General features: G+C 72.5%; 47 protein-coding genes (1 of these 47 cut by a window edge). 31 read left to right on the top strand and 16 right to left on the bottom strand.

The annotated features are described in order from the left end of the window. The 5 genes from AB0I79_RS53680 to AB0I79_RS53660 form a co-directional block, all read left to right on the top strand. A protein-coding gene (locus AB0I79_RS53680; RefSeq protein ID WP_357891828.1) for a VOC family protein crosses the window boundary here: on the top strand, positions 1–356 show its 3' portion. The gene continues 73 nt to the left of window position 1, outside the view; the window shows 356 of its 429 coding nt (coding positions 74–429); the start codon falls outside the window, past its left edge; the stop codon is at positions 354–356. Next, on the top strand, positions 353–679 hold the full coding sequence (locus tag AB0I79_RS53675) for a hypothetical protein (protein ID WP_357891825.1): 327 nt from the start codon (positions 353–355) through the stop codon (positions 677–679). Before AB0I79_RS53680 ends, AB0I79_RS53675 begins: the two co-directional genes overlap by 4 nt. A 93-nt stretch (positions 680–772) precedes the next feature. Further along, positions 773–1,351, top strand: a complete 579-nt coding sequence (locus AB0I79_RS53670) for a hypothetical protein (protein ID WP_357891823.1) — start codon at positions 773–775, stop codon at positions 1,349–1,351. A gap of 88 nt (positions 1,352–1,439) precedes the next feature. Next, positions 1,440–2,429 carry a LacI family DNA-binding transcriptional regulator gene (locus AB0I79_RS53665; RefSeq protein WP_357891945.1) on the top strand — a complete coding sequence of 330 codons (990 nt, stop codon included), beginning with the start codon at positions 1,440–1,442 and terminating at the stop codon, positions 2,427–2,429. Positions 2,430–2,513: 84 nt separating this feature from the next. Then, entirely contained in the window at positions 2,514–4,319 is a 1,806-nt protein-coding gene (locus AB0I79_RS53660) for a sugar-binding domain-containing protein (RefSeq protein ID WP_357891820.1), read from the top strand. Positions 4,320–4,436: 117 nt separating this feature from the next. Here the strand turns inward: AB0I79_RS53660 and AB0I79_RS53655 are convergent, their stop codons facing one another. Together AB0I79_RS53655 and AB0I79_RS53650 are read right to left on the bottom strand one after the other, a co-directional pair. Continuing rightward, a complete protein-coding gene (locus AB0I79_RS53655) occupies positions 4,437–7,508 on the bottom strand; it encodes a hypothetical protein (RefSeq protein WP_357891817.1) in 3,072 nt (1,023 codons plus the stop codon). Positions 7,509–7,672: 164 nt separating this feature from the next. After that, positions 7,673–8,731 carry a LacI family DNA-binding transcriptional regulator gene (locus tag AB0I79_RS53650; protein ID WP_357891814.1) on the bottom strand — a complete coding sequence of 353 codons (1,059 nt, stop codon included), beginning with the start codon at positions 8,729–8,731 and terminating at the stop codon, positions 7,673–7,675. Between the two features lie 266 nt (positions 8,732–8,997). Between AB0I79_RS53650 and AB0I79_RS53645 the strand changes: the two genes are divergently transcribed. Genes AB0I79_RS53645 through AB0I79_RS53630 form a run of 4 tightly spaced genes read left to right on the top strand, consistent with a single transcriptional unit; the run spans position 8,998 to position 13,296 of the window. After that, complete coding sequence (locus AB0I79_RS53645) at positions 8,998–9,936, top strand: sugar ABC transporter permease (RefSeq protein WP_357891810.1); 939 nt, start codon at positions 8,998–9,000, stop codon at positions 9,934–9,936. Then, positions 9,936–10,760, top strand: coding sequence for a carbohydrate ABC transporter permease (locus AB0I79_RS53640; RefSeq protein ID WP_357891807.1), 825 nt, complete (start codon positions 9,936–9,938; stop codon positions 10,758–10,760). Before AB0I79_RS53645 ends, AB0I79_RS53640 begins: the two co-directional genes overlap by 1 nt. Positions 10,761–10,786: 26 nt before the next feature. Continuing rightward, positions 10,787–12,058, top strand: a complete 1,272-nt coding sequence (locus AB0I79_RS53635; protein WP_357891804.1) for an extracellular solute-binding protein — start codon at positions 10,787–10,789, stop codon at positions 12,056–12,058. Then, positions 12,055–13,296, top strand: coding sequence for a hypothetical protein (locus AB0I79_RS53630; protein WP_357891801.1), 1,242 nt, complete (start codon positions 12,055–12,057; stop codon positions 13,294–13,296). Before AB0I79_RS53635 ends, AB0I79_RS53630 begins: the two co-directional genes overlap by 4 nt. On the opposite strand, the gene AB0I79_RS53625 is transcribed toward AB0I79_RS53630, so the two are convergent. Next, positions 13,254–14,921, bottom strand: coding sequence for a serine protease (locus AB0I79_RS53625; RefSeq protein WP_357891798.1), 1,668 nt, complete (start codon positions 14,919–14,921; stop codon positions 13,254–13,256). The two genes, AB0I79_RS53630 and AB0I79_RS53625, sit on opposite strands and share 43 nt — an antisense overlap. Before the next feature lie 286 nt (positions 14,922–15,207). Here AB0I79_RS53625 and AB0I79_RS53620 point away from each other — a divergent pair, with 286 nt between their 5' ends. Beyond that, positions 15,208–16,365, top strand: a complete 1,158-nt coding sequence (locus AB0I79_RS53620; protein WP_357891794.1) for a family 1 glycosylhydrolase — start codon at positions 15,208–15,210, stop codon at positions 16,363–16,365. Between the two features lie 115 nt (positions 16,366–16,480). On the opposite strand, the gene AB0I79_RS53615 is transcribed toward AB0I79_RS53620, so the two are convergent. Further along, on the bottom strand, positions 16,481–18,817 hold the full coding sequence (locus tag AB0I79_RS53615; RefSeq protein WP_357891791.1) for a glycoside hydrolase family 3 C-terminal domain-containing protein: 2,337 nt from the start codon (positions 18,815–18,817) through the stop codon (positions 16,481–16,483). 16 nt (positions 18,818–18,833) lie between these two features. Further along, a complete protein-coding gene (locus tag AB0I79_RS53610; RefSeq protein ID WP_357891788.1) occupies positions 18,834–19,442 on the bottom strand; it encodes a TetR/AcrR family transcriptional regulator in 609 nt (202 codons plus the stop codon). A gap of 142 nt (positions 19,443–19,584) precedes the next feature. Between AB0I79_RS53610 and AB0I79_RS53605 the strand changes: the two genes are divergently transcribed. The 4 genes from AB0I79_RS53605 to AB0I79_RS53590 are packed head-to-tail and all read left to right on the top strand — an operon-like array spanning position 19,585 to position 24,548. Beyond that, complete coding sequence (locus AB0I79_RS53605; protein WP_357891785.1) at positions 19,585–21,114, top strand: ABC transporter substrate-binding protein; 1,530 nt, start codon at positions 19,585–19,587, stop codon at positions 21,112–21,114. Continuing rightward, positions 21,114–22,055 (top strand): ABC transporter permease, encoded by a 942-nt coding sequence (locus AB0I79_RS53600; protein ID WP_357891942.1) that lies wholly within the window; start codon positions 21,114–21,116, stop codon positions 22,053–22,055. Before AB0I79_RS53605 ends, AB0I79_RS53600 begins: the two co-directional genes overlap by 1 nt. Before the next feature lie 28 nt (positions 22,056–22,083). Further along, on the top strand, positions 22,084–23,721 hold the full coding sequence (locus AB0I79_RS53595; protein WP_357891782.1) for a dipeptide/oligopeptide/nickel ABC transporter permease/ATP-binding protein: 1,638 nt from the start codon (positions 22,084–22,086) through the stop codon (positions 23,719–23,721). Next, the gene (locus AB0I79_RS53590) at positions 23,718–24,548 is read left to right on the top strand and encodes an ATP-binding cassette domain-containing protein (RefSeq protein ID WP_357891779.1); all 831 of its coding nucleotides are present in this window, start codon (positions 23,718–23,720) and stop codon (positions 24,546–24,548) included. Before AB0I79_RS53595 ends, AB0I79_RS53590 begins: the two co-directional genes overlap by 4 nt. Positions 24,549–24,551: 3 nt before the next feature. On the opposite strand, the gene AB0I79_RS53585 is transcribed toward AB0I79_RS53590, so the two are convergent. Further along, positions 24,552–26,018 carry a family 20 glycosylhydrolase gene (locus tag AB0I79_RS53585; protein ID WP_357891776.1) on the bottom strand — a complete coding sequence of 489 codons (1,467 nt, stop codon included), beginning with the start codon at positions 26,016–26,018 and terminating at the stop codon, positions 24,552–24,554. Between the two features lie 69 nt (positions 26,019–26,087). Here AB0I79_RS53585 and AB0I79_RS53580 point away from each other — a divergent pair, with 69 nt between their 5' ends. The 3 genes from AB0I79_RS53580 to AB0I79_RS53570 all read left to right on the top strand — a co-directional run bounded on the left by AB0I79_RS53580 (position 26,088) and on the right by AB0I79_RS53570 (position 29,148). Continuing rightward, complete coding sequence (locus AB0I79_RS53580) at positions 26,088–26,852, top strand: hypothetical protein (protein ID WP_357891773.1); 765 nt, start codon at positions 26,088–26,090, stop codon at positions 26,850–26,852. Positions 26,853–27,096: 244 nt separating this feature from the next. Beyond that, complete coding sequence (locus AB0I79_RS53575) at positions 27,097–28,236, top strand: ThiF family adenylyltransferase (RefSeq protein ID WP_357891770.1); 1,140 nt, start codon at positions 27,097–27,099, stop codon at positions 28,234–28,236. A 36-nt stretch (positions 28,237–28,272) separates the two neighbouring features. Continuing rightward, positions 28,273–29,148 (top strand): hypothetical protein, encoded by an 876-nt coding sequence (locus AB0I79_RS53570; protein ID WP_357891767.1) that lies wholly within the window; start codon positions 28,273–28,275, stop codon positions 29,146–29,148. 8 nt (positions 29,149–29,156) lie between these two features. Here AB0I79_RS53570 and AB0I79_RS53565 read toward each other — a convergent pair whose 3' ends face one another. Continuing rightward, positions 29,157–29,435 (bottom strand): hypothetical protein, encoded by a 279-nt coding sequence (locus tag AB0I79_RS53565; RefSeq protein ID WP_357891764.1) that lies wholly within the window; start codon positions 29,433–29,435, stop codon positions 29,157–29,159. 55 nt (positions 29,436–29,490) lie between these two features. Next, positions 29,491–30,123, bottom strand: coding sequence for a class I SAM-dependent methyltransferase (locus AB0I79_RS53560; protein ID WP_357891761.1), 633 nt, complete (start codon positions 30,121–30,123; stop codon positions 29,491–29,493). A 174-nt stretch (positions 30,124–30,297) separates the two neighbouring features. Here AB0I79_RS53560 and AB0I79_RS53555 point away from each other — a divergent pair, with 174 nt between their 5' ends. The 6 genes from AB0I79_RS53555 (at position 30,298) to AB0I79_RS53530 (ending at position 36,580) form a co-directional block, all read left to right on the top strand. Beyond that, positions 30,298–31,080, top strand: a complete 783-nt coding sequence (locus AB0I79_RS53555; RefSeq protein ID WP_357891758.1) for a trypsin-like peptidase domain-containing protein — start codon at positions 30,298–30,300, stop codon at positions 31,078–31,080. A gap of 13 nt (positions 31,081–31,093) precedes the next feature. Then, positions 31,094–32,071 (top strand): MoxR family ATPase, encoded by a 978-nt coding sequence (locus AB0I79_RS53550; protein ID WP_357891755.1) that lies wholly within the window; start codon positions 31,094–31,096, stop codon positions 32,069–32,071. Between the two features lie 6 nt (positions 32,072–32,077). Continuing rightward, complete coding sequence (locus AB0I79_RS53545) at positions 32,078–32,962, top strand: DUF58 domain-containing protein (protein WP_357891752.1); 885 nt, start codon at positions 32,078–32,080, stop codon at positions 32,960–32,962. A gap of 70 nt (positions 32,963–33,032) precedes the next feature. After that, complete coding sequence (locus AB0I79_RS53540) at positions 33,033–33,995, top strand: VWA domain-containing protein (protein ID WP_357891749.1); 963 nt, start codon at positions 33,033–33,035, stop codon at positions 33,993–33,995. Next, a complete protein-coding gene (locus tag AB0I79_RS53535; protein WP_357891746.1) occupies positions 33,996–35,048 on the top strand; it encodes a VWA domain-containing protein in 1,053 nt (350 codons plus the stop codon). A 173-nt stretch (positions 35,049–35,221) separates the two neighbouring features. After that, positions 35,222–36,580: an MFS transporter gene (locus AB0I79_RS53530; protein WP_357891743.1), complete on the top strand. Its 1,359-nt coding sequence runs from the start codon at positions 35,222–35,224 to the stop codon at positions 36,578–36,580. 111 nt (positions 36,581–36,691) lie between these two features. Here the strand turns inward: AB0I79_RS53530 and AB0I79_RS53525 are convergent, their stop codons facing one another. Then, on the bottom strand, positions 36,692–38,068 hold the full coding sequence (locus AB0I79_RS53525) for a cytochrome b N-terminal domain-containing protein (RefSeq protein ID WP_357891740.1): 1,377 nt from the start codon (positions 38,066–38,068) through the stop codon (positions 36,692–36,694). Positions 38,069–38,338: 270 nt separating this feature from the next. After that, positions 38,339–38,743 (bottom strand): RNA-binding S4 domain-containing protein, encoded by a 405-nt coding sequence (locus tag AB0I79_RS53520; RefSeq protein ID WP_357891737.1) that lies wholly within the window; start codon positions 38,741–38,743, stop codon positions 38,339–38,341. A 108-nt stretch (positions 38,744–38,851) separates the two neighbouring features. Between AB0I79_RS53520 and AB0I79_RS53515 the strand changes: the two genes are divergently transcribed. The 3 genes from AB0I79_RS53515 (at position 38,852) to AB0I79_RS53505 (ending at position 43,260) form a co-directional block, all read left to right on the top strand. After that, on the top strand, positions 38,852–39,529 hold the full coding sequence (locus tag AB0I79_RS53515) for a response regulator transcription factor (protein WP_357891734.1): 678 nt from the start codon (positions 38,852–38,854) through the stop codon (positions 39,527–39,529). Between the two features lie 215 nt (positions 39,530–39,744). After that, positions 39,745–41,580, top strand: coding sequence for a BTAD domain-containing putative transcriptional regulator (locus tag AB0I79_RS53510; protein WP_357891731.1), 1,836 nt, complete (start codon positions 39,745–39,747; stop codon positions 41,578–41,580). A gap of 168 nt (positions 41,581–41,748) precedes the next feature. Further along, positions 41,749–43,260 (top strand): FG-GAP-like repeat-containing protein, encoded by a 1,512-nt coding sequence (locus tag AB0I79_RS53505; protein WP_357891728.1) that lies wholly within the window; start codon positions 41,749–41,751, stop codon positions 43,258–43,260. A gap of 53 nt (positions 43,261–43,313) precedes the next feature. On the opposite strand, the gene AB0I79_RS53500 is transcribed toward AB0I79_RS53505, so the two are convergent. Further along, positions 43,314–45,239, bottom strand: a complete 1,926-nt coding sequence (locus AB0I79_RS53500) for an FG-GAP-like repeat-containing protein (protein WP_357891725.1) — start codon at positions 45,237–45,239, stop codon at positions 43,314–43,316. A gap of 150 nt (positions 45,240–45,389) precedes the next feature. Between AB0I79_RS53500 and AB0I79_RS53495 the strand changes: the two genes are divergently transcribed. Further along, a complete protein-coding gene (locus AB0I79_RS53495) occupies positions 45,390–48,167 on the top strand; it encodes a BTAD domain-containing putative transcriptional regulator (RefSeq protein ID WP_357891722.1) in 2,778 nt (925 codons plus the stop codon). Between the two features lie 98 nt (positions 48,168–48,265). Here AB0I79_RS53495 and AB0I79_RS53490 read toward each other — a convergent pair whose 3' ends face one another. Beyond that, positions 48,266–48,835, bottom strand: coding sequence for a DinB family protein (locus tag AB0I79_RS53490; protein WP_357891719.1), 570 nt, complete (start codon positions 48,833–48,835; stop codon positions 48,266–48,268). 59 nt (positions 48,836–48,894) lie between these two features. Between AB0I79_RS53490 and AB0I79_RS53485 the strand changes: the two genes are divergently transcribed. Both AB0I79_RS53485 and AB0I79_RS53480 read left to right on the top strand, forming a co-directional pair. After that, positions 48,895–49,785, top strand: coding sequence for an AraC family transcriptional regulator (locus tag AB0I79_RS53485; protein WP_357891716.1), 891 nt, complete (start codon positions 48,895–48,897; stop codon positions 49,783–49,785). Positions 49,786–49,844: 59 nt separating this feature from the next. After that, a complete protein-coding gene (locus AB0I79_RS53480; RefSeq protein WP_357891713.1) occupies positions 49,845–51,017 on the top strand; it encodes an epoxide hydrolase family protein in 1,173 nt (390 codons plus the stop codon). On the opposite strand, the gene AB0I79_RS53475 is transcribed toward AB0I79_RS53480, so the two are convergent. From AB0I79_RS53475 to AB0I79_RS53465, 3 genes are read right to left on the bottom strand one after another with little or no spacing between them, the layout of a single operon-like run. Then, entirely contained in the window at positions 50,986–51,885 is a 900-nt protein-coding gene (locus AB0I79_RS53475; RefSeq protein WP_357891710.1) for a diacylglycerol kinase family protein, read from the bottom strand. The genes AB0I79_RS53480 and AB0I79_RS53475 overlap by 32 nt on opposite strands. A gap of 54 nt (positions 51,886–51,939) precedes the next feature. Next, positions 51,940–52,512, bottom strand: a complete 573-nt coding sequence (locus AB0I79_RS53470; RefSeq protein ID WP_357891707.1) for a maleylpyruvate isomerase N-terminal domain-containing protein — start codon at positions 52,510–52,512, stop codon at positions 51,940–51,942. After that, positions 52,509–53,414 carry an NAD(P)-binding domain-containing protein gene (locus AB0I79_RS53465; protein WP_357891939.1) on the bottom strand — a complete coding sequence of 302 codons (906 nt, stop codon included), beginning with the start codon at positions 53,412–53,414 and terminating at the stop codon, positions 52,509–52,511. Before AB0I79_RS53465 ends, AB0I79_RS53470 begins: the two co-directional genes overlap by 4 nt. A 79-nt stretch (positions 53,415–53,493) precedes the next feature. On the opposite strand from AB0I79_RS53465, the gene AB0I79_RS53460 reads away from it, so the two are divergent. Next, the gene (locus AB0I79_RS53460; protein WP_357891705.1) at positions 53,494–54,492 is read left to right on the top strand and encodes a helix-turn-helix domain-containing protein; all 999 of its coding nucleotides are present in this window, start codon (positions 53,494–53,496) and stop codon (positions 54,490–54,492) included. Positions 54,493–54,757: 265 nt separating this feature from the next. Here the strand turns inward: AB0I79_RS53460 and AB0I79_RS53455 are convergent, their stop codons facing one another. After that, on the bottom strand, positions 54,758–55,630 hold the full coding sequence (locus AB0I79_RS53455; RefSeq protein WP_357891702.1) for a helix-turn-helix transcriptional regulator: 873 nt from the start codon (positions 55,628–55,630) through the stop codon (positions 54,758–54,760). Positions 55,631–55,765: 135 nt separating this feature from the next. On the opposite strand from AB0I79_RS53455, the gene AB0I79_RS53450 reads away from it, so the two are divergent. Beyond that, positions 55,766–56,761, top strand: a complete 996-nt coding sequence (locus AB0I79_RS53450; RefSeq protein WP_357891699.1) for an aldo/keto reductase — start codon at positions 55,766–55,768, stop codon at positions 56,759–56,761. The last annotated feature ends 123 nt before the right edge of the window (positions 56,762–56,884 follow it).

Genomic DNA, 56,884 nt, shown 5'->3' with positions numbered 1-56,884 from the left:
TGTTCGGCATCCCGCCGTACATGGACACCCCGGCGTACATGGAGTGGCGCATCGGCGACTACCAGCACGAGTTCGGCGTCATCCACAGCAAGTACGCCGGCAGCCCGCTGGCCATGACCCCCGACCCCGCCACGATCGGCAGGCCCGCGGGCGCCATCGTCTACTGGCACGTGGACGACGTCCCCGCGGCCCAGGCCCGGCTCGTGGACATGGGCGCGACGGCGCACGACGCGCCCCACGACCGCGGCACCGGCTTCATCACCGCCTCGGTGATCGACCCCTGGGGCAACGTCCTGGGCCTGATGTACAACCCGCACTACCTGGAGATCCTCGCCTCCATGAAGGGCACGTCATGACGGTCTTCCCCGACGCCGCCGCGTGGCGGAGCTGGCTGTCCGAGCACCACGGCACGTCGACCGAGGCGTGGGTGGTGCTGGCCAAGAAGGGCACGACGGAGCCGACGAGCCTGACGTACGAGCAGGCCCTGGAGGAGGCGCTGTGCCACGGCTGGATCGACGGCCTGACCCGCAGCCGCGACGCCACCACCTACCTCCAGCGCTACACCCCGCGCCGGCCCCGCAGCCGCTGGTCCCAGCGGAACATCGCCCGGGTGGCGCGCCTGCGGGAGCAGGGCCGCATGCAACCGGCGGGCCTCGCCGCCGCCGAGCGCCACGCCTAGCCGCCGGCGACGATCGGACCGGATCCCCAGGATTTCGGACAGCTCGATCCGCGGGCCGGGACGTCAGGCGGGGCGGCCCGCGAGAGTCGGGGCATGGCAGACGTTCCCTCCTCATCAGCCGCCCCGAGCCCCGGCCGCGTGCTGGCCTTCCTCGCCCACCGCTGGCCCACCCTGGCCGGCCTGGCGGCGGCGGCGTTCTCCGTCATGGACGAGCAGGACGGCCGCGGCCAGGCCCTCGTCGTCTTCCTGGCCGCCCTCATCTACCTCGGCACGGCGGTGGTCGACCGGCCGGGAGTGGTGTGGATCCTGTTCGGGGCCGCCGTGGCGGGGGTCACGGTGGTGCGGGTGATCGGGGCCGAGCTGTGGACGGTGCTGGTCGCCGGGGCGGTCGCCGTCACCGTGCTCAGCCTGGTGAGCGACCTGCCGCGCCGGCACCGGCTGGCCGCCGTGCAGATCCCGCTGATGCTGGTCTTCGGGGGCGCCGCGCTCGTCGGGCTGGCCCTGGATCCGGTCCTCGGGGCGTGGCTGGTGGCGGTCGCGCTCATCGGCCACGCCGTCCAGGACGTGATCGTCTGGCGGGCGAACAAGGTCGTGGCGCGGTCGCTGGCGGAGTTCTGCGCCGTGCTCGACTTCACCCTCGGCATCGCGATCATCGTCCTGCAGTTCACCTGACGCGGTGACCACGAGCGGGCCGCCGCGAACACTACGATGAGGCCGTGGCACCGACCTCACGCGAGTCGTGACGCTGATGGCCGTGAGCATGCACGACGTGGCCCGCGCGGCCGGTGTCTCGCAGCGGACGGTTTCCAACGTTGTCAACGACTACGCCTACGTCCGCCCGGAAACCCGCCGGCGCGTGCTCGACGCCATGGCGGAGCTCGGATACGTGCCGAACGCCGCCGCCAGGAGCCTGCGCTCCGGGCGTACGGGGCTGATCGCGCTCGTCGTCCCCGACTTCAGGGCGCGCATCTTCGCCGACCTGGCGGGGCAGGTCGTGCGGGAGGCCGAGGCACTCGGGTACACGGTGCTGATCGAGCTGACGGAGCGGGAGCGGGAGCGGGAGCTCAAGGTCCTGACGGGCAGCAGGAACCAGCTCACCGACGGCGCGATCATGATGGCCCTGTCGCTGCGGCCGGAGGACGGGCGCCAGCGCCGCCCCGGCTATCCGGTCGTGCTGGTCGGTGACGAGGCGCTGGAGGGTGGCGTGCCGCACATCGGCATCCCGAACCGGGAGGCGTCCAAGGCGGTGGTGCGCCACCTGGCTGCCCTGGGCCGGCGGCGGCTGATGTTGCTCGGCCATCTCCCCGCGGAGCATCAGACGGGGCGGATGCGGCTGCGCGGGTTCCTCGAGGGGCTGGCGGAGGCCGGGCTGATGGCGCACGAGGAGCTGCTGGTCGAGGCCGGGTGGACCCGAGCGGAGGGGCAGCAGGCGATCGAGGAGCACCTGGACGCCGGGCGGCCGATGCCCGACGCGATCTTCGCGATGAACGACTCCCTCGCCTTCGGCGCGCTGCGGGCGCTGCAGGAACGCGGCGTCCGGGTGCCGGAGGAGGTGGCGCTGGCCGGGTTCGACGACGTCGAGGAGGCCAGGTACTCGACGCCGTCGCTGACCTCCGTCTCACCGGATGTCGAGGCGCTGGCCAGGAACGCCGTCGCGATGCTGCACGAGCAGATCAGCGGCAGGCCCGGCGGGCGCGAGTCGCGCATCGTCGTGGACTTCCGGCTGAAGGTGCGCGAGTCCAGTCAGTGAGGCGGGAGGCGCGGTCGAAGGGCTTATGGCACACTCTGCTACGTAGCAAAAGGGATTGATTACGTTCCAGGCGAAGGGTGTCAGATGCCGAGTTCCGCTGCCCACGACATCCCGCGACCGGAACACCCCCGCCCGCAACTGGTCCGCGCGGACTGGCTGAACCTCAACGGGCAGTGGCAGTTCGAGATCGACGCCGCCGACTCCGGGCTGGAGCGCGGCCTGCGCGAACGCGAGCTCGCCGCGACGATCACCGTGCCCTTCGCGCCGGAGTCCGAGCTGTCGGGCCTCGGGCACACCGACTTCATGGAGGCGGTCTGGTACCGCCGTACGGTGACGATCCCGCCCGCCTGGGCAGGCCGCCGTACGCTGCTGCACTTCGGCGCCGTCGACCACGACGCCACGGTGTGGGTGAACGGCGTGGAGGTGGCCCGCCACCGCGGGGGCTTCTCGCCGTTCACGGCGGACCTGTCGGACGTGGCCCGTCCCGGCGAGGACGCCACCATCGTCGTACGCGCCCGCGACCCCCGCCACGGACCCCAGGCCAGGGGCAAGCAGTCCACCCGGTACGGCAACTACGAGTGCCTCTACACCCGCACGACCGGGATCTGGCAGACGGTGTGGCTGGAGCCCGTCCCCGACGTGCACCTGCGCCGCCCGCGCATCACCCCGGAGGTCGCGGCCTCCGCCTTCACCGTCGTCACCCCGCTGTCCGCCAACCGCCCCGGCACCTCGGTCCGCGTGACGGTCTCCGACGGGAACGGCCCCGTCGCCACCGCGACCGCCCGCGCCGACGTGGACCTCGCCCCCTCCCTGCGCCTGCAGCTCCCCGAGGACCGGGTACGCCTGTGGGAGCCGGGCGAGGGCTTCCTCTACGACGTCAGGATCGAGCTGCTCGACGCCGGCGGCGCCGTCACGGACGCCGTGGACAGCTACGCCGGGCTGCGCTCCATCGCCATCGACGGCAAGCGCGTGCTCATCAACGGCCGCCCCGTCTTCCAGCGGCTCGTGCTCGACCAGGGCTACTACCCGGACGGACTCATGACCGCCCCCTCCGACGCCGCCCTGCTGCGCGACATCGAGCTCGCGATGGCCGCGGGCTTCAACGGCGCGCGCCTGCACCAGAAGGTGTTCGAGGAGCGCTTCCTCTACCACGCCGACCGGCTGGGCTACCTGGTGTGGGGCGAGTTCGGCGACTGGGGCGCCTTCGACGGCCGCGAGCAGCAGCCCACGGCGTCCTTCGTCACGCAGTGGCTGGAGGTCCTGGAGCGCGACCACTCGCACCCGTCGATCATCGGCTGGTGCCCGCTCAACGAGACGTCACAGGTGATCGGCGACCAGGTCACCCAGCTCGACGACGTCACCCGCGGCATGTTCCTGGCCACGAAGCTCGCCGACCCCACCCGCCCGGTCATCGACGCCTCCGGCTACAGCCACCGCGTGCCGGAGACCGACATCTACGACTCGCACAACTACGAGCAGGAGCCCGCGGCGTTCGCCGGCCAGGTGAGCGGCCTGGACAAGGACCGGCCCTACGTCAACACCGCAGGCGACCGGCCCGTCTCCGTCCCGTACCGCGGCCAGCCGTACTTCGTCAGCGAGTACGGCGGCATCTGGTGGAACCCCGAGCTGGCCGGCACCGAGCAGGACGCGGCCCGCGTCGGCTCCTGGGGTTACGGTCAGCGCGTGCGCGACGAGGAGGAGTTCCACGCCCGCTTCGCCGGGCTGACCGAGGCGCTGCTGGACGACCCGGACATGTTCGGCTACTGCTACACGCAGCTCACCGACGCCTTCCAGGAGGAGAACGGCATCTACCGCTTCGACCGCACGGCCAAGCTCGACGTCGAGCGCGTCCGCGCGGTCCAGTCGCGGCAGGCCGCCAGCGAACGCTGACCCGGCGGAGGAGACGCCGGCTCGTGCCCATGGTCGCGGTCCAGCGGCGGCGCGGTCATCGCGGCACGCTCGCCGAGCCCTTCCTGAGCGTGCTGAACGACCACAATGCCGAGCCGCTCACCTGGTGACGCGGACATCGTCGAAGTCGACCGCCGCCCTGCCCGTGACGAGCTGGACGGAGCCAGGACCGGTGATCGGGTTCGGGTCGGTCACCGTGACGCGAGGCGCGGGGTCGTCGCCGACGAAGGCGCGGATCTCCACCCCGCGCAGCTCGACCCGGAGCGTCGCCGGGCCCGTGACCGCCGGGCCGGTGCCGGTCGCGAGCACGCCCGTGCCGGCCCGGTAGACGTCCACGGAGCCGTTGGAGCGCAGGTAGACGAGGTAGCCGGACTGCGTGTAGGCGTCGCCCGGGGCAGCCGTGCGCACCTGGACGCCGCCGAACGCGGTCGAGGTCGCCGTTGCGCGGAAGTCGATGCGGGTCTCGACCGTGCCGTCGGCGATCGTCAGGCCGTTGATGTAGGTACGCCGGCCTGTACGGGTCGTGTCCTGCTGGCGGTAGACGCCGCCGGTGACGCTCCAGGCGCCGTCCACGGCGGTCCACGCCTGCGACGGCGAGGAGAAGCTGTCGCGGAAGACGACGCCCTGGGCGTCCGGCACGACGGTCAGCGGGAGGGTGTCGATCTCGGCCGTTCCGGTGGTGCGTACCGTGCGGACGGTGAGCGGGCAGGGGCCGGGAAGCGCCGTCTCCCGCACGGTGACCCGCACGGTGACCTCGGCAGTGGGCTGCGCGGTGACCTCGGTGGTGGCCTGCGCGGTGGCCTGCGCGGTGGCCTGCGTGGCGCCGCTGGTGGTGACGTCGCCGGCCAGGCAGGGGCCCGACACCGTCGCCTCGCGGATGCTCCGCCCCGACAGCCGTACCTGGAGCTGCGTGCCCGCCACCACCTCGGCCGCGCCCAGGGAGGCGGTGACGAGGTTCCTGCCCACGTCGGAGCGGGCCGCGGCGGCGACCAGGCGCGCGGCGTCGCGCCGGCTCAGCACGTCCGCGCGGGCCAGTGCCGCGGTGGTCCTGGTGACGTGGGCGACGAAGGCGCGATGGCTCTCCCACTGCTCGCCGGCGCGCAGGCGGTCGGCGACCGTGCAGCCGGTGCCGTCGCCGGCGTTGGCGACGCCGGTGTCGCGGTCGCCGATGAAGACGCGCGCCCGCTCGTCCGACCCGACGCACGCGTCGTCGACGACCCGGATGTCGTAGGCGAGCGTGCCCGTGGCCTTGAGGTCGAGCACCTGGAGAGCGCGCTTGCCGCCCGCGACCGGGAACGACGACGGCCACAGGACCGCCGACCCGGCGCCGGACCAGCGGATCTCCACGCTGCGGCCGTCGCGGCCGACCACCACACCCGAGACGTCCCGGGCCTCGGCGCGGGATCCCACCGCGACGGGCCCGCCCCCGATCCACCGGAGCGTGTCACCCTTCTCCAGCACGAGCGGGATGCGCTCGAAGAACGGCGTGGAGCCGGCCTCGACCCGCACCCGCAGCCGGTCGTCCAGCGTCACCGACTTGGTGCCGCCCGCCGCCGCGTACCGGATCTCCAGGTCGTCGAGGTCGCCCGCCGCCGCCGGGTCCACGGGGGCGCCGTCGCGGAAGAACGCGGGCACGGGCTGGTCGTAGGAGTCGAAGTGCACGCCGTCCGCCGCCGTCCACCCGGTGCCCCACGACAGCTCCGCGTCCACCGGCCGGGTACGCGGCGCGCCGATCTGGGGCGCGTTCTGCCCCTGGACGACCACGCCGAGCTTCGGGTCGTACAGGTAGCCGAGCCCGAACCGCTGGTTGTCCCAGAAGCCGTACTGGGTGTTGACGTGCTTGCCGAAGCCCAGGCCGACGACGTACGAGGGCCGCTTGGCGAAGACGAACTGCTGCCCGGTGACCGCGTCCGCGCGGTGCTCGGTGTACGGGGCCCCGGCGTAGGGGCGCAGCGTCCTGATGGCGGCCCGGCGCTCGGCCCCGGTCGGGTAGTACTCCTCACCCAGCGCCACGTCACGGACGACCGCGGGATCGAGGTAGGCCCAGGTGGGGGCGATGAGCGGCGCGACCGAGGTCTGCCAGCCCGCCCGCGCGAAGGCGGCGCGGCGCTCCTCGGTCTCCTCCCGGGTGGGCGAGTAGGCGCGGGCCTGCGGGATGACCGAGCCCCAGAGGTTGTTGGAGCCGATCGGCAGCTCGTCGGCGTAGTTCCAGCCGCGGTGCCGCGAGTCGACGGCCGTGTTGATGAAGTAGCCGTCGAGCCCCTGGTCGTAGAGGAGGTTGTACTGGGCCCAGTCCAGGTAGCGGGCCTGCATCCGGTCGATCACGGGCCGGGTGGCGGGGTCGGCCCAGCCGGCGAGGTCCTCGGACTCGACCTCGATGCTGTAGCGGTGGGCGACCGTGCCGTCGCGGAAGAACCCGGCCTCGCCCTGCGAGACCTTCTCGTGCTCGGCCAGCCGCTGCTCGAAGCGGGCGCGTAAGTCCGCGTCGCCGAAGCGGCCGAGCAGGCGGGAGATGCCGACCAGCCCGCCGGCGACCTGGTTGGCGAACTGGGCGCCGCGCGGCCCCCACACCTCCTCGTCCTCCAGGAACCACGTGCTGGCCGCCTTCATGGCCGCGGTCAGCTCCGTGACCAGGGCGGGGTCGAGGGTGCCGTCGGCGTCGAGGAGCTCCAGCATGATCGCGTACAGTTCGAGCGCGAACCCCGTCGCGGCCCGCGAGTGCAGGTCGCCGGAGCCCTGCGGGAACGAGCCGTCGGCGTTCTGGGTGCCGAGCATGAACCGCAGTGCCGCTTCCATCCGGCCGCGCAGGGCCGCGTCCCGGTGGTACGGGTTCCACGGGCGGTCGGCGGTGTAGAAGTAGGCGAGCGTGAGGACGTTCTCCATGACCCGGGCGTCGTTCGGCCCCTGCCCGGCGCGCCAGCAGTTGCAGGTGATGAACCCGTGGTCCGTGGCGCTGTCGTCGTTGACGCTGTTGGCCAGGCGCGCCAGGTTGCCCAGGTAGGGCGCGATCTGCTGCTCCAGGCCGGTGAAGTCGGCGAGGTCGATCGTGGCGGGGTCGAGCGCGGCGACCTCGGGCAGCGGGGCCGGCTGCGGGGAGGCCGTCGCGGGGGCGGCGGGTGCCAGCGTGAGCGCCGCGGTGACGGCCACCGTGGCGATGCGTTTCGAGCTCATGATGGTGCCTTCCAGGGGGTGCCTAGCGGGGGAGAGGTCCTGACCTGCGCTGTTGTGGCGACCATGATCGTGAATCGATTCACGACGATGCGGTACGGCGGAGCCTACGAGCGGCGTCGCGGCCGTGTCAACAGCCCGTCATCGGGCGTGGTGATCGGCTCCCGTCATCCGTCGTGGTGGGCGTCCTCGGCGGCGGGGAGCGAGGTCTCGCGGACCACGAGCTCGGGCTCGAACCGCCCCAGCGTGTCGCGCTCGGACTCGATGCCCAGCAGGATGCGCACGGCACTGGCACCGAGGGCCGCCGACGGATGCCGGATGGTCGTCAGCGGCACGATGGCGAAGTCGGCGAACTCTATGTCGTCGTACCCGACCAGCGACAGATCCTCCGGCACCCGGACCCCGCCCATGATCAACCCGTGCAGCAGGCCCAGCGCGAGCAGGTCGTTGCCCGCCACGATGCCGTCGGGGAAGCCGGTGGCCGGGCGACGCAGCAGCGTCCGCGTGACCGCCTCGCCGACCTTCGCGGTCTGCACCTGGACGCGGATGATCTCCAGCGAGGCGGGCTCGGGGAACTCGTCGACCGCCCGCTTGGCCCCTGCCAGCCGCAGGTCGACGTGGGGGTGCGGGCCGCCGATGAAGATCAGCCGCCGCCGCCCCTGGGCGAGCAGGTGCGAGGCCGCCAGGTGGCCGCCGCGCTCGTTGTCGCCGGAGATCGCCGGGTAGCTGTGCGGCCCCGTGGCCGTGCCGACCAGGACGAACGGCGTGCCCCTGCGGCCGAGCCCGAGCAACTCCTCGGGCACGTCGCCGACCGGGGCCGCGAGGATGCCGCTGACCTGCTGGGACTCGAAGAAGCCGAGGTAGGCCCGCTCGCGCTCCGGGCTCTCGTCGCTGTTGGCCACGAGGATGAAGCGGCCGTGCGCGGCGGCCTCCGCCTCGGCGCCCGCCGCGAGCTCGGCGTAGACGGGGTTGCCGATGTTGGAGACCAGCAGCCCCAGCGCCAGGCTGTGCCCCACGCGGAGCCGGCGCGCCGCCTCGTTGCCGACGTAGCCGAGCTCGTCGGCGGCCTCGATGACGCGGCGCCGCAGGTCGGGCGAGACGCGGCCCGGCTGGGTGAAGGTGTAGGAGACCGTCGCCCGGGAGACCCCGGCGCGAGCCGCCACGTCGGCGACCGTGGGGGCGGAGACCTCGGCCTTCGACTGCTTCGGCGCCGATCCAGAGACCATCGGGCTCCTCACTGACATGTCTTCGAGGCCGGGTGTCGGCCCTCAGCCTAGCGGATCTGTGAATGGATTCACGAAAGTGGCCCCGAGCCCGGTGACGTCATTGACACCGCCGAGATCGTGCCCGTAATCTGCCCGAAACGTCGTGAATCGATTCACGACGAGTGGGCTCGCTCCCCGACGAGGCCGCGATCACCAACCCCGCGATCAACCCGCCTCCGTCCAGCAGACCACGCGCATCCATGGTCACCCCGCGAGAGGAGTCACCCGTGGCTGCCACTCAAGCGACGACGACACCGCCCGGCGTACGCGAACCCGCCCCGCAGCCCCCTGCCAAGCGCCGCCGGGTCGGGGTCCGCGCGCCCTGGTGGTTCGTCGTGCCCGCGATCTCGATCTACCTCTTCATCGTCGTCGTCCCCAGCGCCAACGGCGCGCTGTTCTCCTTCACCGACTGGAACGGCCTGCGCCCCGACTGGTCCTTCGTCGGCCTGGACAACTTCACCTCCGTCTTCTCCGACCGCACGGCGCTCGACGCCCTGGTCAACACCCTCATCCTGGCGGCGGCCGCCACGGTCGTGCAGAACATCGCCGGCCTGCTCCTCGCGCTCGGCGTGAACAGCATGGTCAAGAGCCGCTACGTGCTGCGGGTGATCTTCTTCGCGCCCGTGGTCCTCACGCCGCTGGTCGCCGGGTACGTGTGGAGCTTCCTGCTGTCGCCCAACGGCGCCGTGAACGACGCCCTGCGCGCCGTCGGCCTGGGCGCGCTGGCCCACGACTGGCTCGGCGACCCCGACACGGCCCTGTACGCCATCGTCCTGGAGATCGTCTGGCAGTTCTCCGGCTACTCCATGGTGATCTACCTGGCAGGGCTGCAGGGGATCCCGGCCGAGGTGCTGGAGGCGGCCACCATCGACGGGGCGGGGGCGTGGAGCAAGTTCCGCCGCGTCGTGCTGCCGCTGCTCAACGGCGCGGTCGTGATCAACGTGATGCTCTGCCTCATCGGCGGGCTCAAGCAGTTCGACCAGGTCATGGCCATGACCGGCGGCGGCCCTGGCACGGCGACGGAGACGATCTCGACGGCCATCTACAAGAGCGCGTTCTCGCTCGGCGACTTCCCGTTCTCGATCGCGCTGGCCGTCGTCATGACCGTGGTCATCGCGGTCCTGGCGGGAGTCCAGTTCCGCCTGACGCAGAGGAAGAGCATCTGATGCACTCGCGATACACCTGGCGCACGCTGGCGCGCGAGCTGAGCCTGATCCTGCTCGCGCTGGCCTTCCTCGTGCCGCTGGTCGGCCTGCTCAACGTCTCGCTCAAGCCGCAGGACAGCCAGAGCGGGGCGCTGGCCTTCGCGTTCCCGCCCACGCTGGACAACTACGTCCAGGCCTGGAACCAGGCCAGCCTCGGTGCGGCGCTGGCCAACAGCTTCCTCATCACGGCCGTCAGCGTCGTGCTGATCATCGGCTTCGCGTCGATGGCGGCCTACCCGCTGGCCCGCGTCACCAGGGGCTGGTCGCGGTACACGTTCTCCTTCGTCATCGGCGGCCTGCTCGTGCCCGGCCAGCTCGCCCTGCTCCCGCTCTACGCCACCATGCGCGACCTCGGCCTGCTCGGCTCGCTGTGGTCGGTCATCCTGATCAACGTCGGGCAGCAGATCCCGTTCTCGGTCTTCCTCTACACGATGTTCCTGCGCGAGCTGCCGCTCGACTACGAGGAGGCCGCGCTGCTCGACGGCTGCGGGCCGGTGCGCTCGTTCGTCTCCGTGGTCTTCCCGCTGCTGCGCCCGGTCACCGGCACGGTCGTGATCCTCAACGCGGTCGGCATCTGGAACGAGTTCTTCACCCCGCTGCTGTATCTCGGCGGCAGCGACAACACCACGGCACCGGTGGCGATCTACGGGTTCGTCAGCCAGTACGTCTCGCAGTGGCCCCTCATCTTCGCCGGCCTCGTGATCAGCGTGATCCCCATCCTCGTCGTCTACTTCGCGCTGCAGAAACACATCATCAAGGGCTTCGCCGGCGGCCTCAAAGGTTGATTCCCCACCCCCCATTGGAGTTCGTCATGAAGAAGATCGTCACAACGCTCGCCTCCACCTGCTGCCTCGCGGTCGCGGCAGGCGCCTGCTCGACCTCGGGCGGCCAGACCACCGCCACCTCCGGCGAGCAGGTCCTCACCCTCGCCGCCGCCGGACAGGGCCCGGCCCAGGCCGCCGTCGAGGCGTTCGAGAAGGCCAACCCGGGCGTCACCGTCAAGACCACGTTCACCGAGGACGACGCCTCCTACCAGCAGCAGCTGCGCACCCAGCTCTCCTCGGGCACGGCCCCCGACGTGTTCCGCATGTGGCCGGGCGGCGGCAACACCATGGCCGTCCGCGACCTCGGCGCCGACGGCATGCTGATGGACCTGTCGGGCGAGGGCTGGGCGAGCGGCCTGAGCGCCGACCTCAAGGCCGTCACCAGCGACCCGGCGGGCAAGGTGGTGGCCGTCCCGGTGACGATCGGCGCCATCGGAGCCGTGTGGAACGACCAGGCGCTGGCCAGGACCGGCCTGAGCAAGCCCACGACCTGGCCGGAGGTGCTCGCGTTCTGCAAGGACGCCAAGGCCAAGGGGGTCGTGGCGTTCGCGCTCGGCCTCAAGTCGGCGTGGGTCACCCAGCTCGTCCCGTACGCGCTGACCGCCTCCCTCGTCTACGGCCCGAACCCGCAGTTCACCCAGCAGCAGAAGGACGGCCAGGCGAGCTTCGCCCGGTCGGAGTGGAAGCAGGCGATGGAGAAGTACCTGCAACTGCGCGAGTCCGGCTGCTTCAACGACAGCCCCAACGGCGTCGGCTACGACGAGCAGATGCAGCTCCTCGGCCAGGGCAAGGCGCTGGGCGCCGTGCACGTGCTGTCCGCCGTGCAGTCGGCGCTCAACTCCGCGCCGCAGGGCACCACGTTCTCGATGACGCCGTTCCCCGCCACCGGCAGCGCCGAGGAGACCTACCTGCCGGTGTCGGTCGGCATCGTGTACGGCGTCAACGCCAAGGCCAAGAACCCGGCCCTGGCCAAGAAGTTCATGCAGTTCCTCGCCTCCCCGGAAGGCCAGGCGCTGTACGCCACGGAGTCGGGCAGCAGCCCGGCGCTGTCGAGCCCGTCGTTCCAGCCCGACGCGCTCCAGCAGCCGGTGCTCGAAGCCGTCAAGAACGGGAAGTCCACCCTCTACCCGGACCAGGGCTGGCCCGGCCCGAAGGTGCAGCAGGAGCACCTGACCTCCGTCCAGGAGCTGTTCAACGGGACGATCGACGTGCCGACCCTGCTCGGCCGCATGGACAAGGCGTTCGGAGGGGCCAAGTGAACCTGGAAGCCTGCCTCTGGATCACCCCCAAGATCTTCGACGATCTGGACGATCCGGGCCCGGGGGTGGCGGCCTTCTTCGACCACCACGCCGACTGGCTGGCCGACCGGCCCGTCACGATCGTGTTCTGCGCCGGCAACGGCGACCACGTGCTGAACTACGCCGGCCGCGACGCCTGGGACCACCACTTCGACTGGGCCCGCTACAACTGCTTCGCGCTGGCGCCCGGCGGGCCCGCCGCCGCCACGAGGGCGCACAACCGCGACTGGCTGGCCCGGGTGCGCGACGGGGGCGAGCGCTCGTTCAACCCGTACTCGGCCGGGCCCATGTTCGTGCTGTCCGAGCAGCCGATGGACTACCGGACGCTGGCCGGCGTCTACGCGGCCGTGCGCGCCGAGGCCGAGCGGCGCGGCCTGCGGGTGAGCCTGCTGGAGTACCTGGAGCCGGGGCCGGAGTTCTGCCGCAGCGAGTGGAAGACGGAGCGGCACCCGGAGGCGGCGACCGGCACCGCCGACGCCGGCGGGCACATCGTGCCGGGCGTCATCGACGTGACCGCGCCGCTCGCGGCCGACCCCCGCCCGTACGCCGCCTTCCCCGGCGGCATCGAGGCCGGGCTGGCGGCCGGGGAGTTCGTGGCCGCGCAGACGGCGGCGTTCACGGCCGACTTCGGGCTGGACGGGGTCATGCTCGGCAACCAGTTCGGCCTGGTCGGGTTCTGGCACCCGGACAACGCGCCGCCGCTCACGCCGGAGCGTTCGGCCGGGATCGAGCGGTTCTTCCTGCGGCTGCGGGAGGCCATGGGGGACCGGCTCGTCTACTGGATGGACACCTACTGGCGGGCCGAGGTGGAGCGGGCGGCCTGGGGCATGACCGACGCCGCCTACCGCTCGCTCGACGCGATCCTGGTCAGCACGTTCGCCGTGCTCGTCGAGCGCACCGAGATCGTGCCGAACCTGCTGAGCAAGGCCGCGCTCGGCGGGCCGCGGCCGCTGCTCGGGCTCGACTTCGTGGATCCCTGGTACTGGTACCGGACCTATCTGGACGACCGGCGTACCTACCTCTACCAGCGGGAGGTGCTGGCGGCGCACGCCGGCTCCGTGGCCGGGGTGTCCTTCTTCGCGAACGACACCTTCGGCCATTTCGTGCCGGACGCCGAGCTGGCGGCCACCCTGGAAGCGGTCAGGAAGGCGGACGTTCAGGAGGGACGGCCGTCCCGCGGGGGCGAGAACTGGCCGTAGCGGACGTCGCGCGTCCGGTCGCCGAGGTACGGCTGCCCCGCCTGCCCGTGCTGAGGCGCGGGCTGCGGGCCGTGACCGTAGTTCGAGCCGTTGTATCCGTACGGGCCCGGGGCCGGGGCCGGCGGGACCGGGGGCGACACCTGGGCGTGACCTGCCGGAAGCTGGTGCTGCTGCCACGGCGGTGACGGCACCGCGCCGTACGGGGCGTGCGCGGCGGCGGCGCGGCGGCGGCGCCGGCCGAGCACCTTCACCAGCACCACGGCGAGCACGATCACGAGCAGCGCGCCGGCCGCGATCAGCACCCACATGAGGACCGGCCGGGGCGACTCGTCCTTGCCCGCCGAGATCGCCGCCTGCGTGTCGCTGATGTACTTGGCCACGTACGGGTGGTTCGGGAAGAGCGCCTGCACCTCGCGGAACTTGGGCAGCGCGTCCTCGAAGTAGTTGCGGAAGTAGTCGTTGAGCGCCTCGTTGTACCGGGTGGTGGTCACGCCCTGGGCGGGCTTGACGTTCTTCTCGCCGAGCTTCTCCTTGATGATGCTCACCGGCAGCACGAAACTCTCGCTCTCCGAGGCCTCGCCGCCCTCGCTCACCGTGCCGGCGATCAGCATGCCGATGACCTTGCCGTCCTTGCTGAACACCGGGCCGCCGGAGTTGCCCTGGTAGGACGGCGCCTGGGTCTGGATGTACGGCACCCCGGTCTGGGTGGTGCGCTTGGCGTTGTACGGCCCCTCGGTCAGCGCCGGCTCCAGCCTCGACTCCAGGCTGAAGAACGGCGTGTTCGTCACCAGGCCGGGGAAGCCGCTGATGTACAGCGTGTCGCCGGTGCGCACGTCGGCGTCCTCGCCGAGCGGGACGGTCGGCAGGTTCTGCTGGCCGTTGACCTTGAGCAGCGCGAAGTCCTTGCCGGGGTAGCTCTCGCCCACCGAGACCAGCTCCGCCGGGGTCGCCTTGGCGGTCTTGTCCACGCCGCCGCCCGGCAGGCTCTGCAGCACCGACAGGCTCTGCTGCAGGTTACGGATCTTCATGTGGCCGGTGTTGAACGTGACGTAGATCTGCTGCGCGAGCTTGAGGATCTCCTCGTCGGCCTCGATGCCCTGCAGCCCGGCGACGATCTCCTTGGCGTCCTGCTCGTTGAACTTGGCCAGCGCCTGCTGCGCGAAGAGCCGGCTGAGCTCGGTCTCGCCGACCTGGACGCAGTGGGCCCCGGTCACCATGTACCCGTCGGGCGTCACCCACCAGCCGGTGCACAGGCCGCCGACCTCGGCCTCGACCGTACGCTCCGGGGTGGTCTCGGTGAGGTAGGTGTCCACGTCGGCGGCGATCCGCTGGAAGAGCCACTTGGCGATGCTGCGTTCGTCCGAGGAGATCTTGCCGGCCTGCACGGCCTCGACGGCCTGCTGTGTCAGCCCGTTGAACGCGGTCTCGTTGATCGTGCTGGTCGGGACGGCGACCGTGCCGGTGTAGGTGAAGCTCGTCAGCTGGACCGCGGGCTGCGTACGCGCCGCCAGCCAGGTGCCGACGGACACGTCCGGCCGCTCGTCGGGCGCGTCGTCGGCCGCCGCAGGGGCGGCGGGCAGCGCCACCGCCACGACGGCCGCCGCGACCGCGGCGATCTTCGTCAACCTTTTCCTGAAATATCCGCTCACGTAGGGAGATGGTGAGGGTGCGCTCTTGTCCATGGCTTGGAGCCGACTGGGAACGCGGCCGCGCAGCCCGAGCGGATCCGTGAAGTTTTGGTGCTCCAGTTGGCCCCCACTGGAGCGCCCTCAGGCTAGTGGTGGCTTGTCCGCTTTGTCTAGCTTTATGGCGCGATGGCGGTTTTGATCCCTTGGGTGGAGTGGCGAGCGCGGTTACTAACCACCTGGTAGGTTTTGCGTCGACTCCAATGCATGTGAAGGGACGGCGGGGATGGGGATCGCGTTTCCCGAGGGCTTCCTGTGGGGTGCGGCGAGCAGCGCGCACCAGATCGAGGGCAACAACGTCGCCAGCGACCTGTGGGGGCTGGAGAGCCGGCTGCCCGAGCGCAGCGGCGACGCCTGCGACAGCTACCACCGCTGGCCGGAGGACCTCGACCTGGTGCGGGACCTCGGCCTGAGCGCCTACCGGTTCGGCGTCGAGTGGGCGCGGATCGAGCCGGTCGAGGGCGAGGTGTCGCGGGCCCACCTCGCGCACTACCGCCGCATGGTGCAGGGCTGCCTGGAGCGGGGGCTCACCCCCGTGGTGACGCTGCACCACTTCACCAGCCCGATGTGGTTCCAGCGGGAGGGCGGCTGGCGGTCCGGCACGGCGGTCGAGCGCTTCCGCAGGTACGTGCGGGCGGTGCTGCCGATCCTGGACGGCGTCCCCTGGGTGTGCACGATCAACGAGCCCAACATGCTCGCGATGATGGCGGAGGCGATGCGGAACGGGCACCGGGAGGGCGGCGTGGCCGGCGCCATGGCGGCCCCGGACCAGGGGATGGCCGACACGCTGGTCGAGGCGCACCGGGCCGCCCGCGAGGAACTCGGCGCGGCCGGCCTGAGGTCGGGGTGGACGATCGCCAACCAGAACTTCCAGGCCGAGGACGGCGCGCAGGCCGAGCGGGACGCGTGGGCGTGGCCCCGGGAGGACCGGTTCCTGGACGCCGCCGAGGGCGACGACTTCGTCGGCGTGCAGGCGTACACGCGGGTGCGGATCGGCCGCGAGGGCGCGCTGCCCGTGCCCGACGGCGCCCGGCGCACGCTCACCGGGTGGGAGTTCTACCCCGGCGCGCTCGGCGACGCCGTCCGGCACACGGCCCGGCGGCTGCCCGGCGTGCCGATCCTGGTGACGGAGAACGGCGTGGCCACGGGCGACGACGCCGAGCGCGTGGAGTACACGCGCGCGGCGCTGGCCGGGCTGCACGTGGCCATGGCCGAGGGGGCCGACGTGCGCGGATACCTGCACTGGTCGCTGCTGGACAACTACGAGTGGGGCTCGTGGGCGCCGACCTTCGGGCTGGTGTCGGTGGACCGGGAGACGTTCGCCCGCGACGCCAAGCCGAGCGCCCGCTGGCTGGGCGACGTCGCCCGCGCCAACGCCCTGTAGGACCTGGCCCGGACACGCGCCCTCGCGCCCTTCAGAAGGACGGCACGTCCTCGCGTCCTTCAGGAGGGCGGCGTGCCCCCGAGTTCTTCAGGAGAACGGGCGAATCCCGCGTCCTTCAGGAGTGGGCGCGCCGGACGGCGGCGACCAGGTCGTTCACGGCCTGCGCCGTCAGTCCCAGCCCGAACGTGCGGAACTTGATCAGCGGGATGCCGAGCGCCAGCCGCAGCAGCGCCGGGTCCGCCCCGGAAACGCCCGGCGCCCCGCGCAGCCGCTCCTTCAGCACCCGCCCGCCCACCGGATGGGCCAGCCATTCGCCCAGCGTGGACATCCCGGTCAGCTCGGCCACGTAGCCGTCGCCCGGCGTGGTCACCTCGGCGCGCAGGCGGATGTCGCGGGAGGAAGCGCCGACCTCGACGACGAAGGGGCCGGGGTCGATCCGCCAGCCCCCGCGCTCCACCGACCACTGGGCCAGGTCCCGCCCTGTGAGCGGCAGCCGCACCCGCTCGCTCGCCCCTGGCTCCAGGCCGACCTTGGCGAAGCCACGCAGCGTGTGGCGCGGCCGGGTAGGCCGCTCCTCCTCGAAGGCCACGTAGAGCTGCGCGACCTCCTGCGCGGCCCGCTCCCCGGTGTTGGTGACGGTGAACTGCACGAGCCACTCGTTCGTGCCGGTCTCGCGGACCTCCAGGCCGGAGTAGGCGAAGCTGGAGTAGGTCAGCCCGTGACCGAAGGGGTAGGCCACCTCGGTGCCGAGCGTGTCGTGGTGCCGGTAACCGACGTAGCGGCCCTCGCCGTACAGGACGTGCCCGTCGGAGCCGGGGAAGTGCAGGTGGCAGGGCACGTCGGCCAGGCGCAGCGGGATCGTCTCGGTGAGCCGTCCCGACGGGCTGTGCGTGCCGAGCAGCAGGTCGGCCAGCGCGGCCCCGCCCGCCTGGCCGAGCAGCCAGCCCTCCAGCACGGCGGAGGCGTGCTCCTGCCATCCGGCGACCGAGACGACGCCGCCGTTGGAGAGCACGACGACGACCCGCGGGCAGGCGTCGGCGACCCGGCGCAGCAACGCGACCTGGACGGCGGGCAGGTCGAGGGTCGTGCGGTCGAAACCCTCCGACTCCGCGGCGTCCGGCAGGCCGAGGAACAGGACCGCCACGTCGGCGGCGGCGGCCGTCTCCACGGCCTCCCGCTCCAGCTCGGGATCGGGCGCCCCGTCGAGCCGGTAGCCGGGCGCGAACGTCACGCCGATCGCCGCGCGCAGCGAATCCAGCGCGCTGTCCAGCCTGGTGGGCACCACGTGGGAGCTGCCGTGGCCCTGGTAGCGCGGGGTGCGGGCCTGCTCGCCCAGCACCGCGACGCGCAGCCCGGGGGCCAGCGGCAGGACGCCGTCGTTCTTCAGCAGCACGGCCGAGGCACGGGCGGCCTCGCGGGCCAGCTCGTGGTGCGCCTCGACGTCCCAGCCGCCGTGCCCCGCCCGGTCCCCGACCTGCTCGCCCTGCTCAGCGTGCTCGGCCTGCTCGGCCTGCTCGGCCTGGGCGTCCAGCCGCCCGGCCCGGTCGCGTACCCGCCCGGCAAGGCGTCCCGGCCGGGCGCGTACCCGCTCGGCCAGCCGGATCACCCGTCCGGCCGCCACGTCCAGGACGGACTCGGGCAGGCGGCCCGCGCGCACCGCCGCGACGATCTCCTCGTCCGTCCCGGTGGGCGGCATCTCCAGGTCGAGGCCCGCTTCCAGGGCCGCCACGCGGTCGTTCACCGCGCCCCAGTCGGACATCACCAGCCCGTCGAAGCCCCACTCGCCGCGCAGCAGCTCGGTCAGCAGCCACCGGTACTGGCTGGCGTACACGCCGTTGACCCGGTTGTAGGCGCACATCACCGCGTACGGCCCCGCCTCCCGCACGATGTGCTCGAAGGCGGGCAGGTAGATCTCGCGCAGCGTCTGCTCGTCCACGTCCGCGCTGACGCGCATGCGGTCGGTCTCCTGGTTGTTGACCGCGAAGTGCTTCACGCAGGCCCCGACGCCCAGCGACTGGATGCCGGTCACCACGGCCGCGCCCATCACGCCGGTCAGGTGAGGGTCCTCGGAGAAGTACTCGAAGTTGCGCCCGCACAGCGGGGAGCGCTTGATGTTCACCCCCGGCCCGAGCACGACGTCCACCCCGAGCGCGCCGGCCTCCCTGGCCAGCGCCGCGCCCACGCGCCCGGCGAGCCCGGGATCCCAGGAGGAGCCGAGCGCGACGGCGGGCGGGAAACACGTGGCGGGCACGCTGTCACGCAGGCCCAGCGCGTCACCGGAGGAGCCGGAGGAATCAGCGGAGCCGGAGGGTTCGGAGGGGTCGCGCTGGCGGCGGATCCCGTGCGGGCCGTCGGAGAGCGTGAGTGCCGGCACCACGTCACGGACCGCTGTGGTGTGCCAGGTGCCGCCTCCGGAGGTGAGCGACGCCTTCTCCTCCAGGGTGAGTTTCATGCAATACCTCGATTTATCAGGGTTTGGGATCCAGGCCGAGCTGCCTCAGGAACGTGATCACCGCGGCCCGCATGTCCACCTGGTCGGGATCGAGCAGCCACTGCGTCTGCAGGCCGTCGATCAACGCGATGAGCTGCTGGGCGACCGCGCCGGGATCGTGCGGCAGCGGCGGCGTGGAGCGCGCGAACAGGATGCCGAGCAGCCACGACGCCTGCCGGCGCAGCCCGCGGTAACGCTTGACGAAGTAGTCGTGGGCCGGATGGCCGGGATCGGCCGCCTCCCCGGAGATCTTGACGTAGAGCCCGACGAGGCCGGGGGTGCCCATGTTCCTGGCCACCTGGTCCACGATGCGGTCGAGCAGTTCCTCCGGTGACAGCTCGACGTCTCGGCCGTGCATCAGCTCGCCGTCCACCTCGTCGCGGCGGCTGAGCACCTCGATGAGCAGGCTCTCCTTGCCGGGGAAGTGGTGCAGCAGCCCGGCGTGCGTCAGGCCCGCGTGGGCGGCGATGTCCCTCAGCGACACGGCGTGGAAGCCTGAGCGCGAGAACAGCTCTGTGGCGGAGTCGAGGATGCGGGCGCGCGTGCGCTCGCCCTTGCTCCCTCGACGTGGCGTCGGTTCGCTCACCGGCCGGCCCTTTCTGCGGTGTTGGGCACGTGGGCTGCGGTTACGTGCCGCGGTAGGGCGAGAGTAGCCCGCACGAATTAAACCTACCACCTGGTTAGTTTTGCGGTGTATGCTCCCCGGCAAACGAGACGGAGTGAGCGCCATGAAGAGATCCGCCACCGCAGCCCTCCTCGTCACCGCGAGCCTGATCGCCGGCTGTTCCGGCCCAGACGGCGGCGGCGGTACGGCGGGCGGCGCACGCGCGACCCTGAACATCGCGACCATGACCCTGCCGCAGAGCCTCGACCCCAAGGACGCCAACGGCAGCGCACTGCCGTTCTTCCAGGCGGTCTACGACACGCTGATCAAGCGCGAGCCCGACGGCGCCTACAGCCCGATGCTGGCCACCGAGTGGAAGTACGACGACAAGCTCACCGAGCTGAGCCTCACCCTGCGCGGCGACGTGAAGTTCGACGACGGCACGCCGTTCGACGCCGCGGCCGTCAAGGCGAACATGGAGCGCTTCCGCAAGGGCGGCGGCGCCCAGGCCAAGACGCTGAACGACGTCAAGTCCATCGAGGTCGTCGACCCCACGCACGTCACGCTCGTCCTCAGCAAGCCGAACCCGGCCATGCTGTACTACCTGAGCGACGCCGCCGGCCTCATGGCCAACCCGAAGGACTTCGCCCAGGACGACACGCTCAAGACCAGGCCGGGCGGCACCGGCCCGTACGAGCTGGACCCGAGCCAGACCGTCATCGGCACGAAGTGGGTGTTCACCCGCACCGCCCGCTACTGGGGCGCCAGGCTCCCGTACGACACGATCGCCATCAGCTACTTCGACAACGAGACCGCGATCGTCAACGGCATCAAGACCGGCCAGCTCAACGCCGCCCTCATCCAGGACGCCGACCAGCAGATCAGCGTCGAGAGCGACCCCAAGGTGAAGACGGCCAAGCAGGAGTTCGACTTCCAGGGCGTGTTCCTGTTCGACCGGGCCGGGGCGGTCACGCCCGAGCTGCGCGACCCCCGCGTACGGCAGGCGCTGAACTACGCGATCGACCGCCCGACCATGCTGGCCAAGATCCGCCAGGGCCGCGGCGCGGTCACCAGCCAGGTCTTCGGCCCCGCCACGGCTGCCTACAAGCCGGAGCTGGACACGTACTACAGCTTCGACCAGGCCAAGGCCCGCGCGCTGCTCAAGGAGGCCGGCCACGAGAGCGGCTTCACGCTGAAGCTGCCGCGCATCCCGGCCATCGTCCCCGACGCGCTGGCCGCCTCGCTCCAGTCCGATCTGGGCGCGGTCGGCGTGAAGCTGGTCTGGGACGACCTCGACCCCGGCTCCGCCGTCCAGCGCATCTTCAAGGACCGCGCCTACTCCGCCATGGTCATGAACATGGGCCAGTCGTCGGCCGACTGGGTCGCGGTCGGCGAGGTGGTGCTGCCCGGTGCCTTCAACATGTTCGGCTACACCGACGACACGGTGAAGAGGCTGCTGCCCAAGATCCAGGGCAGCTCGGCGCAGGACGCGAAGGCCGACCTGCAGGCGCTCAACGAGCACCTGGTCGCCGACGGCTGGTTCATGCCGTTCTACCGGATGACGTACCTGCACGTCTCGGACGGAAGCGTGACGATCAAGCCGCAGGACGGCATGGCGGTGCCCGCCATCTACAACTACGCGCCCGCGCAGTGATGCTGAGCTTCGTCGTCCGCAGGATCGCGGCCGGGGCCCTCCTCGTGCTCGTGATCTCCTTCCTCTCCTACACGCTGCTGTCGATCCCGGACCTCGACGTGGGCAGGCAACTGCTCGGGCAGAGCGCGTCGCAGGACCTCGTGGACGCCAAGAACGCCGCGCTCGGCCTGGACCGCCCCGTCCTCGTCCAGTACCTGGACTGGCTCGCCCACGCCGTCCGCGGTGACCTCGGCACGTCCTGGTTCACCAGCGAGGACGTGGTGCGCGCCATCGCCAACCGGCTGCCCGTCACGATCAGCCTCATGGCCGGGGTCACGCTCGTCACGGCGGTGGCCTCGTTCCTGCTGGGCGTCTGGGCGGGGGTGCGGCGGGGCGCGGTGGACCGGTTCGTCCAGGTCTTCTCCGTGCTCGGGTACGCCCTGCCGAACTTCCTGGTCACGCTGGTCATCGTGCTCGTCTTCGCGGTGCGCCTGCGGTGGTTCCCCGCCATCGGGTACGTCGGGATCGGCGAGTCGTTGACGGGATGGTTGTCCACGGTGCTGCTGCCCGTGCTCTCGCTGTCGGTCGGGTCCGTCGCGGGCGTCGCCCAGCAGGTCAGGAGCTCGGTGATCGAGGTGCTGCGCCAGGATTACGTTCGGACCCTGCGCGCCAGGGGGCTGCCGCCGTCGCGCATCGTGCTCAAGCACGTCCTGCGCAACGCCTCGGCCCCGGCGCTGGCGGTGCTCGGCATGCAGTTCGTCGGCCTGCTCGGCGGCGCCGTCCTGGTCGAGCAGATCTTCGGCCTGCCCGGCATCGGCAGCATGACCGTCACCTACACCACCCGGGGCGACATCCCGATCATCATGGCGCTGGTCATGCTCACCGTGATCGGCGTGATCGCCGTCAACCTCGTCGTCGACATCCTCATCGGCTGGCTCAACCCGAAGGCGAGGATCGCATGAACCCGCTCTCCCGCATTCCGAGGATCGCATGAACACGCTCTCCCGGACGCTGCGGCATCCGCTCGGGCTGGCCTCCGCGCTCGTCCTGGCCGCGATCCTGCTCGGGGTGCTGTTCGCGCCCGCGCTCAGCCCGCAGGCTCCCGACGCGTCCAGCCTGCGGGACGCCTTCGCCGGCCCGTCGGCGGGCCATCCGCTCGGCTTCGACTCGGCCGGCCGGGACATCCTGTCGCGCCTGTTGCACGGCGGCCGCAACACGCTCGGCGGCGCGGCGCTGGCCCTGGCGGTCGCGCTCGCGCTCGGCGTGCCGGCGGGGCTGCTGGCAGGCTACTACGGCGGCTGGTTCGACTCGGTGGCGAGCTGGACCGTCAATCTGATCATGGCGCTGCCCGCCATGGTGGTGCTGCTCGCCTCCCGGGCCATCCTCGGCTCCACCGTGTGGGTGCTCATGGTGGTGCTCGGCTTCCTGGTCGCCCCCGCCTTCTTCCGCCTGGTACGCGGCATCGTCGCGGGGGTGCGCAACGAGCTGTACGTGGACGCCGCCCGGGTGTCGGGGCTGAGCGACACCAGGATCGTGGCCCGCCACATCCTCGTCGTGGTCCGCGCCCCGATCATCATCCAGATCGCGCTCGTCTCGGGCATCGCCATCGGCCTGCAGGCAGGGCTGGAGTTCCTCGGCATCGGCAGCGGCGACGTGCCGACGTGGGGCGCGATGCTGAACGAGGCGTTCAAGAACATCCAGCGCGAGCCGCTGCTGCTGCTCTGGCCCGGCCTCGCGCTGGGGCTCACCAGCGGCGCGCTGGTGCTGCTCGCCGCCGCGCTGCGCGACGCGCTGGAGGACAGGCCTTCGGCGCCCGTGCCCGCTCAGGCGCCCGCCGCGGTGCACGAGCCGCGCGAAGGCCTGCTGTCCGTACGCGACCTGGCCGTCGCCTACCCGGGACGCGAGGTCGTCCACGGGGTGGACCTCGACGTACGGGCCGGGGAGATCGTCGGGCTGGTCGGCGAGTCGGGCTCGGGCAAGACCCAGACCGCCTTCGCCGTCCTCGGCATCCTGCCCGAGAACGGCCGGATCGCCCGCGGCAGCATCACGATCGAGGGGGAGGAGATCGTCGGCCTGCCCGAGCGGCGGCACCGGGCGCTGCGCGGCACCGTGGTCGCGTACGTCCCCCAGGAGCCCATGAGCAACCTCGACCCCGCCTTCACGATCGGCAGCCAGCTCGTCGAGCCCATCCGCCACAAGCTGGGCCTGAGCAGGGCCGAGGCGCGCGCGCGGGTCCTGGAGCTGCTGGCGCAGGTGGAGATCGCCGATCCGGAGCGGGCCTTCCGCTCCTACCCGCACGAGATCTCCGGCGGCATGGCCCAGCGCGTGCTCATCGCCGGAGCCATGTCGTGCGACCCGAAGCTGCTCATCGCCGACGAGCCCACCACCGCGCTCGACGTCAGGGTCCAGGCCGAGGTGCTCGGCCTGCTGCGCAGGCTGCAGGCCGAGCGCGGCCTCGGTGTCCTGCTCGTCACCCACAACCTGGGGGTCGTCGCCGACCTGTGCGACCGGGTCGCCGTCATGTCCGAGGGCCGCATCGTCGAGACCGGCACCGCCGAGCAGGTGCTGAGCGCCCCCGAAGACCCCTACACCCGCAAGCTGCTCGGCGCAGTGCTGGAGGTTTCGTGAACGCCCTGCTCAAGGTCGAGGACCTGCACGTCTCCTTCCCCGGCAAGGGGTGGCGGGCGCCGCGTACGGAGGTGCTGCGCGGGGTGTCGCTGGACATCGCGCCCGGCGAGACCCTCGGCCTGGTGGGGGAGTCGGGCTCCGGCAAGACCACGATCGGCCGGGCCGTCCTCGGGCTCGCGCCGGTGGCGTCGGGGACGATCACGTTCGGCGGGCGGCGCATCGACGGCCTCACCGGCCGGCGGCGCCGGGAGCTTGCCCGCGACCTGCAGGTCATCTTCCAGGACCCGTACACCTCGCTGAACCCCTCGCGGACCATCGGCGACACGCTGGCCGAGCCCCTGCTGGGGCTGGGCGCCCGCAACGCCCGCGAGCGCGTGGCCCGGCTGCTCGACCGCGTTCACCTGCCCGCGGACGCGGCGCGGAGGCTGCCGCGCGAGTTCTCCGGCGGGCAGCGGCAGCGGGTGGCGATCGCCCGCGCGCTGGCGATCGACCCCAAGCTCATCGTGTGCGACGAGCCGGTCTCCGCGCTCGACCTGACCACCCAGCGGACGGTGCTCGACCTGCTGCGGGAGATCCAGCAGCAGTCGGGGGTCTCCTACCTGTTCGTCTCGCACGACCTCGCGGTGGTGCGCTTCATGGCGCACCGGGTGGCCGTCATCCACCGGGGCGAGATCGTGGAGACCGGCTCCGTGGCCGCGGTGACCGGCGAGCCACGCCACCCGTACACGCGCGGTCTGCTGCTGGCGGCCCCGGTCGCCGACGTCGCCGCGCAGCGGGCCCGGCGGGAGGCGTTCGAGGCCTACGCGAAGAGCTCGGCGGACCGGTAGGTCCTACTCGAACAGATCGGTCGACCGGTAGTAACCGCCCCAGCCCAGGCGTTGCCACCAGGAGGTGTGCGTGCGCACCCGCTCCCGGTAGTCCTCCCACGTGGTGGCCCGTTCCGTCCACGCCTTCTCGGCGATCCCGGCCAGCCGGGGCAGCAGCAGGAACGCCAGGTCGTCGAAGCTCTTCACCGTCTCGCACCACATGGCGGCCTCCACGCCGGCCAGCCGCGCGCCGGCGGGGATCTCCACCAGCTCGCCCGGCCGCCAGCCGAAGTACTCCCGGCTCGTCATCGGCCGGTAGGAGGCGAACCCGACCCGCTCCCGCCGCTCGTTCTGCTCCTCCAGCGCCGACGGCTCCCCGTAACGCCGGTCGAGGTAGAGCACCCGGCTCGGCGAGGCCAGCACGGCCGCCCCCGCCGCCACCGCGCCGGGCACGTCGTGCGGCGCCTGCTCGAACGAGCGGGCCGCGATGTCGATGAGCGGGAGGTACTCCGGCGGCGCCGCCTTCCGTGCCGCCTCGGGGTCGAAGGCGTCCCCGTCGCCGATCCAGCACTGCGCGATGTCGGCAGGGGTCAGCGCCCCCGAGCGGCTGACCTCCTGCCAGCCCACGACCCGCTTCCCCGTCGCCCTGGCCAGGCCGAGCGCGCGGGCGACGAACGCCGCGTACAGCTCGTGCGGCATCCCGAACGCCTCGTCGCCGCCGAGGTGCAGGTACGGGCCCGGGGTGAGCGCCGCGACCTCGCGGAGCACGTCCGCCACGAACCGCCACGTCACCTCCGCCCGCGGGTCGAGGAAGGGGATGAGCGGATGGGCCGGCTCGTCCTCGCCCCCGAGCTCGGGGTACGCCTGCACGGCGGCCAGCACGTGCCCCGGCATGTCGATCTCGGGCACGACCGTGACGAAACGCTCCCCCGCGTACGCGACGATCTCCCGGTAGTCGTCGTGCGTGTAGCGCTCCGGGCCGGTGAGCCGGGGCCACGCGGTGATCTGGAGCCGCCAGGCCTGGCTGTCGGTCAGGTGCAGGTGCAGGACGTTGAACTTGTACAACGCCAGCAGGTCGATGACCTTCTTGACCTGCTCGACGGTGAAGAAGTGGCGCGCCACGTCCAGCGACAACCCGCGCCAGGCCAGGGCGGGGCCGTCGCCGATCCGCACGCACGGCACCGTGCGGTCCTCCGTGACGAGCTGCGCCACGGTCGTCGCGCCCCGGAAGAGCCCCTCCGCCGACCCGGCGGTGACGGTGGCCCCCGCCGCCGTCACCACGAGCTCGTACTCCTCGCCGTCGCCCTTGCCCAGCGCGAGCGTGACCTCCGCCGCCCCGCCCACCTGCGCGGACCCGCCGAGCAGAGCGGCGACGACCCGCCCCAGCCCGAGCAGGCCCTCGGACGGCACGGCGACCCGCGGCGAGCCGCCGAGCTCCAGGACGCCTTGGCCGGCGGGCGACAGGTCACGGGGGAGCGGAACCACATGCATTCCCTATTTCTACCACGTGGTAGGAAATGGGGCCTTGATGGGTGCCAGGCCGCCAGGCACGATGCCCTCATGACGGGGGAACCGCTCGGCGGGGGGAACGACGTCGGTGCCGTCCGCGTGGGCGCCACCGTCCGGCGGCCGGTCAGGGAGTGGACGGCCTCGGTCCACGAGCTGCTGCGCCACCTGGAGCGCAAGGGCTTCGAGGGAGCTCCCCGCGTGCTGGGCATCGACCAGGGCGGGTACGAGGTGCTCACGTACCTGGAGGGCGACACCATGGGGGACGCGGCGGTGTGGCCGTCGTGGACCCGTACCGAGGACACGCTCGTGCAGGTGGCGCGGTGGCTGCGGGCCTACCACGAGGTCGTGGCCGACTTCGTGCCGCCCCCGGGCGCCCGCTGGCGCTCGGGAAGGCGCTGGTCGCCGGGCCTGATCATCGGGCACAACGACGCGGGCCCCGCCAACGCCGCCTACCGGGCCGGGCGGCTGACCGGGTTCTTCGACTGGGACTTCGCCGGACCGACCACGGTGGACGCCGAGGTGGCGCTGGTGGCGCACTGCTGGGTGCCGCTGCACGCCCGGCACGTGGACGCCTCGACGGGGTTCACCGCGTTCGAGGCCCGGCCCGCCAGGCTGCGCCGGTTCCTGGACGCCTACGGGTGGGCGGGCCGGCCGGAGGCGCTGGTCAGGAACGTGCAGGCGCAGATGGCCGAGCGGGCCGCGCTGATCCGCCGGCTGGGCCACGCGGGCGAGGGGCTCTACGCCCGGCTGCTGCGGCGCGGGGTGGCCGACGAGCTCGATCAGGCCGTGCGCGAACTCGACGAGTTTTCTTGGTGAAGAATACTCAGTAAGTCTCTTTGTCAGGCAACCTCGAACTCGGCATGATATGCGCGGGAGAATATCAGAGGAGAAAGGGTAGCGATGGAACGACGCCCGGTGATGGTGAAGGTGGAAGAAGTCCCGTTGCGCGTCGGGGCGGTGACCGCGTCGAACTCCCACGGAAACTGAAACGTCGGCTCGGGTAGCGTCCTGTGGGTGAAGCATTCCCGGCTTCACCCACACCTTCGTAGGAGGCACGTCCGTGGCCGACACCGCACCGCGCCCACGCCTGCGTGACAGCGTCATCGTGCAGGCCGACGGCGGCACGCTGCTGTTCCTGTGCCTGGCCGACCGGACCGTGAAGAGATTCGCCTGCGACGAATTCGTGAAAGACGTGGTGGTGCTTCTCGACGGCACCCGCACCATCGCGGAGATCGGCGCTCTCGCCTGTGGCGGCCATCCCGACGCCCGGGAGCGGGTGGCGGAAGTCGTGCAAATCCTGGAGCGCGAAGGGCTGTTGAGCCGGGTCGCCGACCCCGAGCGGGAATTTCGTCTTTTAGGCACCGCGCGCGCCGAATTCTACGACCGGCAACTACGGCTGTTCCAGGACTTCTGCGACCAGGGCTGGTCGCCGGAGACGAGCGGGGCCGCACTCCAGCGGCGCCTCGGCGACGCGACCGCCGTCGTCTGCGGGGTCGGCGGGCTGGGCGGATGGGTGGCGCTCGCGCTGGCCGGCGCGGGCGTCGGCCGGATCCGCGTCTGCGACTTCGACCGGGTCGAGGTCTCGAACCTCACCCGGCAGGTGCTGTTCGGGATGGCCGACCTGGGCGTGCCCAAGGCGGACGCGGCGGCCGCCCGGTTGCGCGAGGTCAACCCGTTCATCGAGGTCGAGGCCGTGGCGCGGCGCATCGATGGCGCCGGCGACCTCGCCGACGTCGTCAAGGGCGCGGACATCGTCATCAACGCGGCCGACCTGCCCACCCCCAACGACGTGGCCGGCTGGGTGAGCGAGGCCTGCTGGCCGGACATCCCACACATCATGGGGACGGGTTACGCCTACCACATCGGCGTCCTCGGCACCTCGATCGTCCCCGGCCGGACCGCCTGCTGGTCCTGCGTACGAGCGGAGACGTTCGCCGATCACGGGCGGGACGGCATGGAGACCGTCGTGGGGAAGCGGGACAAGGCGGGCGCGATGGGGGCGCTGTCCGGCCTTGTCGGCAACATCCTGGCCTGGGAGGCGATCCGCATCCTGGCGGGGCTGCCGCCGGCGCTCGGCGACCGGTGGAGCGAGGTGGACTTCTGGCCGCTGGAGATCCGCTCGCGAGCCGTCCGGCAGCGGCCCGACTGCCCGACGTGCGGTGTCCCGCCGAACCGGAGAGGCCATTCCGGCATCCCATAGAGCATGAAATTACTGGCGGCCCTCCTCCTGGCTTCTGTGACCTTCACGACCTCTGTGGCGCTGACCGCACAACCGGCGCAGGCGACCGCGGCGGACCTGATCGCCTACGCGCAGTACCGCACCGAGACCTGGGAGCTCGTGCTCGCCGGCGGAGAGGTGGTGCAGGTGCCGGAGGCGCTCGCCAAGGCCCCCGCCGACGCCGTCAACCCCGGCGCCAGGGCGGCGTTCCTGATCAGTGGGGACGGGCGGCATTTCTTCTACTTCCGGAAACGGGATGGGCTGTTCGTCGAGCGGACCGTGCACGGCAGGGAACGGGTGGTGGCCAGGGGGATCAAGGCGTACGCGATCTACGAGGAGTGGCCGCAGGTGTCGGACGACGGCAGGTTCGTGGTCATGGAGACCTCGGGGCCGGGGATCGGCGTGATCGCGGACGTGCGGACCGGCAGGACGCTGCGCGGCCCGCAGTCGCCGGACGTGTGGGGCTTCCACGGCTTCAGCCCGGACAGCAAGCGGATGCTGATGGGCGGTGAACGGCTGGTGGTCTTCGACCAGAGGATGCGTGCCCGTACGCGGCTGAAGTCGAAGCAGGCGCCGGCGGCGCTGGCGAACGACTACGTGACGGCGGCGGTGCCCGTCGGCGACCGCAAGCTCCGCCTGCTCGACGTGCGCACCGGCAAGCTCGGCCGCACGGTGACGGCGCGCCTGCCGCGCGGCGGGCGCATCCACGACCTCGACTTCGACCGGTCGGGGCAGGTCATCGTGCGCTCGAAGACCAAGGCGGGAGTGGCGGTCTACCGCCTCTCTCCCAAGACCGGCAAGGCGACCCTGCTGCGCGCGATCGACCGCCCCGCCGGCGCGAAGACCTGGGTGCTGCCGGGGGATGGCATGTACGAGCGGTGGACGGAGAAATGAGGTAGAGCTCAGCCTCTCGCCAGGCTGATCCGCCAGCGCAACGTGCCGGCGGCGCAGAGCGCCGCGCCGCCGGCCGCCAGGAGCACGATCGCCGGAATCCGCACCAGGCTCCGGACGTCCGTACAGCCGTCCGAGAGGAAAAGGCGCGCGTAGGAGGCGATCGAAGGAAGGGCATCGTCCGGCACGGCCTCGACGAACGCCGACCCGCAGTCCTGCCCGCCGGACGTGACGGGGAGGAACCCGGTGAGAACGCCGGAGCCGATCAGAATCAGGGCGACGACCGCCACGACTTTGGCACCCATGGCGCCTGATCATGCCACGTTTCCGACCGGCCCGGCAGGCTCAGCCGCGCAGCAGCAGGTTGCCCCGACGGAACCGCTCCTCCGCCTCGGGCTCCCGCAACATCCGCCCGACCTCCACGAACCCGGCCTCCGCCGCCAGCTTCGCCAGGTCGTCGACCGGCCACCGGTAAGCGGTCGTCACCTTGTGGTCGAACGCCGTCACCGGCCCGCCCTCGGCCTCGAAGAACCCGAGCAGCAGGTGCCCTCCAGGAGCGAGCACCCGCCGGAACTCGGCGAAGTACGGCCGCAACTCCTCCGGCGGCGTGTGGATGATCGAGTACCACGACAGGATGCCGCTGAGCTCGCCGTCGGCGAGGTCCAGCGCCGTCATCGAACCGACCTCGAAGCGCAGATCGGGATAGGCCTGCCGGGCGAGGTCGATCATCACCGGCGACAGGTCGACCCCGAAGGCGGTCAACCCCAGATCCCGCAGATGCGCCGTCATCTGCCCCGGCCCGCACCCCAGCTCCGCCACGGTCCCGCCGCCCGCGTCCCGTACGGAGCCGGCGAACGCGGCCAGCATCGCACGGTCCAGCGGCAACTTCGGCTCGCCCTGGGCGAAGTCGGCGTAGACGACGGCGATGGCGTCGTAGGCCTGAGCGGTGGCAGTCAGATAGGAGGAAGAGTCGGTCATGGCGGACGATGCTAGCCCGGTTTCCGCACGCCCGGTCGCCGAACCGGCGGCCGAGTTCACGTACTGCCGGGACCTGCCGGCCGAGCTCCAGGCCGGCTGACGCGGGACCGGTTCTCATGGAGTTCTCAGGTGAAGTTTGTGGCACTTTGAGCTGACTTTTATGACGATGGAGCGATGGAGCACGTGCCGCAGGCGGCTGGTGCGGCCGAGGCTCGCAAGGCCGTGGCCGGGAGGGCGCGGCGGTCGGTGGCCGGGGCCGGTGCGCTCGTCGTCGTCGCGGCGCTGGCGTATTGGCTGGGCAGCGCAGACGGGAGCGGCCAGGAGGCCGCGCCCAGGCCGAGCCCCACGCCGACGCCCAGTGCGACGCTCACGGTGCCCGACGTCTACAAGAGGGTCGGGCCGTCGGTGGTGGTCATCCAGGCCGGGAAGTCGCTCGGCACCGGGGTGATCGCGGCCGACGACGGCACGATCCTGACCGCCCACCACGTCGTCAAGGGCGCGAAGGACGTCAACCTGACGTTCGCCGACGGCACGAAGGCGAAGGCCGTGGTCGCGTCGTCGAACCCCAAGCGGGACGTCGCGACGCTCACGCCCGCGAAGCTGCCGGAGATCGTCGTCCCGGCGACGCTCGGCGGCGGCGTGGCCGTGGGCGCGCCCGTCGTGGCGATCGGCAACCCGCTGGGACTGACGTACAGCGTCTCCACCGGCGTGGTGTCGGGGCTGGACCGGTCCGCGGAGCAGGGCGACCTGAGCGGGCTCATCCAGTTCGACGCCTCCGTGAACCCGGGCAGCTCCGGCGGCCCCCTCCTGGACGCCCGCGGCCTGGTCGTCGGGATCGTCGTCTCGATCGCCGACCCGGGCGGCGACGAGGCGTTCGCCGGCATCGCGTTCGCGGTGCCGATCGGCGCGGCCCTGGGCGGGGACGAAGGCGACGGCCCCGACGGGCCCCGGATATGACCGAAGGGATCGCATGACCTCGACAGAATCTCATCCGCTCGAACAGGTGCTGTTCGAGGTCAAGCGCACGATCGTCGGCCAGGACGTGCTGCTGGAACGCATGGCGGTCGCGCTGGTCGCCGACGGGCACCTGCTCGTCGAGGGCGTGCCGGGCCTGGCCAAGACGCTCGCGGTGCGGTCGCTGGCCGCCGCGATCGCCGGGAGCTTCCAGCGCGTCCAGTTCACACCCGACCTGGTGCCCGCCGACCTCGTCGGCACGCGGGTCTACCACCAGCACTCCGGGGAGTTCAGGACCGAGCTCGGCCCGGTGTTCGCGAACCTGCTGCTGGCCGACGAGATCAACCGCGCCCCCGCCAAGGTGCAGAGCGCCCTGCTGGAGGTGATGCAGGAGCACCAGGTGACGATCGGGCGCGAGACGTTCCGGGTGCCCGAGCCGTTCCTGGTCATGGCGACGGAGAACCCGATCGAGTCGGAGGGCACCTATCCGCTGCCCGAGGCGCAGGTCGACCGTTTCATGATGAAGGTGGTCGTCGACTACCCGACGCAGGCCGAGGAGCAGGCGATCGTCGACCGGGCGCTGCGCCCGCCGGAGCAGCCGCAGCCGATGATGACGGCCGAGGAGCTGATGGCGATGCGGGTGCGGGCGCGGGAGGTGTACGTCGATCCGGCGATCGTGGACTACGCGGTGCGGCTGGTCTCCGCGACGCGCTCCCCGGCGACGGCCGGGCTCGGCGAGCTGGAGCGGTACGTCACGTACGGGGCCAGCCCGCGGGCCTCCATCGCGCTCGTCACGGGCGCCAGGGCCCTGGCGTTCCTGCGCGGACGCGACTACGTCCTGCCGCACGACCTGTCCGAGCTCGCGCTCGACGTGCTGCGCCACCGCCTCGTGCTGTCGTACGAGGCCCTCGCGGACGACGTCGACGCCGACACCGTCATCACCAGGGTGCTCGGGGCCGTCAGGGCGCCCGACGTCGTCCTGCAGAACCGCTGAGCCGTCATGGCCACCGCTCCCGAGAAACTCCTGCTCCGCCTGGAGTGGAAGGTCGTGCGCAGGCTCGACGGCCGGCTCCAGGGCGGCCACCGCACCACCCACCGCGGCGCCGGGATCGACTTCACCGGATTGCGCGCCTACAGCGAGGGCGACGACGCCCGGCACATCGACTGGAACGTCACCGCCCGGCTGGACGAGCCGCACCTGCGGGTGTTCACCGAGGACCGCGAGCTGACGGTGTGGCTCGTGCTCGACCGGTCGGCGTCGATGACGGCCGGGCGGCCGGGGCGCGGCAAGCACGACGTGCTCGCCGAGCTCGCCCTCGTCCTGGCCCGGCTGTTCGGGCGGGGCGGGAACCGCGTCGGCGCGCTGCTGTTCGACACCGGGATGGTGCGCGTCGTGCCGCCCGGCACCACCCGGCGGCACACGCTGCGGATCGGCGCCGAGCTGGAACGCACCGCCGAGTCGCACGGCGGCGCCACCACCGACCTGGCGGAGATGCTCGACGCGGCCGGACGGCTGGCCCGCCGCCGCGCGCTCATCGTCGTGCTGTCGGACTTCATCGGCGACGGCGACTGGGAACGCTCGCTCCAGCGCCTGGCCAGGCGGCACGAGGTGGTCGCCCTGCGGATCGTGGACACCGCCGACGACGTCCTGCCGGAGGCGGGGCTGATCGTGGTGGAGGACGCCGAGACCGGCGAGCAGCTCGTCGTCGACTCCGCCGACCCGCTGCTCCGGGTGCGCTTCCGCGAGGCCGTGGACGCCCGCGACGCCCGGCTCGCGGCGGGCATGCGCCGCGCCGGGGTGCCCGTCCACCGCGTCGGCACCGACCGCGACCTGGCAGAGGCGCTCGTCGAGGTCGTCGCCAGGACCCGGGACCGGTCGCCATGACCGGGAGGGAGCACGGGCTGGGCGGGGCAGACTCCACGACCGGGAGCGCGGGCTCGGCGGGGGAGGCCCCATGACCCTGTCCTCCCCGCTGCTGCTGGCCGTCGGGCTGCTCGTCACGGTGGCGCTCGCCTGGGCGGCCGTCGTCTCGGCCCGCCGCCGCGCGGCTGCGCTCGCCGCGGCCGGTGTCGCCGTACCGGGCGGCCGGCGGACCCACCTCGGCGCCGGCCTGACGATCGCCGGCGTCGGGGTGCTCGCGATCGCCACCTCAGGGCCGACGGCGATGCTGCCGGTCCCGCGGGCGGCGGGCACCGTCATCCTGGCCGTCGACGTCTCCAACAGCATGGGCGCCGACGACATCGCGCCCAACCGGCTGGCGGCGGCGCAGCGGGCGGCCCGCGCGTTCGTGGCGGCCCAGCCCGCCAGCGTCGACATCGGGGTGGTGGCGTTCGAACAGGGCGCGCTCACCACCGCACGGCCGGACGCCGACCACTCCATCGCGCTCAAGGCCATCGAACGGCTGAAGCTCACCGGCGGCACCTCGCTGGGCACGGCCATCCTGGGCTCCCTGTCGGCGATCACCGGCAAGCAGGTGGCCATCGGCCGTGACGGCAACGCGCCCGACATCGGCTACTGGCCGTCGGCGACGATCGTGATGTTCTCCGACGGCCAGAACCGGGACCCGAGCCAGGACACGGACGTCGAACGGGCGGCCGAAGTGGCCCAGAAGGCAGGCGTGCACATCCACACCGTGGGGGTGGGCACGACGGCCGGGGCGACGGTGCAGGTCGACGGGTACCACCTGCAGACCTCGCTGGAGGAGGACGCCCTCACCATGATCGCCGAGACCACCGGCGGCGGCTACCACCCCGCCTCCGACGCCGCGCGGCTCGACGGGATCGCCGACACGATCGATCTGCGGCTCACCGTCTCCGACGAGCCGCTGCCCCTCGCCGGCGGGCTGATCGGGCTCGCCCTGGCGCTGCTCACCGCGGGAGCGGCGCTCACCGTGCTGCGATCGGGACGGGTGATCTGAATGACGTTCTCATGGCCGTGGGCGCTGCTGTCCGTCCTGATCATCCCGCTGATCTTCGCCATCCGCTGGTGGGCGCGGCGCCGCCGCCGGCGGGCCGCCGTGCGGGTCACCTCGATCGCGCTCGTACGCGCCGCCCTGCCCGGCCGGACCCGCTGGATCCGCGTGATCCCCCCGGCCCTGTTCGTCGCAGGGCTCGCGCTGCTCGCGGTCGGGGCCGCGCGGCCGCAGGCGTCGGTGCCGGTGCCGCAGACGTCGGCGACGATCCTGCTCGCGCTCGACACCTCAGGCTCCATGTGCTCCACGGACGTCGACCCCAACCGCCTCACCGCCGCCAAGAAGGCCGCCGCGGAGTTCATCGAGTCGCAGCGGGGCGGGCCGCGCATCGGCCTGGTCACTTTCGCGGGCACCGCAGGCCTGCTCGTCCCGCCCACCGACGACACCGACGCGCTGATCAAGGCGCTGGACAACCTCACCACCTACCGCGGCACCGCGATCGGGCAGGCCATGCTCACCTCGATCGACGCGATCTCGGACGTCGACCCGTCGATTCCGCCCACCGGGGCGACCCCCACCGGCGAGGCCGGCGAAGGCTACGCCGGCGCCGCCATCGTCGTGCTCACCGACGGCGCCAACACCCAGGGCGTGGACCCGCAGACCGCCGCCCAGGAGGCGGCCGTGCGCCGCCTGCGCGTCTTCACCATCGGCTTCGGCACCACGAACCCGGCCCCGATGGTCTGCGACAACTCCCAGTTCGACGGCGGCTGGGGCGGCTGGGGCGGCGGGCGCGGCGGATTCGACAGGGGCGGCCGCAACGTCCGCCTGATCGACGAGCCCGCGCTCAAGCGGATCGCCCAGACCACCGGCGGTTCCTACCACCGCGCCGAGAACGCCGACCAGCTCCAGAGCGCGCTCGACTCCCTGCCCGGCAGCTTCACCGTCATCCGCCGGCAGGTCGACACCGCCGCCGCCTTCGCCGCCGGCGGCGCCGTCCTCATCACCGCGGCCCTGTCGCTCTCCCTCTGGTGGAACCGTCCCCGGACCCCGGCCCGCTGACCCCTTGCTAGGATCCACGACGTGGGTATCGCTGTCACCGAGTAGTTCCAGGTGTGCCGTTTCACGGCGTAGCCGCACCGGCCGGGGCCGCTGCGGCCGTCTCGCCGTACCGGCACGGAAGCGTCCTTGCGACCCAGCGGTCGCGAAGTCCCGCTACCTGGAGAACCCACGTCGTGAACACCCCTTCCGAGGCACGCGCCGGCGTGCCCGCCGGCCGCCGGATGGCGGCCCTCGCTCTCCTCTCGCTCCTGCAGTTCCTCATCGCCATCGACGTCACCGTCGTCAACGTGGCGCTGCCGTCCATCGGCGCGCAGTTCGCCGCCCCGGCCGCCTCCCTGACCTGGGTCGTCACCGGGTACACCCTGGTCGGCGGTGGGCTGCTGCTGCTCGGCGGCAGGATCACCGACCTGCTCGGCCGGCGCAGGATGTTCCTGCTCGGCGCCGGTCTGTTCGGGCTGGCCTCGCTGGCCGCCGGGCTGGCTCCCGGCCTGCCGGCGCTGATCGCCGCCCGCTTCGCCCAGGGGGCCGGTGAGGCGCTGGCCTCGCCCGCGGCGATGTCACTCATCGCGCTGCTCTTCCCCGGGCCCGCTGAACGGGCCAGGGCGCTCGGGATCTGGGGCGCCATCTCCTCCGGGGGGCTCGTGGCCGGCGTGCTGCTGTCAGGAGTCATCACCGAGCTGCTGCACTGGCGCTGGATCTTCGGCATCAACGTGCCGCTCGCCGCCGCGGTGCTGCTGATCACCCCGAAGCTGGTGCCGGCCGACCGGCCGGGCGCCCGTGCCGGGCGGCTGGACCTGCCGGGCGCCGCGCTGCTGACGGCCGGCCCGCTCAGCCTCGTGTACGGCGTGCTGGAGGCGGCGCCGGCGGCCGTGGTGGCGGGCGTGCTGCTGCTGGCCGCCTTCGTGGCCGTCGAGGCGCGGGCCGGGAACCCGCTCGTCCCGCTGTCCTTCTTCCGCCACCGCATCCGGGCCGTGGCCAACGCCGTGACCGTGCTGCTGAGCGCGGCGCTGTCCACCGCGTTCTTCCTGCTCACGCTCTACCTGCAGGACGTGATCGGGTTCGGCCCGATGCAGGCCGGGCTGGCCTTCCTGCCGTTCTGCGCGGCGCTGCTCCTGGCCGTCTCCCAGGTGTCCCGGCTCATCGGCGCCCTCGGCGTGAAGCGCACCGCGCTGGTGGGGCTGGCGTGCACGGCGGCGGGTCTCGGCTGGCTGGCGCGCCTGCCCGACCAGGGCACGTACGCCGTGGACGTGCTGCCGGGCATGGCCGGCATCGCGGCCGGGATGGGCCTCGGCCTGATCGCCCTGCAGAACGCCGCGCTGCACGGCGTCACCGACAGCGACGCCGGTGCCGCGGCGGGCGTGCAGCGCTCGGTGGATCAGCTCGGTGGTGCGCTCGGGCTCGCGGTCCTGGTGGGAGTGGCCGCCGGCACCGCGGGCGTCGGCGGCTTCCGCACGGCCTTCCTCTACGCGTTGATCGGGGTGGTCGTGGCGGCCGCCGGGCTGCTGCTCGCGGCGCCTGACGAAGCGCCCTGACGGAGCACTCCGAAGGGGCGCCCTGTCGGAACGCCCTGTCGGAGCGTCCTGGCGGAGGGGCTGCACCGCCCGGCCACGGCGGTGCAGCCCCTCATCGCGGCAGGCTCCGCGTCACCGGCGTCCGGTGATCGCCGGCTCCCGGGGCTCCAGCCGCTCGTGGAAGCCGCCGTCCGCCGACCGCGTGATGATCCCCGTCTCCACGCCGTGCTCGGCCACGTGGCGGTCCGCCTGCTGGAGCCCGAGGCAGATCCACCGGGTGACGGCGAAGGCGATGACGGGGCCGATGACCACGGCGTACCTGAAGAAGATCGTCACCGTGTTGACGTTGAGGTCGAACTGGTGGGCGAGCTGGTCGTTGGCCGCCGCCGCCCACAGCAGGCCGTAGAACGCGACCCCGGCGGCCGCGATGGCCGTCTTCACCGGAGTGTCGCGGGGCCGGTCGAGCACGTCACGGGCGGCCCTCTCGCGGGCCATGCGCCTGGCGGTCTTGGGCCGGCCCAGCGCGTCACGGCGGTCGCGCCACGCCAGGACCAGCCGCTCGGCCGTCGGGTAGGCGGCCAGGGCGGTGAAGAAGAGCCCGGGGATCACCAGGGTGGGGACGAGGACCGCGAGGCTGAGCGTGTAGTCGCCGAGCGTGAGCTCCCACCCCGGCATGATCCGGAGCGCGCCGTCGAGGAAGCCCATGTACCAGTCGGGAACCGAGCCCGCCGAGACCTGCGTCGGCATGGCGGGCCCGTACAGCCAGATCGGGGCGATCTGGAACCCGAACCCGAGGATGATCAGCATGCCGACCGTCGCGGTCGCCATCATCGGGCGGGCGCTGCGCCGGCCCGGCAGCGTGGCGACGAACCGGGAGTGGCCGTGCCGCCGCACCAGCAGCTCGCGGGCGATCAGCAGCGCGCCCATGACGGCCGGGATGATCAGGTGCCCCGCGTACAGGACGGGGATGACCTGGTCACCGGGGAATTGCGGGCCGAACAGCAGCGACGTCGCCCAGGCGCCCACCACCGGGATGGACTGCGCCACCGACACCATCAGCCACAGGCTGCCGCCCGACAGCATGTCGTCGGGCAGGGCGTTGCCGGTCTCGCCGGCGGCCATGCCGAGCGCGAGCAGCGTCACCCAGATCAGCCACTGCCCGGTGCGCGGGCGGCGGAACGCGCCGGTGAGGAACATGCGCAGCAGCTGCAGCACGACGGCCGCCACGAAGACGAGCGCCGCCCAGTGGTGCATCTGCCGGATGAGCAGGCCGCCGCGCACCTCCAGGCTGAGCCGCATGGTCGAGTCGTAGGCCTCGCTGACGAGGAGCCCGCGCAGCGGGCCGTACGAGCCGTCGTAGGTCACCTGCGACATGCTCGGGTCGTAGACCAGCATCAACAGCGCGCCGGTCACCAGCAGGACGACGAACGACCAGACGGCGATCTCGGCGAACATGAACGACCAGTGGGAGAACTGGAAAGAACGGCGCTTGGCCGACAACGAACGCATCCTGGGCCCCCTAACCTTGCCTACACACAAGACGCGCCCGGGGGCCGGAGTGTGACGTCGATGAGGCGCCGGCGACGGTGAAACACGTCACTCCCGTGAGGGCCGGCGCGACCGCGCCCGCCCCCTGGATCAGTACCGGCCGCAGCCGCGCGCGGCAGCCGCGCGGCGGCCCCGGATCACTCCGGGCGTACCCGCCGCGCGGCAGCCGGACGGCGGGCGCGGATCACTCCGGGCGTGCCCGCGGCGCGGCAGCCGGGCGGCGGGCCAGGATCACTCGGGGCGTGCCCGGCCCTCCGCGGCCGAGCGGCCGAACAGCCTGTCGAGGCTGCGGCGCTCGCGCTTGGTGGGACGGCCCGCGCCGCGAGCGCGGACGGCGACCTGCACCGTCTCCTCGCGCGGCGGAGGCGGCGGGCTCTTGTCGACATAGCACTCGGCGGCCACGGCGGCGCCGACGCGCTTGGTGATGATCCGGGAGACAACCACGATGCGCTCGCGGCCCTCGTGCCGGAGCCTGACCTCGTCACCGACCCGCAGGGCGTGGGCGGGCTTGACCCGCACCCCGTTGACCCGGACGTGCCCGCCCCGGCAGGCGTCGGACGCGATCGAGCGGGTCCTGGTGAGCCGCACCGACCAGATCCAGCTGTCCACCCGCGCGCTCACCTGCTCACCTGCCATTCCGCCACTGTACTGAAACGCGGGCGTACCACGTGATCGCATTTCACTGCGATCACGGGCCTGTCAATCGTTAGGCTTTCGTCCCCGACTGGACCGCATGGAGGCCCGATGGCAGCCGACGAGTTGATCACCGCGGTGATCGTCGACGATCACGCGGCCATCGCCGCGGGAGTCGGCGCCTGGTGCGCCGGCGCCGTGCCGCCCATCGAGCTCATCGACGCCGGGGACCGGCTCGCCGACGTCTGGACCGGGCCGGGCGCCGCCGCCGATGTGGTGATCTTCGATCTGGAGCTGGTGCCCGGCCTGCCGAACTTCGGGGAGCTGCGCAGGCTGGTCGACAGCGGCCGGCGCGTGATCGTGTACTCGCAGCACACGGACGACGCCGTCGCCATCAAGTGCGTCGACCTCGGCGCGCTCGCCTACCTGACCAAGAGGGAGGGGCCCGACCACCTGGTCCCGGCCATCAGGGCGGCCGCCCAGGACCAGCCGTACACGTCGCCGTCGCTGTCAGGGGCGTTCATCGCCGACACCGCGGCCGACCGGCCGCGGCTGTCGCAGCGGGAGACCGAGGTGCTGCGGGCGTGGTTCGTCTCCTCCTCGAAGGAGCTGGTCGCGGCCAAGCTGAACATCGGGGTCAAGACCGTCGACACCTACATCACCCGCGTCCGGGTCAAGTACGCCGACGTGGGCCGGCCCGCCCGTACCAAGAGCGAGCTCGTCAGCCGCGCCCTCGACGACGGGCTCATCACGCTCGCCGAGCTCAACCGGAACGAGACCTCGTTGTAGGGCGTTCGCCGGACAACGTGACGCGCGGCGCGTCCCTAGGCTGGTGATCAGCCGCGGATACCCGCTGTATGGGGGAGCGGGTATCCCCATTCACCCAGGGACGAACGGGACAGGGTCACCACGGCGCACCATCGAGATCGCCGCCCCGTTCCCGCACCTTCCCGCTCCCGGCGCAGAGATCCGCGTCCGCCACCGCATGGACAGGGGGAGCTCTGATGGGACTGGAGATCAAGATGCTGGGGCCGTGGGAGGTCACGGCGGATGGCGAGCCGGCCGTGCTGGCCGGTGAGCGGCGGGTCGGGGTGCTGACCAGGCTGGCGCTGAGCGCCGGGCAGCCGGTGCCCGCGGAGCAGTTGCTCGCGCAGGTCTGGGGGGAGAGCGCGGCGACGACCGCGGGCAAGCAGCTGCAGATCGTGGTGTCCAAGCTGCGTGGCCTGCTCTCGCCGTACCAGGGTGACGACATCATCACCACCGTCCCCGGCGGCTACCAGCTCAACCTCGCCCGCGAGCGCGTCGACGCCCACCTGTTCTCGCTCCTGGCCCGCCGGGCGCGCGCCGCGAAGGCGCAGGGGGATCTGGTCACGGCGGACGAGCTGTTCCGGCGGGCGCTGGCCCTGTGGCGGGGGGACGCGCTGGCCGGTGTCGGGGCCCTGTGGGCCCAGACGGAGTCCGCCCGCCTGGAGGAGGAGCGCCTGTCCACCCTGGAGGACCACGTCGACCTGCGCCTGGAGGCCGGTGATCATCTCGCGGTGGTGCCGGTGCTCACCGCCCACGTCGAGGCCCACCCGCTGCGGGAACGCCCGCGCGCCCAGCTCATGCTGGCGCTGTACCGGGCCTCGCGCCCCTCGGAGGCGCTCGAGGTGTACCGGGAGACGCGCCGCGTCGTGGCCGAGGAGCTGGGCATCGAGCCGGGAGAGACGCTGCGCCGGTTGCAGCGGGCGGTGCTGCACAGGGATCCCGCGCTCGACCTGTCAGTCCCGGTCCAGCTCGCCAGGCCCGTCGTTCCCGCCGAGCTGCCCGCCGGCGTCCGGGCGTTCACCGCGCGCGCCAGGGAGGTCGCCTGGCTGCGCGGGACGCTCACCGACACCCGGCCCGGGCTGCCCGCCGTCGCCGCGGTGCACGGCCCCGGCGGGGTGGGCAAGTCCGCGCTGGCCGTCCACGTCGCGCACGCCGTCGCCGATCGTTTCGCCGACGGGGTCCTCCACGTCGACCTGCGCGCCGCCACGGCGGGGCTGGAGCCGCTGCCGCCGTACGAGGCGCTCGGCCGGCTGCTGCGCTCGCTCGGGCTCGACGGCGCCGCCATCCCGCCCACGCTGGACGAGGCCGCCGCCCGCTACCGGTCGCTGACCTCGACGCGCAACCTGCTGGTCGTCCTCGACAACGCGCTCGACGCCGCCCAGGTACGGCCGCTCATCCCGGCGGGGCCCGCGTGCGCGGTCGTCGTCACCAGCCGCCAGATCATGGCCTCGCTCGACAGCACGAGCCATCTGCGGCTGGCCCGGCTCGACCACGCCGACGCCACCGCGCTGTTCGGGCGCATCGTGGACCCCCGCCGGCTCCGTGACGAGCCGGAGGCGGCGCGGCGGATCGTCCAGCAGTGCGGCGGGCTCCCGCTCGCGCTGCGCATCTCGGCGGCCCGCCTGGCCGCCCGGCCCGACCGCCCGCTCGCGCGCCTGGCAGGCGAGTTGGCCGACCCCGCTCGCCGCCTCGACGCCCTCCAACACGCCGATCTGGCCGTCCGCGACAGCATCGCGGTCAGCCTCCGGCACCTGCTGCGAGAGCCCGCGGGCCATGACGCCTCCCACGTGTTCCTCGTGCTCGGGCTGCTGGAGACCGCCGTCCACACGGCCGCGGGCATGTCCGCTCTCACGGGCTGGCCGGAAGGCAGGGCGGAGGCCGCGCTCCACCTCCTCCTGGACACCGGTCTCCTCGAGCCCGCCGGGCCCGGCCGCTACCGGATGCCGGACCTGGTCCGCCTGCACGCCCGCGAGCAGGCCGCCTGCCACCTGCCGAGCGGGACGACATACCAGCGGCATACCGCCGTTCCCTAGTCTGCCGCGGTGCAAGCATTCAAGACTCAGATCGGCCCAGGCCCAGGCCCAGGCCCAGGCCCAGGCCCAGGCCCGGGTAGGGCGCTCGGCCTGCGCCTGCTCGCCGCAGCGAGCCTGGGCGCCTCGATGGTGTGCCTTCCGCACTCGGCCGCGGCGAGCTCCGCGGGCTTGAGCGCCTACGACGAGCTGGTGCTCTCGCACCGCCCGGTCGCCTACTGGCGGCTCTCGCACCCCTCCGCCGGTACGGAGACCGACCGCACCGGCCACGGCCACAAGGGCACCTTCCGCGGCGTCACCAGCACGATCAGGCTGCCCAACCTGGACGGCACCTCGGTCTTCAACGGCTCGTCGGGATACTTCGAGATCCCCACCGCCAAGCCGTTCCACATCTCCACCACGGGCGCGTTCACGGTGGAGGCCTGGATCAGGCCGCACACCCTGCAGTTCCCCGACGAGGAGCAGACCGGCTACGTCTACTTCATGGGCAAGGGCACGAAGTCGGGCAGCGGTGGCGATCGCGAGTGGGCCGGCCGCATGTACTCGAAGGAGAACGACGAGAACCGGCCCAACCGCATCTCCGGTTACGCGTGGAACCTCGACGGCGGCCTCGGCGCGGGGGCGTACTTCCAGCAGCCGGTCAAGGTCAACGAGTGGATCCACTACGCCGTCACGTTCGACACGGCAGAGGGCTCGTACGGCAAGGTGCGGATCTACCGCAACGGCGTGCTGGCCGGTACGGACCATCTGGCCTACCGGCCCGGCACGGCCGACGAGGTCATCATCAAGCCCAAGCCGGGGCCGGCGCCGGTCCGGGTCGGCACCCGCGACGGGAAGTCCTTCTTCAAGGGGGCGATCGGCAAGTTCGCGATCTACAACCGCGAGCTGTCGGGAGCGGAGCTGCGCTCCCACTACGCCGCGATGACGGGCTCGGCCACGCCGGACTTCAACGCCGACGGCGTGGGTGACCTCTTCTCCGCAGCCACCGGCACGCTGACCGTCTGGAACGGCCAGGGCGACAACACATTCGGCCCCGCCACGGCGGTCGGCGGCGGGTGGGCGGCCTTCAGCCGTCCGATCGCGGGCGACGTCAACGGTGACGGCCGCAGCGACCTGCTGGCCGTCAAGAAGGACAGCAACACGCTGCACGTCTGGAACGGCAAGGGCGGCAACACCTTCGGCCCGCCCACCGAGCTCGGCCCCGGCTGGGAGCCCTACGCCGGCTCGCTGATGTCGCTGGGGGACGTCAACGGTGACGGCCGCGCCGACCTCGGCGCTGTGCACGCCGAGACCGGCGTCTTCACCGTCTGGAACGGCAAGGGCGCCAACGCGTTCGGCCCGGCCGACCCGATCGGCGGCGGGTGGGCGGCCTTCAGCCGTCCGATCGCGGGCGACGTCAACGGTGACGGCCGCAGCGACCTGCTGGCCGTCAAGAAGGACAGCAACACGCTGCACGTCTGGAACGGCAAGGGCGGCAACGGGTTCGGCCCGGCCACCGAGCTCGGCCCCGGCTGGCAACCCTACGCCGGCTCGCTGATGTCGCCGGGAGACGTCAACGGGGACGGTCACACCGACCTCGCGGCGGTCACGAGCGACGGCACGCTGCACATCTGGAACGGCAAGGGCGGCAACAGGTTCGGTCCCCGCACTCCCATCAGCTCCGGCTGGACACCGTACTTCTGACAGAGCATGAGAAAACCCCCGAACCCGCATGGGGCTCGGGGGTTTCTCGCGGCTCAGAACGAGGACTTCCATCCGGTGCCGACGGCGGTGGCCGGGCCGAAGGCGTTGCCGCCCTTGCCGTTCCAGACGTAGAGGGTTCCGGTTCCGGAGTGTACGGCGGCCATGTCGCTGTTCCCGTCCCCGTTGACGTCCCCAGGTGACATCAGCGAGCCCGCGTACGGCTCCCAGCCGGGCCCACGCTCGATCGCGCCGGTGAAGTTGTTCGCCCCCCTGCCGTTCCAGACATACAACGTCTTGGTGTCCTTCTTGACCGCCAGCAGGTCACCGATGCCGTCGCGGTTGAAGTCACCGGCGACCGGCCGGGAGAAGGGCAGCCAGCCGCCGCCGATCGGGTCGGCCGGGCCGAACCCGTTGCCGCCCTTGCCGTTCCAGACGGTGAGGACGCCGGTCTCGGCGTGCACGGCGCCGAGGTCGGTACGGCCGTCCTCGTTGACGTCCCCCAGCGACACCAGCGAGTCGGCGTAGGGCTCCCAGCCGGGGCCGAGCTCGGTGGGCGGGCCGAAGGTGTTGCCGCCCTTGCCGTTCCAGACGTGCAGCGTGTTGCTGTCCTTCTTGACGGCCAGCAGGTCGCTGAGGCCGTCGCCGTCGAAGTCACCGGCGACGGGCCGGGAGAAGCCGCTCCACTCGCCGCCGGGCGAGGTGGGCGGGCCGAATGTGTTGTCGCCCTGGCCGTTCCAGACGGTCAGCGTGCCGGTGGAAGTGGAGAAGAGGTCGCCCACGCCGTCGGCGTCGAAGTCGGGCGTGGCCGACATGCCCATCCCGGCGCGGTGCGGGTTCTGCGCGTGGGTGAGGGTCTCCCAGCCCAGGAAGTGCGACACCCCGGTGGGGCGCTTCTGCTCCACCCACTGCGTGGCGGACGGGATGTCGTCGTACCCGAGACGGTGGTGCAGCGCGTTGTAGCCGACCTCGAAGTGGTCGCCGAGGTCGAGCTTGACCTTCCCACCGCACAGCCACGACGGCACCGTCCCGCCCAGTTGCAGGCGGGCGTGGAGGTCCATCGCGAACCGCAGCCGGTGCTTGGCCTTGGAGTACAGGTCCACGCCCTGGTGGCCGGCCGTCTCCGCGACGTGGGCGATGGCCGCCAGGCCCCAGCCGGTGTGCCAGAAGTCGCGGCAGGTCTCCTGGGTCAGCCCGTCCACGAACGTGGTCTGGCCGTGCCAGTAGTCGATGATCTCGGCCTTGGTGTCGTACTTGCTTCTCGGCGCCGCCTTGGGCACCGAGCCGTCCGTCTTCAGGTAGACGTAGGCGGGCAGCCTGCCGCGCCAGGTCGAGACCGCCCGGTCGAACGAGGCCCGGTCGTCCAGGTGCACGGCGATGCCGATGGCGGCGTCCGTCATGATCAGTTCCCAGTTGCCGTTGTTGTTCGGCGCGCCGGCGATCACGGTCGGCAGGTACACGGTGCGCAGCTTGCCGGCGAACCGGCCGGCCTGGGTCCAGCCGGAGTAGGTGTGCTTGATGAGCTCGGCGGCGCGGGAGAAGTTCGCGCCGGCCCAGCCGGTCTGCAACGGTGCGTTGCTCCCGGTGTGCTTGGTGATCACGGCTGACCAGGCGTCCATGATCTGGATCGCCTTCTTCGCGTAGCGGGCGTCCTTGGTCAGGTACCACTGCAGGGCGTGCGTGTAGGCCGCCATGGCGTCCTCGCGCTCGTCGGAGCAGCCGTTGTCGGGCTTCGACGCCGGGCCGCAGTCCACGACGGGACGGGGCGTGGGCGTGTAGGACAGCGAGGCGAAGGAGTGGCGTTGCAGTTTCCGCCAGGCGGCTCGCCACGGCTCCTTGTCCAGGTTGGCTCTGACGAAGTCGAGCTGGGCACGGCTGACCAGCACGCCGGGGTGCTTGAACACGGCCGCCTGCGCGGGCTGCGGGACGGATAAGAAAGCGGCCGCGAGCATGACGACGGCCGCTGAACGGGCTGGACGCACGGTTTCCTCCAGAGACAGGACGCCTATTCCGCCAGCCACTGGATGGGCTGTCAACAGAACCCGGCCATGGACGCCGCCCGATATACCCGCCGCATACCGAGCGGAGAACATACCGCCGATATACCGCCCCTTCGTAGGCTTTTCTCCCTGATGACAGTGGAAATCGGGTTCCTCGGGCCTTGGCAGATCAAGATCGACGGGCAGCCGGTACGGCTGGCGGGCCGCCGCCGCGTCGCCGTGCTGACGCGCCTGGCGCTGGACGCCGGCTGCCCCGTCGGCACGCGCCAGCTCGTCGCCGACGTCTGGGGGCAGACCTCGACGGCCACGGCCGGCAAGCAGCTGCACATCGTGGTGTCGAAACTGCGTGACACGCTCCCTCCCGGGCTCATCGCCACCGTGCCCGGCGGCTACCTGCTCGACCTGCCCCGCGACCAGGTGGACGCGCACCGCTTCACGCTGCTGGCCGGCCAGGCCCGGATGGCGCGCGAACGGCGTGAGACGGGCACGGCCGACGAGCTGTTCCGGCGGGCGCTGGCCCTGTGGCGGGGGCGGGCCCTGGCCGAGCTGACCGACCCGTGGGCGCAGATCGAGTCCAGGCGCCTGGAGGAGGAACGCCTGGCCGTCTTCGAGGACCACATCGAGCTGCGCCTGGCGGCGGGGGACCACCACGCGGTGGTGACCGACCTCGCGCCGCACGTCCAGGCCCATCCCCTGCGGGAGGGGCCGCGCGCCCAGCTCATGCTGGCGCTCTACCGGACGGCCCGGCCGTCCGAGGCGCTCGCGGTCTACCAGGAGGGGCGCGCCGCCATGGTGGAGGAGCTCGGCCTCGAGCCGGGCGCGCGGCTGCGCCGGCTGCAGCACGCCATCCTCACCAGGGACTCCTCGCTGGAGCTGGTCACCCCGGTGCAGGCAGGCCCGATCGTGCCCGCCGAGCTGCCCCCCGGAACCCGGTCGTTCACCGCCCGGCACGAGGAGGTGGACTGGCTGCGGGAGGCGTTGCGGCACGAGGGCGTGGCCGTGGTCGACGGGTCCGGCGGCGTGGGCAAGTCGGCGCTCGCCGTGCACGTCGCGCACGCCATGGCCGGCCAGTTCCGCGACGGCGTCATCTACGTCAACCTGAACGGCGCCACCCCCGGGCTGCAACCCCTGCCCGTGGCCGACGCCCTGGGGCACCTGCTGCGGTCGCTGGGGCTGGACGGCTCCGCCGTACCGGCCGGCCTGGAGGAGGCGATCGCGCGCTACCGGTCGCTCACCGCGGCCAGTGACCTGCTCGTCATCCTCGACAACGCGCTCGACGCCGACCAGGTGCGCCCGCTCATCCCCGCGGGGGCGGGCTGCCGGACCGTCGTCACCAGCCGCTACGCGCTGACCACCCTCGACCATGCCCGCCACCTGCACCTGGCCGGGCTCGGCGACCGCGACGCCGTCACGCTGCTCGCCAGGATCGCCGGCCCCGACCGCGTCCAGCGCGAGCCCGAGGCCGCCGCGAAGATCGCCGCGCTGTGCGACGGCTTCCCGCTGGCCATCCGGGTCGCCGGCGCCCGGCTGCGGGCCCGGCCCGACTGGAGCCTGTCCGACCTCGCCGACCGCCTGGCCGACGCCACCCGGCGCCTGGACACCCTGCAGTACGACGACCTGGCCGTACGGGCCAGCATCGCGGTCAGCCACCGGCACCTGCGCGAGGAGCCGAGCGGCCACGACGCCGCGCACACCCTCCCGCTCCTCGGCCTGCTCGACACGCCCACCCACACCCCGGCCGCCACCGCCGCCCTGGCCGGCTGGCCCGAGTCCCGGGCGGAGGCGGCGCTCGAACGGCTCCGCGTCGCCCGGCTCCTGGAGTCCGTGGGGCGCGGCCGGTACCGCTTCCACGACCTCATCCGCCTGTACGCCAGGGAGCAGGCCGCCCGCGAGCTGTCGGAGGAGGAACGCGCCGGCGCCCTGCGCCGCGGGCTCCACCACTACCTGGCCACGGCCAACACCGCCACGCAGCTCGTGCACCCGCAGGTCCAGGAGCCGTACTACGGCGCGGACCAGCCCGGCGTCGCGCTCGCCGGCGCGCGCGAGGCCAGGGAGTGGACCGGGGCCGAGCGCGACAACCTGCTGGCCGTGACCCACCAGGCCGCCGGGTCCGCCGACCCGGACACCGCCATCGGGCTGGCGCTGGGCCTGCACATGCCGTTCAACTACCGCGGCTGGGTCACGCACCTGGCCGACGTGCACCTGAAGGCGATCGAGCTGGCCGCGCGGCACGGCGACTGGGCCGGCCAGGCGCAGGCGGAGAACTACCTGGCCTGGGCCTACCGCGACCAGGGGCGTTACGAGCAGGCGATCGACCACCTGGAACGAGCGGTGACGTGCTGGGACAAGGCCGGCCTGCCGCATCGCAGGATGGGATCCTTCAACAACCTCGGCATCATCCACACCATGCTGGGGCGGTTCGATCTCGCCCACGCCAACCTGTCACGGGCGCTGGACCTGGCCGAGGAGATCAACGAGCCCTACGCGGTGGGCGCCGTGCTCAACAACCGCGCGCACCTGCTCTACCGGGAGGGCCGGTTCGAGGAGGCCATCGCGCAGGCGAGGGTGGCGGTCGCCAGGTGGAGCGGCACCCTGTACGGCGAGGGGTCGTCCCGCGCGACCCTGGCCCGTGCCTTCATGCACGCCGGACGGCTCGCCGAGGCGGCCGACACCTACCAGGTGGCGCTGACGCTCCTGCGCGAAGCCGGATACCGCATCGGCTACGCCGTGACCGCCTGGTGGTCCGGCCAGACCATGCACGCCCTGGGGCGGCACGCCGAGGCGCGCAGGGACTGGCACGACTGCTTCACGACCCTGCTGGATGCGCGCCTGCTGACCCGCGCGGAGGTGGACGAGCTGCGCCGGCAGGCCGTCCCCGAGATGCCTGGGCCGATCAGGAACATGCTGTAGGACCCTCGCTCGCGGTGCGGGCGCCGCTCGCCGGAGCGACGGCCGGCCGCACGCGTCCGGCGGGGGCGAGCCGCACGCGTCCGGCGGGGGCGCGGCGGTCACCCGGCCTGCCGGGCGGCGTCCTCCAGCCGCTCGTGGTAGTCGCGCCACCAGGCCTGGTCGTCGCTCGGCAGGATGTCGCTCTCCTGGCGGCCGACGGCGCCGTCGATCAGCTCGCGCACGATGTCGGCGTGGCCGGCGTGGCGGGTGGTCTCGGCGAGCACGTGGACGAGGATGCGGTGCAGGGAGGTGGGGTTGCGGTCGGCCGGCCACCAGGCGACGTGACCTGGCGCGTCCAGGGACAGCTCCTCGATCGTGGCGTCCGCGTGGGCCCAGGCGCGGTGGTAGAGGGCGATGATCTGCTCGCGGGACTCGCCGGGCGTCGCCCACATGTCCGCGTTGGCGTCGGCGCCGTCCTCGTACCAGGGCAGCGACTCGCCGTGCGGGCGGCCGAAGGTGTCGCCGAAATAGCCGAGCTCGACGCCGGCCAGGTGCTTGACCAGGCCGAGGAGGTTGGTGCCCGTCGGGGTCAGGGGGCGGCGGACGTCGTACTCGGGCAGGCCGTCGAGCTTCCACACGAGGGACTCGCGGGCGGTTTTGAGGTAATGATGGAGGTCCGATTTGTGCATATCGGGCATTGTGTCAGCCGGTCAGGCGGCACGGCGCAGGTGCCGTTAGCCTCGGCCGCATGGTGTTCGACTCCGCTCATTTCGACCTCCAGCCCTATGCCGGTTTCGACATGCACCGCTACGTGCGCCGGACGCACTGCAGCTGGGAGAACCTCGGCTGGCAGTCCTTGCTCGTGCAACGGTTCGAGCACGTCCCGCTGGTCGAGGAGATGGAGTTGCCGGCCGCGCCGGACCTGCACCTGGTCCTGCCCGTAGGGGGCCGGACCGTGATCGAGACGCGGGCCGGTGGCCGGTGGAGGCGTCACACCTGGGCGCCGGGGCGGCTCGAGCTGGCCGTCCCCGACCGGCCCGTCCGCCGCCGCTACCGCGCGGACGGCCCGCTGCGCAGCGTGCAGGTGCACCTCCCGCGCAGCGCCGTCGAGCAGGCCGCGGAGCGGCTGGGCGGTGGCGCGGTGGACTACGCGGGCATGGCGGCGTCCGTGGCCGCCGGCGATCCGCTGATCGAGGAGGCCGTCCGCGCCGCCGGCTCCGCCGAGGAGCCCGGCGACCTGTACGCCGAGTCCGCGGCCGCCTTCCTGGCCGTGCACCTGCTCACCCGCCATGCCCGGCTGCCCGCCGGACGGGCGCCTGCGCGGGAGGACGCCCGCGTCCGCGCGGCGATCGCCCTCATGCGGGACCGGCTGGCCGAGCCGCTCACCCTGGCGGACCTGGCCGACGAGGTGTATCTCAGCGTCTACCACCTGGTCCGCGTGTTCAGCCGGGCGACGGGGGAGACGCCGCACCGGTACCTCACCCGGCTGCGCATCGAGAAGGCGCGACACCTGCTGCGGGAGACCGACCTCACCGTCGCCCAGATCGCGCCGCTCTGCGGCTTCGCCAGCCCCGGCGCTCTGTCGACGGCCTTCCTGCGGCACACCGGCGCCCGTCCCTCGGCCTACCGCAATTCCTGACCGTTTCCCGGCAATCTCGCGCATGGATTCGGGGATGGCCCGTTCCTAGGGTTTCTCCCATGTCCGGAAATCTAGCGACTGAGATCGAGCCCTATCCCATCCACGTTCCCGGCCGCGACCTGGCGGACCTGCGGGCCCGGCTGGACCGCGTCCGGCTGCCCGAGCGGGAGACGGTGCCCGACGCCACGCAGGGAATCGAGCTGGACCGGCTCGGGACGCTGCTCGACGCCTGGCGGCAGCACGACTGGCGGGCCACGGAGGCCCGCTGGAACACGATCCCGCACTACCGCGCGAGCCTCGACGGCCTGCGGATCGCGTTCTGGCACGTACGCTCGCCCGAGCCGGCGGCGCTCCCCCTGGTGCTGACCCACGGCTGGCCGGGCTCCGTGCTGGAGTTCGAGAACGTCATCGGGCCGCTCACCGACCCGGTCGCCCACGGCGGCTCCGCGAGCGACGCCTTCCACGTGGTCGTGCCGGCCCTGCCGGGGTTCGGGTTCAGCGAACGTCCGGGCGAGCGCGGCTGGAACCCCGGCCGTACGGCGCGGGCGTGGGCCGGGCTGATGGCCGCGCTCGGCTACGAGCGGTTCGGCGCGCACGGCGGCGACTGGGGCGCCTACGTCAGCACCGAGCTGGCCCGCCAGGTGCCCGACCGCGTCGCCGGGCTGCACCTGACGATGCCGCCCGCCTCCCCGCTGCCCGAGGACCGGCTCGACCCCGGCCCGGCGGAGCAGCGCATGCTGGAGCGGCGCGACCTCCACCTCATGGACGGGTACGGCTTCGGGATGATCATGAACACCCGCCCGCAGACGCTCGGCTACTCCCTGCTCGACTCGCCCGCCGGCCTGGCGGCCTGGCTGGGCGAGAAGTTCACCGCCTACTCCGACACCCGGCCCGAGGCCGGCGGCGGGGTGAGCCTGGCGCAGCAGGCGGAGGGCATCGCCCTGTACTGGCTGACCGGGACCGGCGCCTCCAGCGCCCGCTGGTACTGGGAGGCCATGCGGTGGGTGCCGCGCAGCGCGGAGGAGGAGAACGCGCAACCGGTGAAGGTGCCCACCTTCTGCTCGTTGTTCCCCGCCGAGCCGTGGCCGACCGCCCGGCGCTGGGCCGAGCGCCGCTACCACGACCTCCGCTCCTGGCACGAGCTGGACCGCGGCGGCCACTTCCCCGGCCTGGAGCAGCCGGACCTGCTGGTCTCCGAGCTCAGGGCCGCGTTCCGTCACGAACGGCGCTGAGCCGCCACGCGCCGGCTTCGACCGTCCACGTACGCCCGGTCACGGGGCCGGTGAGCTCGCCGTCGGCGTTCACGGGCACCGGCGGGCCGGAGATCCCGATCCGCGCACCGCGCACGGTGACCACGTCCTGCCTGCTCGTGTGCCGTCCGAGCCGCAGCAGCACCCCGTAGAGCAACCGCCGCAGCGGGCTGGTCGCGAACGAGACGACCACGTCGGCGAGGCCGTCGGACGGCCGGGCGTCGGGTGCGATGGGGGTGCCGCCGCCGATGGACCTGCCGTTGCCGATCCCGACCATCAGCACCCTGCGCCGCCCGTCGGCGACGACCCGGCCGTCCACCTCCACCCTGAGCGGCAGCCCTGCCATCCGCGCTCCCGCGATCACGCTCCCCACCGCGTACGCGAACCGGCGCAGCACCGGCTTGAGCGGCTGGGCCGCCCGCGCCGCCTCGACCCCGACCCCCAGGTGCACGGCGTTGACCACGACGCCGCCGTCCTCGTCCCGCAGCAGGTCCAGCGCGCGGGGCTCGCCCAGGGCCGCGACCCGGGCCGCCTCGACCGGGTCCATCGGCACGCCCAAGGTGCGCGCCAGGTCGTTGCCGGTGCCCAGCGGGACCAGCCCGACGGTACGCCGCCCCAGCTCGCCCCGCTCGGCCAGGGCCGCGACGAGGCAGTGCAGCGTTCCGTCGCCGCCCAGGACGACGGGGTCCCGCTGGGGGTGTTCGGCCAGCGCCCCGGGCAGCTCGGCCGGATCGCCGATGCGGGCCGCCACCGTGTCGGCGTGCTCGCCCAGCTCCGCCAGGACCCGGGACACGACCTCGTCGCCGGCGCTTCCCGCCGACGAGTTGACGATCGCGAGCAACCGGCGCATCCCGCCCTCCCTGTGTCTTCCTGGTGCACGCGTCTACCCGCGAACGCGTTCAGATCACCGGACGGCGCCGTCCCACTGCCAGCGGTCCCTGCGGCCCAGACCGGGCAGCTCGGCGCGGCCGGTGCACCACAGCAGGGTCTCGGTCGCGTCCTCGCCGTCCGGAGCCCCGGGGAAGAGGCGCCGCACGGCGGGGGCGCACAGGTGCTCCGGCGGGCGCCAGTCGAGCCCGAGACCGCGGCCGATGTCCATGCCGTGGACCAGCAGCTCGACGACCCCCATGGCGGCGAAGCCGGGGCCGTCGGAGTGGCCCCACGGGTGCCAGGCGCGCGCGTCGCCGCCGGCCTCGCGTACGGCGGAGGCCAGCAGCCGGGCCGCGATCCCGATCCCCTCCAGGCAGTGGCCGACGGGCGCCCGCGGGTCGAGCGAGGCGAAGAGCGTGATGTACCGGTCGGCCGGCCGGGCGATGAGCAGCCCGGCGTAGCCGACGACGCCCAGCGCGACGTGGTCGAGCGTGGCCCGGCAGGTCCACTCCAGCCCCGCCGCGCGGCGCGTCCAGTCCCGGTCGGCGACCTTCTCCAGGGCCGCGATCGTCTCGTCCGCCGCCTCCACGACGAGGTCGGCGTTCATGCCCGGAAGTGGTCGATGACGCGGGCGTAGCTGTCGAGCGCGTGACCGCGGCCGATCGCCTCGGTGAGGAGGGCTTCGGTGTACTCGGCCATGGTCGCGTCGATGCCCCGGATCCGGCTCTCGTGGATGAGGTGCCGCACGGGCGGCACCTGGGTCTCCAGCGTGGCGTCCTCGGCGGCGAAGGAGCCGTCGTCGATCTGCTGCGCGTACGCCGTCAGGAACGTCGCCACCCCCTGGAGCCAGCCGGTGGCCATCGGCAGGAAGTCCGTGGCCGGGATCTTCTCCGTGCCCAGCAGCGCCGCGGCGTGCATGAACCCGTTGAACGTGGACCACATGATCCCCAGCAGCGCGACGTCGTACAGCGAGGGCAGGCCGACGTCGGAGCTGATGAGGGTGGTGCCGCCGCCCAGCACGGAGAGGGTCTGCTCGTGCGTCTCGTACAGCGACGGCGACCCGCCGTACAGGATGACCGTCTCGGGCGCGCCGATGCCCGGGGGCGTCATCATGATCGCCCCGTCCAGGTATTCGGCCCCATGCTCCACCGCCCACTCCGCCATCGCCCGGGCCTCGTCGGACGCGCCCGACGTGAGGTTGACCAGGACGCGGCCCGCCAGCGCCGGCTCCGCCGGGGCCAGCAAGCCGCGCACGGCGTCGTAGTCGCGCACGCAGACGATCACGAGCGGGGCGGCGGCGACGGCGGCCTCGACCGTCGGGGCCTCGCTCGCCCCCGCTTCGACCAGGGCCTGCGCCTTGCCCGGGGTGCGGTTCCAGATGGTCGTGGGGTGGCCGGCGTTCATGAAGGCGGCGGCCAGCGCCCGGCCCATCAACCCCATGCCGATGACCGTGACCGGTGTTCCTGCCATGTCTGTCGCTTTCTGTCCGTTTCGGTGGTGACGGTTCACCACGATGGCAGCGCGCGTGGCCGGCCGACACTGGCAGGAGTGCCGACATTCACCAAATTACTGCCATAGGGTGGGCTGCATGACTGCCGGGTCCGTGGCGCTGGTCGTGATCGACGACGCCATCTCCATGTGGGACATGTACGAGCTGGGCATCGCCACGGCGGTCTTCGGCGTGGCCCACACCGATCTCGCCGACCCGTGGTACGAGCTGCGGCTCGTCGGGCCACGGCCCGGGGTGTCCGCGCCGGTGCCGGGGTTCACGCTGAACGCGCCGTACGGGCTGGAGGAGCTGGACAAGGTCGACACGGTGATCGTCCCGGTCGTGCCGGAGTCGTACACGAACGGCGGCCGCGAGCTGCCCGCGGAGCTGCTCGACGCACTCCGCCGGGCCGCCGGCCGCGGGGCGCGGATGGTCTCGCTGTGCAACGGCGTGTTCGCGCTCGCCGCCGCCGGCCTGCTCGACGGCCGGCCCGCCACCGCCCACTGGGAGCACACCCGCGAGCTGGCCGAGCGCTACCCGCAGGTCCAGGTGGACGAGTCGGTCCTGTACGTGGACGACGGCGACGTGCTCACCAGCGCCGGGCTCAGCGGCGGGCTCGACCTGTGCCTGCACATCGTCCGCCGCGACCTCGGCGCCCGGGTGGCCAACCAGCTCGCCCGCCGCCTCGTCGTGCCCGCCCACCGGCCGGGCGGCCAGGCCCAGTACGTGGAACGCGCCGTCGCCGTGACCGACGACGGCATCGCCCCCGTCCTGCACTGGGCCCTGGAGCACCTCGACCAGCCGCTCACCGTCGAGGACCTGGCCGCTCGCGCCGGGATGAGCGTGCGCAGCTTCCACCGCAACCTGCGGGCCGCGACCGGCACGAGCCCGATGAAGTGGCTGCTCCACCAGCGTCTGGCCCGCGCGCAACAACTCCTGGAGACCACCGACCTGCCCGTCGACCAGATCAGCGAGCGCAGCGGGCTCGGCAGCGCGAACAACCTCCGCCACCACTTCGCCGCCCACCTCGGCGTGGCCCCCACCGAATACCGCCGCGCCTTCCCCTGCTCAGGGCCCGTTCCCGCGCTCCAGCGGTGACTCGTCCTGTCAGGTTCCGGCCGGAGAGGTCCAGTGGGTTGGGCTCATTCGTGATGTTTCATCCCGATAATGATTCCGCTCATCAGACATCTGGTGGCAGGCCCACGCGTTCGGCTTCGCGGCCGGGGTGCTGGGCGGGTTGTTGTTCCGCGACCGCAAGCAGCCACGCCCCGCCGCCACCACGGCCGGCCCGCAGGACGCCTCCCGTGCCCAGCTCCACAAGGAACTGGACGACCTCGGCCTCTGAACCCGCCGCGCGGCAAGCTCAGTCCTGGCCGTGACGTTCGGCCCTGGCCGTGAACCCCGCGGGGAACTCCTCCAGGCCGAGCACCCGCAGCAGGTCCAGCCGCTCGCGGGTCTCGTCGTCCGCCGGCGTGAACACCAGCAGTTGCTGCCCCTGGTCGGGCGTGATCAGGGTCTCGCAGTCCATCACCAGGCGGCCCACCCGCGGGCTCAGCAGCGTCTTGCGGCTGGCCCGCCGGACCGCCACCTCGTGCTCCGCCCAGAGCCGGCGGAAGTCGGCGCTTTCGGTTTGCAACCGGTCGATGAGCCCGGCGACCGTCGGGTCACCGGCCCGGCGCCCGGCGACCGCGCGCAGGTCGGCCACGATCTGGCGGTCCTGTTGATCCTGCTCCTCGGGCGGGTGGGCGGCGCGGGCGGCGGGGTCGGTGAACCAGCGGTACACGATGTAGCGCCGGTCGCCGGAGAAGTGGGTGAGGTCGCCCATCAGCAGCAGGGCCGGCCGGTTCTGGGCCAGGACCTCGCCCAGGTCGGACATCACCACGGCCGGCGTGTCGCCGAGCAGGTCGAGCATCCGCATCAGGCCGGCGCGGGCCAGGCGAGCCACCCCGTCGGCGGGCGGGGGCTGGTGACCGGCCAGGTGGAACAGATGGCCACGCTCGTCGTCGGACAGGCGCAACGCCCGTGCCAACGCGCCGAGCAGCTGCGTGGACGGCTGGCTGCTGCGGCCCTGCTCGAGGCGTACGACGTAGTCCACCGACATGCCGGCGAGCATCGCCACCTCCTCCCGGCGCAGGCCGCTGGTACGGCGGCGAGGGCTGTCGGCCAGGCCCACCTCGGCCGGCCGGATCGCTTCGCGGCGGCGGCGCAGGAAGTCGGCGAGCTGCTCACGTTCCATGGCTCCATCCTGCCGCGCGGCCGGCGAGCCGAGCCAGGGAGCGGCTCTCCCATGATGAACGCTCCGCTTCCGCCCGCCTCGGCGCGCGGCCCAGAGTGAGGGGCGACATCGGCGACGACATCGAGGGAGAACGCCATGCAGACACGAACCCTGGGCCGCACCGGACCGGCCGTCTCCGCGCTGGGCCTGGGCGCGATGGGCATGTCGGGTGCGTACGGCGCGACCGACCGCGCCGAGAGCATCGCCACCGTGCACGCCGCGCTGGAGGCCGGCGTCACGCTGATCGACACCGGCGACTTCTACGCCATGGGCCACAACGAGCTGCTGCTCGCCGAGGCGCTGCGCGGCCGGGACCGGGACAGTTACCAGCTGAGCGTCAAGTTCGGCCAGCTACGGGGGCCGGGCTTCGAGTCCGGCGGGCAGGACGGCCGGCCCGAGGCGGTGAAGAACTTCCTGGCCTACTCGCTGACCCGGCTGGGCACCGACCACCTCGACATCTACCGTCCCGCCCGTCTGGACCGGGCGGTCCCGATCGAGGAGACGGTGGGCGCGATCAAGGAGATGGTCGACGCCGGATACGTGCGGCACATCGGGCTCTCCGAGGTCGATGCGGCGACGATCCGCCGGGCGCACGCCGTGCACCCGATCGCCGACCTGCAGATCGAGTACTCGCTGCTCTCCCGGGCGGTGGAGGCGGACGTCCTGCCCACGCTGCGGGAGCTCGGCATCGGCCTGACCGCTTACGGCGTCCTCGGCCGCGGCCTCATCTCCGGCCACTGGACCGCCGGCCACACCGCGGGCCCCGGCGACCTGCGCGGCCTCAGCCCGCGGTTCTCGGGCGGGAACGTGGAACACAACCTCGCCCTCGTGGACGCGCTGCGCCGGGTCGCCGAGGCGAAGGGCTGCACCGTCGCCCAGCTCGCCATCGCCTGGGTGGCCGCGCAGGGCGAGGACATCGTGCCGCTGGCCGGTGCCCGCACCCGCGAGCGGCTGTCCGAGGCGCTGCCGGCGATGGACCTGAACCTCACCGCGGACGACCTCGCCGAGATCGAGAAGGCCGTGCCGGCGGGCGCGGCGCGCGGTGACCGGTACCCGTCCGCGTTCATGTCCGACCTCGGCGTGGGCAACTGAGCACCTCGGCCATGGTCTACCGAGCCTGGCCGAACACTGCCTGGATGAGCTGCTGGTTGGCCTGCTGGAAGGCGGCGCCCATGGACAGGGCGGGGTCGTCGATGTAGTTGAGTGTGGCGGTCA

It is taken from the genome of Nonomuraea sp. NPDC050202 (assembly GCF_040656115.1).
In the GTDB taxonomy this organism is placed as follows: Bacteria; Actinomycetota; Actinomycetes; order Streptosporangiales; family Streptosporangiaceae; genus Nonomuraea.
This window is presented reverse-complemented; position numbering and strand designations above follow the sequence as displayed.

Coding starts and splice junctions, on each gene's coding strand:
- AB0I79_RS53490 (WP_357891719.1), bottom strand. CDS start 48,835: ATGCACAAATCGGACCTCCATCATTACCTCAAAACCGCCCGCGAGTCC.
- AB0I79_RS53560 (WP_357891761.1), bottom strand. CDS start 30,123: ATGACCGACTCTTCCTCCTATCTGACTGCCACCGCTCAGGCCTACGAC.
- AB0I79_RS53520 (WP_357891737.1), bottom strand. CDS start 38,743: ATGGCAGGTGAGCAGGTGAGCGCGCGGGTGGACAGCTGGATCTGGTCG.
- AB0I79_RS53620 (WP_357891794.1), top strand. CDS start 15,208: ATGGGGATCGCGTTTCCCGAGGGCTTCCTGTGGGGTGCGGCGAGCAGC.
- AB0I79_RS53480 (WP_357891713.1), top strand. CDS start 49,845: ATGTCCGGAAATCTAGCGACTGAGATCGAGCCCTATCCCATCCACGTT.
- AB0I79_RS53510 (WP_357891731.1), top strand. CDS start 39,745: ATGGGACTGGAGATCAAGATGCTGGGGCCGTGGGAGGTCACGGCGGAT.
- AB0I79_RS53585 (WP_357891776.1), bottom strand. CDS start 26,018: ATGCATGTGGTTCCGCTCCCCCGTGACCTGTCGCCCGCCGGCCAAGGC.
- AB0I79_RS53515 (WP_357891734.1), top strand. CDS start 38,852: ATGGCAGCCGACGAGTTGATCACCGCGGTGATCGTCGACGATCACGCG.
- AB0I79_RS53545 (WP_357891752.1), top strand. CDS start 32,078: ATGGCCACCGCTCCCGAGAAACTCCTGCTCCGCCTGGAGTGGAAGGTC.
- AB0I79_RS53595 (WP_357891782.1), top strand. CDS start 22,084: ATGAACACGCTCTCCCGGACGCTGCGGCATCCGCTCGGGCTGGCCTCC.
- AB0I79_RS53525 (WP_357891740.1), bottom strand. CDS start 38,068: ATGCGTTCGTTGTCGGCCAAGCGCCGTTCTTTCCAGTTCTCCCACTGG.
- AB0I79_RS53485 (WP_357891716.1), top strand. CDS start 48,895: ATGGTGTTCGACTCCGCTCATTTCGACCTCCAGCCCTATGCCGGTTTC.
- AB0I79_RS53550 (WP_357891755.1), top strand. CDS start 31,094: ATGACCTCGACAGAATCTCATCCGCTCGAACAGGTGCTGTTCGAGGTC.
- AB0I79_RS53460 (WP_357891705.1), top strand. CDS start 53,494: ATGACTGCCGGGTCCGTGGCGCTGGTCGTGATCGACGACGCCATCTCC.
- AB0I79_RS53580 (WP_357891773.1), top strand. CDS start 26,088: ATGACGGGGGAACCGCTCGGCGGGGGGAACGACGTCGGTGCCGTCCGC.
- AB0I79_RS53605 (WP_357891785.1), top strand. CDS start 19,585: ATGAAGAGATCCGCCACCGCAGCCCTCCTCGTCACCGCGAGCCTGATC.
- AB0I79_RS53600 (WP_357891942.1), top strand. CDS start 21,114: ATGCTGAGCTTCGTCGTCCGCAGGATCGCGGCCGGGGCCCTCCTCGTG.
- AB0I79_RS53540 (WP_357891749.1), top strand. CDS start 33,033: ATGACCCTGTCCTCCCCGCTGCTGCTGGCCGTCGGGCTGCTCGTCACG.
- AB0I79_RS53555 (WP_357891758.1), top strand. CDS start 30,298: ATGGAGCACGTGCCGCAGGCGGCTGGTGCGGCCGAGGCTCGCAAGGCC.
- AB0I79_RS53670 (WP_357891823.1), top strand. CDS start 773: ATGGCAGACGTTCCCTCCTCATCAGCCGCCCCGAGCCCCGGCCGCGTG.
- AB0I79_RS53650 (WP_357891814.1), bottom strand. CDS start 8,731: ATGGTCTCTGGATCGGCGCCGAAGCAGTCGAAGGCCGAGGTCTCCGCC.
- AB0I79_RS53450 (WP_357891699.1), top strand. CDS start 55,766: ATGCAGACACGAACCCTGGGCCGCACCGGACCGGCCGTCTCCGCGCTG.
- AB0I79_RS53455 (WP_357891702.1), bottom strand. CDS start 55,630: ATGGAACGTGAGCAGCTCGCCGACTTCCTGCGCCGCCGCCGCGAAGCG.
- AB0I79_RS53660 (WP_357891820.1), top strand. CDS start 2,514: ATGCCGAGTTCCGCTGCCCACGACATCCCGCGACCGGAACACCCCCGC.
- AB0I79_RS53535 (WP_357891746.1), top strand. CDS start 33,996: ATGACGTTCTCATGGCCGTGGGCGCTGCTGTCCGTCCTGATCATCCCG.
- AB0I79_RS53655 (WP_357891817.1), bottom strand. CDS start 7,508: ATGAGCTCGAAACGCATCGCCACGGTGGCCGTCACCGCGGCGCTCACG.
- AB0I79_RS53475 (WP_357891710.1), bottom strand. CDS start 51,885: ATGCGCCGGTTGCTCGCGATCGTCAACTCGTCGGCGGGAAGCGCCGGC.
- AB0I79_RS53640 (WP_357891807.1), top strand. CDS start 9,936: ATGCACTCGCGATACACCTGGCGCACGCTGGCGCGCGAGCTGAGCCTG.
- AB0I79_RS53635 (WP_357891804.1), top strand. CDS start 10,787: ATGAAGAAGATCGTCACAACGCTCGCCTCCACCTGCTGCCTCGCGGTC.
- AB0I79_RS53495 (WP_357891722.1), top strand. CDS start 45,390: ATGACAGTGGAAATCGGGTTCCTCGGGCCTTGGCAGATCAAGATCGAC.
- AB0I79_RS53665 (WP_357891945.1), top strand. CDS start 1,440: ATGCACGACGTGGCCCGCGCGGCCGGTGTCTCGCAGCGGACGGTTTCC.
- AB0I79_RS53470 (WP_357891707.1), bottom strand. CDS start 52,512: ATGAACGCCGACCTCGTCGTGGAGGCGGCGGACGAGACGATCGCGGCC.
- AB0I79_RS53615 (WP_357891791.1), bottom strand. CDS start 18,817: ATGAAACTCACCCTGGAGGAGAAGGCGTCGCTCACCTCCGGAGGCGGC.
- AB0I79_RS53675 (WP_357891825.1), top strand. CDS start 353: ATGACGGTCTTCCCCGACGCCGCCGCGTGGCGGAGCTGGCTGTCCGAG.